The sequence below is a fragment of the Thiorhodococcus fuscus genome (assembly GCF_042682685.1).
GTDB lineage: Bacteria > Pseudomonadota > Gammaproteobacteria > Chromatiales > Chromatiaceae > Imhoffiella > Imhoffiella fuscus.
In genome coordinates, this window is the sequence record NZ_JBHUHX010000021.1 from 1 (window position 1) to 57,137 (window position 57,137).

Annotated in this window: 48 protein-coding genes, 1 tRNA gene, 1 pseudogene and 1 riboswitch (1 of these 51 running past the window's edge); of the genes and pseudogenes, 24 read left to right on the forward strand and 26 right to left on the reverse strand. The window is 64.9% G+C overall.

The features are described from left to right. Positions 1-93: 93 nt before the first annotated feature. Together ACFSJC_RS09915 and ptsJ are read right to left on the reverse strand one after the other, a co-directional pair. Positions 94-279 (reverse strand): annotated as a pseudogene (locus ACFSJC_RS09915) (LysR family transcriptional regulator); the annotation flags it as partial. 188 nt (positions 280-467) lie between these two features. Beyond that, on the reverse strand, positions 468-1,769 hold the full coding sequence (gene ptsJ / locus ACFSJC_RS09920) for a MocR-like B6 salvage transcription factor PtsJ (protein WP_386026206.1): 1,302 nt from the start codon (positions 1,767-1,769) through the stop codon (positions 468-470). A gap of 70 nt (positions 1,770-1,839) precedes the next feature. Between ptsJ and ACFSJC_RS09925 the strand changes: the two genes are divergently transcribed. The 7 genes from ACFSJC_RS09925 to ACFSJC_RS09955 all read left to right on the forward strand — a co-directional run bounded on the left by ACFSJC_RS09925 (position 1,840) and on the right by ACFSJC_RS09955 (position 6,512). After that, positions 1,840-2,640: a YggS family pyridoxal phosphate-dependent enzyme gene (locus ACFSJC_RS09925; RefSeq protein WP_386026208.1), complete on the forward strand. Its 801-nt coding sequence runs from the start codon at positions 1,840-1,842 to the stop codon at positions 2,638-2,640. Next, entirely contained in the window at positions 2,637-3,353 is a 717-nt protein-coding gene (locus tag ACFSJC_RS09930) for a glutamine amidotransferase (protein ID WP_386026210.1), read from the forward strand. Before ACFSJC_RS09925 ends, ACFSJC_RS09930 begins: the two co-directional genes overlap by 4 nt. Then, a complete protein-coding gene (locus tag ACFSJC_RS09935) occupies positions 3,350-4,192 on the forward strand; it encodes a PfkB family carbohydrate kinase (RefSeq protein ID WP_386026212.1) in 843 nt (280 codons plus the stop codon). The genes ACFSJC_RS09930 and ACFSJC_RS09935 overlap by 4 nt, the downstream gene beginning before the upstream one ends. Further along, positions 4,189-4,320, forward strand: coding sequence for a hypothetical protein (locus ACFSJC_RS09940; protein WP_386026214.1), 132 nt, complete (start codon positions 4,189-4,191; stop codon positions 4,318-4,320). The genes ACFSJC_RS09935 and ACFSJC_RS09940 overlap by 4 nt, the downstream gene beginning before the upstream one ends. Positions 4,321-4,333: 13 nt before the next feature. Further along, entirely contained in the window at positions 4,334-4,531 is a 198-nt protein-coding gene (locus ACFSJC_RS09945; RefSeq protein WP_386026215.1) for an aminotransferase class III-fold pyridoxal phosphate-dependent enzyme, read from the forward strand. A 65-nt stretch (positions 4,532-4,596) separates the two neighbouring features. Beyond that, positions 4,597-5,973, forward strand: coding sequence for a CoA transferase (locus ACFSJC_RS09950; protein WP_386026217.1), 1,377 nt, complete (start codon positions 4,597-4,599; stop codon positions 5,971-5,973). 5 nt (positions 5,974-5,978) lie between these two features. Further along, entirely contained in the window at positions 5,979-6,512 is a 534-nt protein-coding gene (locus tag ACFSJC_RS09955; RefSeq protein ID WP_386026219.1) for an AAA family ATPase, read from the forward strand. Between the two features lie 242 nt (positions 6,513-6,754). On the opposite strand, the gene ACFSJC_RS09960 is transcribed toward ACFSJC_RS09955, so the two are convergent. Next, positions 6,755-6,828, reverse strand: a tRNA-Gly gene (locus tag ACFSJC_RS09960). A 42-nt stretch (positions 6,829-6,870) separates the two neighbouring features. Continuing rightward, complete coding sequence (locus ACFSJC_RS09965; RefSeq protein WP_386026221.1) at positions 6,871-8,688, reverse strand: AMP-dependent synthetase/ligase; 1,818 nt, start codon at positions 8,686-8,688, stop codon at positions 6,871-6,873. Between the two features lie 263 nt (positions 8,689-8,951). On the opposite strand from ACFSJC_RS09965, the gene ACFSJC_RS09970 reads away from it, so the two are divergent. Beyond that, positions 8,952-10,052 carry an efflux RND transporter periplasmic adaptor subunit gene (locus tag ACFSJC_RS09970; RefSeq protein WP_386026223.1) on the forward strand — a complete coding sequence of 367 codons (1,101 nt, stop codon included), beginning with the start codon at positions 8,952-8,954 and terminating at the stop codon, positions 10,050-10,052. Continuing rightward, on the forward strand, positions 10,045-13,278 hold the full coding sequence (locus ACFSJC_RS09975; RefSeq protein ID WP_386026225.1) for an efflux RND transporter permease subunit: 3,234 nt from the start codon (positions 10,045-10,047) through the stop codon (positions 13,276-13,278). The genes ACFSJC_RS09970 and ACFSJC_RS09975 overlap by 8 nt, the downstream gene beginning before the upstream one ends. A 110-nt stretch (positions 13,279-13,388) precedes the next feature. On the opposite strand, the gene ACFSJC_RS09980 is transcribed toward ACFSJC_RS09975, so the two are convergent. From ACFSJC_RS09980 to ACFSJC_RS10040, 13 genes are all read right to left on the reverse strand, one after another. Further along, positions 13,389-14,030 (reverse strand): hypothetical protein, encoded by a 642-nt coding sequence (locus tag ACFSJC_RS09980; protein WP_386026227.1) that lies wholly within the window; start codon positions 14,028-14,030, stop codon positions 13,389-13,391. A 96-nt stretch (positions 14,031-14,126) separates the two neighbouring features. Further along, the gene (locus tag ACFSJC_RS09985) at positions 14,127-14,438 is read right to left on the reverse strand and encodes a type II toxin-antitoxin system RelE/ParE family toxin (RefSeq protein ID WP_007039807.1); all 312 of its coding nucleotides are present in this window, start codon (positions 14,436-14,438) and stop codon (positions 14,127-14,129) included. Next, the gene (locus ACFSJC_RS09990) at positions 14,423-14,611 is read right to left on the reverse strand and encodes a hypothetical protein (protein WP_007039806.1); all 189 of its coding nucleotides are present in this window, start codon (positions 14,609-14,611) and stop codon (positions 14,423-14,425) included. Before ACFSJC_RS09990 ends, ACFSJC_RS09985 begins: the two co-directional genes overlap by 16 nt. A 100-nt stretch (positions 14,612-14,711) precedes the next feature. Then, positions 14,712-14,966, reverse strand: coding sequence for a molybdopterin converting factor subunit 1 (gene moaD, locus ACFSJC_RS09995; protein ID WP_386026229.1), 255 nt, complete (start codon positions 14,964-14,966; stop codon positions 14,712-14,714). 4 nt (positions 14,967-14,970) lie between these two features. Beyond that, positions 14,971-16,224 carry a molybdopterin molybdotransferase MoeA gene (locus ACFSJC_RS10000; RefSeq protein WP_386026231.1) on the reverse strand — a complete coding sequence of 418 codons (1,254 nt, stop codon included), beginning with the start codon at positions 16,222-16,224 and terminating at the stop codon, positions 14,971-14,973. 10 nt (positions 16,225-16,234) lie between these two features. Then, positions 16,235-16,765 carry a molybdenum cofactor biosynthesis protein B gene (gene moaB / locus ACFSJC_RS10005; RefSeq protein WP_386026233.1) on the reverse strand — a complete coding sequence of 177 codons (531 nt, stop codon included), beginning with the start codon at positions 16,763-16,765 and terminating at the stop codon, positions 16,235-16,237. Between the two features lie 126 nt (positions 16,766-16,891). Then, positions 16,892-17,263, reverse strand: a complete 372-nt coding sequence (locus ACFSJC_RS10010; protein WP_386026235.1) for a diacylglycerol kinase — start codon at positions 17,261-17,263, stop codon at positions 16,892-16,894. Beyond that, the gene (gcvPB, locus tag ACFSJC_RS10015; RefSeq protein WP_386026237.1) at positions 17,256-18,725 is read right to left on the reverse strand and encodes an aminomethyl-transferring glycine dehydrogenase subunit GcvPB; all 1,470 of its coding nucleotides are present in this window, start codon (positions 18,723-18,725) and stop codon (positions 17,256-17,258) included. Before gcvPB ends, ACFSJC_RS10010 begins: the two co-directional genes overlap by 8 nt. A 71-nt stretch (positions 18,726-18,796) precedes the next feature. After that, on the reverse strand, positions 18,797-19,294 hold the full coding sequence (gene tpx / locus ACFSJC_RS10020) for a thiol peroxidase (protein WP_386026239.1): 498 nt from the start codon (positions 19,292-19,294) through the stop codon (positions 18,797-18,799). Positions 19,295-19,505: 211 nt separating this feature from the next. Further along, entirely contained in the window at positions 19,506-20,873 is a 1,368-nt protein-coding gene (gene gcvPA / locus ACFSJC_RS10025) for an aminomethyl-transferring glycine dehydrogenase subunit GcvPA (protein ID WP_386026241.1), read from the reverse strand. Positions 20,874-20,933: 60 nt separating this feature from the next. After that, positions 20,934-21,326, reverse strand: a complete 393-nt coding sequence (gene gcvH / locus ACFSJC_RS10030) for a glycine cleavage system protein GcvH (RefSeq protein ID WP_386026243.1) — start codon at positions 21,324-21,326, stop codon at positions 20,934-20,936. Positions 21,327-21,413: 87 nt separating this feature from the next. Next, complete coding sequence (gene gcvT / locus ACFSJC_RS10035) at positions 21,414-22,505, reverse strand: glycine cleavage system aminomethyltransferase GcvT (protein WP_386026244.1); 1,092 nt, start codon at positions 22,503-22,505, stop codon at positions 21,414-21,416. A 200-nt stretch (positions 22,506-22,705) separates the two neighbouring features. Then, a riboswitch (glycine riboswitch) is annotated at positions 22,706-22,797 on the reverse strand. Between the two features lie 61 nt (positions 22,798-22,858). Then, entirely contained in the window at positions 22,859-23,407 is a 549-nt protein-coding gene (locus ACFSJC_RS10040) for a zinc ribbon-containing protein (RefSeq protein ID WP_386026245.1), read from the reverse strand. 212 nt (positions 23,408-23,619) lie between these two features. On the opposite strand from ACFSJC_RS10040, the gene leuS reads away from it, so the two are divergent. From leuS to ACFSJC_RS10085, 9 genes are all read left to right on the forward strand, one after another. After that, complete coding sequence (leuS, locus tag ACFSJC_RS10045) at positions 23,620-26,175, forward strand: leucine--tRNA ligase (RefSeq protein WP_386026246.1); 2,556 nt, start codon at positions 23,620-23,622, stop codon at positions 26,173-26,175. A gap of 15 nt (positions 26,176-26,190) precedes the next feature. Continuing rightward, positions 26,191-26,733, forward strand: a complete 543-nt coding sequence (locus ACFSJC_RS10050; protein WP_386026248.1) for an LPS-assembly lipoprotein LptE — start codon at positions 26,191-26,193, stop codon at positions 26,731-26,733. Between the two features lie 9 nt (positions 26,734-26,742). Continuing rightward, on the forward strand, positions 26,743-27,750 hold the full coding sequence (gene holA, locus ACFSJC_RS10055; RefSeq protein ID WP_386026250.1) for a DNA polymerase III subunit delta: 1,008 nt from the start codon (positions 26,743-26,745) through the stop codon (positions 27,748-27,750). Between the two features lie 159 nt (positions 27,751-27,909). Next, on the forward strand, positions 27,910-29,184 hold the full coding sequence (locus tag ACFSJC_RS10060) for a glutamate-5-semialdehyde dehydrogenase (RefSeq protein WP_386026252.1): 1,275 nt from the start codon (positions 27,910-27,912) through the stop codon (positions 29,182-29,184). A 183-nt stretch (positions 29,185-29,367) separates the two neighbouring features. Next, the gene (locus tag ACFSJC_RS10065) at positions 29,368-30,825 is read left to right on the forward strand and encodes an NAD(P)/FAD-dependent oxidoreductase (protein WP_386026254.1); all 1,458 of its coding nucleotides are present in this window, start codon (positions 29,368-29,370) and stop codon (positions 30,823-30,825) included. Positions 30,826-30,861: 36 nt separating this feature from the next. Then, on the forward strand, positions 30,862-31,020 hold the full coding sequence (locus ACFSJC_RS10070) for a hypothetical protein (protein WP_386026256.1): 159 nt from the start codon (positions 30,862-30,864) through the stop codon (positions 31,018-31,020). 333 nt (positions 31,021-31,353) lie between these two features. Next, complete coding sequence (gene nadD, locus ACFSJC_RS10075) at positions 31,354-31,998, forward strand: nicotinate-nucleotide adenylyltransferase (RefSeq protein WP_386026258.1); 645 nt, start codon at positions 31,354-31,356, stop codon at positions 31,996-31,998. A gap of 69 nt (positions 31,999-32,067) precedes the next feature. Beyond that, positions 32,068-32,424 carry a ribosome silencing factor gene (rsfS, locus tag ACFSJC_RS10080; RefSeq protein ID WP_007039788.1) on the forward strand — a complete coding sequence of 119 codons (357 nt, stop codon included), beginning with the start codon at positions 32,068-32,070 and terminating at the stop codon, positions 32,422-32,424. Positions 32,425-32,428: 4 nt separating this feature from the next. Next, positions 32,429-32,986, forward strand: a complete 558-nt coding sequence (locus ACFSJC_RS10085) for a dihydrofolate reductase (RefSeq protein ID WP_386026260.1) — start codon at positions 32,429-32,431, stop codon at positions 32,984-32,986. Between the two features lie 33 nt (positions 32,987-33,019). On the opposite strand, the gene ACFSJC_RS10090 is transcribed toward ACFSJC_RS10085, so the two are convergent. Both ACFSJC_RS10090 and apaG read right to left on the reverse strand, forming a co-directional pair. Next, entirely contained in the window at positions 33,020-33,859 is an 840-nt protein-coding gene (locus ACFSJC_RS10090; protein WP_386026262.1) for a symmetrical bis(5'-nucleosyl)-tetraphosphatase, read from the reverse strand. A 74-nt stretch (positions 33,860-33,933) separates the two neighbouring features. After that, positions 33,934-34,305 carry a Co2+/Mg2+ efflux protein ApaG gene (gene apaG, locus ACFSJC_RS10095; RefSeq protein ID WP_386026264.1) on the reverse strand — a complete coding sequence of 124 codons (372 nt, stop codon included), beginning with the start codon at positions 34,303-34,305 and terminating at the stop codon, positions 33,934-33,936. A 414-nt stretch (positions 34,306-34,719) separates the two neighbouring features. Here apaG and ACFSJC_RS10100 point away from each other — a divergent pair, with 414 nt between their 5' ends. Further along, the gene (locus ACFSJC_RS10100; protein WP_386026266.1) at positions 34,720-35,694 is read left to right on the forward strand and encodes a Gfo/Idh/MocA family protein; all 975 of its coding nucleotides are present in this window, start codon (positions 34,720-34,722) and stop codon (positions 35,692-35,694) included. A gap of 85 nt (positions 35,695-35,779) precedes the next feature. On the opposite strand, the gene pdxA is transcribed toward ACFSJC_RS10100, so the two are convergent. Genes pdxA through lptD form a run of 3 tightly spaced genes read right to left on the reverse strand, consistent with a single transcriptional unit; the run spans position 35,780 to position 40,804 of the window. Further along, complete coding sequence (pdxA, locus tag ACFSJC_RS10105; protein ID WP_386026268.1) at positions 35,780-36,778, reverse strand: 4-hydroxythreonine-4-phosphate dehydrogenase PdxA; 999 nt, start codon at positions 36,776-36,778, stop codon at positions 35,780-35,782. 20 nt (positions 36,779-36,798) lie between these two features. Beyond that, positions 36,799-38,136, reverse strand: a complete 1,338-nt coding sequence (locus ACFSJC_RS10110) for a peptidylprolyl isomerase (protein WP_386026270.1) — start codon at positions 38,134-38,136, stop codon at positions 36,799-36,801. Then, positions 38,117-40,804: an LPS assembly protein LptD gene (gene lptD, locus ACFSJC_RS10115; protein WP_386026272.1), complete on the reverse strand. Its 2,688-nt coding sequence runs from the start codon at positions 40,802-40,804 to the stop codon at positions 38,117-38,119. Before lptD ends, ACFSJC_RS10110 begins: the two co-directional genes overlap by 20 nt. A gap of 149 nt (positions 40,805-40,953) precedes the next feature. Between lptD and ACFSJC_RS10120 the strand changes: the two genes are divergently transcribed. Beyond that, positions 40,954-41,916 (forward strand): aminoglycoside phosphotransferase family protein, encoded by a 963-nt coding sequence (locus ACFSJC_RS10120; RefSeq protein ID WP_386026397.1) that lies wholly within the window; start codon positions 40,954-40,956, stop codon positions 41,914-41,916. A gap of 103 nt (positions 41,917-42,019) precedes the next feature. Here ACFSJC_RS10120 and ACFSJC_RS10125 read toward each other — a convergent pair whose 3' ends face one another. Together ACFSJC_RS10125 and ACFSJC_RS10130 are read right to left on the reverse strand one after the other, a co-directional pair. Further along, complete coding sequence (locus tag ACFSJC_RS10125) at positions 42,020-42,205, reverse strand: response regulator (protein ID WP_386026274.1); 186 nt, start codon at positions 42,203-42,205, stop codon at positions 42,020-42,022. Between the two features lie 66 nt (positions 42,206-42,271). Next, entirely contained in the window at positions 42,272-46,480 is a 4,209-nt protein-coding gene (locus ACFSJC_RS10130; RefSeq protein WP_386026276.1) for a PAS domain S-box protein, read from the reverse strand. 583 nt (positions 46,481-47,063) lie between these two features. Between ACFSJC_RS10130 and ACFSJC_RS10135 the strand changes: the two genes are divergently transcribed. The 4 genes from ACFSJC_RS10135 to ACFSJC_RS10150 are packed head-to-tail and all read left to right on the forward strand — an operon-like array spanning position 47,064 to position 55,214. Beyond that, complete coding sequence (locus ACFSJC_RS10135; protein ID WP_386026278.1) at positions 47,064-48,314, forward strand: NHLP bacteriocin system secretion protein; 1,251 nt, start codon at positions 47,064-47,066, stop codon at positions 48,312-48,314. Between the two features lie 11 nt (positions 48,315-48,325). Next, positions 48,326-50,539 carry an NHLP family bacteriocin export ABC transporter peptidase/permease/ATPase subunit gene (locus ACFSJC_RS10140; protein ID WP_386026280.1) on the forward strand — a complete coding sequence of 738 codons (2,214 nt, stop codon included), beginning with the start codon at positions 48,326-48,328 and terminating at the stop codon, positions 50,537-50,539. Beyond that, entirely contained in the window at positions 50,536-53,586 is a 3,051-nt protein-coding gene (locus ACFSJC_RS10145) for an NHLP bacteriocin export ABC transporter permease/ATPase subunit (protein WP_386026282.1), read from the forward strand. Before ACFSJC_RS10140 ends, ACFSJC_RS10145 begins: the two co-directional genes overlap by 4 nt. Positions 53,587-53,627: 41 nt before the next feature. Continuing rightward, positions 53,628-55,214 carry an AprA-related methyltransferase gene (locus ACFSJC_RS10150; protein WP_386026284.1) on the forward strand — a complete coding sequence of 529 codons (1,587 nt, stop codon included), beginning with the start codon at positions 53,628-53,630 and terminating at the stop codon, positions 55,212-55,214. Here the strand turns inward: ACFSJC_RS10150 and metX are convergent. Both metX and ACFSJC_RS10160 read right to left on the reverse strand, forming a co-directional pair. Further along, positions 55,154-56,257 (reverse strand): homoserine O-acetyltransferase MetX, encoded by a 1,104-nt coding sequence (gene metX / locus ACFSJC_RS10155; RefSeq protein ID WP_386026286.1) that lies wholly within the window; start codon positions 56,255-56,257, stop codon positions 55,154-55,156. The genes ACFSJC_RS10150 and metX overlap by 61 nt on opposite strands. A 31-nt stretch (positions 56,258-56,288) precedes the next feature. Continuing rightward, positions 56,289-57,137: the 3' portion of a TolC family outer membrane protein gene (locus tag ACFSJC_RS10160; RefSeq protein ID WP_386026288.1), read on the reverse strand. Its footprint extends 525 nt past the window's final position; only the last 849 of its 1,374 coding nucleotides appear in the window; the start codon falls outside the window, past its right edge; it ends in the stop codon at positions 56,289-56,291.

A 57,137-nucleotide genomic window follows, 5' to 3' on the forward strand; every position in this document is an offset into this window, starting at 1 on the left:
AGGACTGGGCTGAGAAACGCCCCGAACTATTCAAAAAACGCGTATACAATCTTCGGGGACTTGACAGCTAGGTGCCAACCGGCGACCGGCGCTGGTCAGTTCCAGCCGCGTTCCAACGCGGCGCAGCAACTCGACACCGAGCATGTCTTCCAGTATGCGCAGCTGATGGCTGACCGCCGAGGGTGTAACCGCGAGTTCCAGGGCCGCATCCTTGATCGAGAGATGACGCGCGGCGGTCTCGAAGGCTCGCAAGGCATTCAACGGGACAGGGATGCGCATGGGGGATTCGCCCTCCTGGAGTTCATGGGTCGTTCATGGACGCATTAAACGGTTTGGGGTTGGCCCACTGCATCGGGGTAGGGCCGCACCGAGGGAGGTATCCGGCTGAAACGGACGCTGTTGCACACCATGAACCGACACGGAGACGGACTCGCGAGAGAACAGGCACGATGTCATGCAGGCCGGTTTCATGCGCCTCCCAGGCACTCGCGCAACTGCGCGGCGAAGCGTGCCGCGTCTGCCGGTTCGAGCGTCGAAATCGTGACGCGCAGCGCGGGGAGGGCGGGCGTGATCGCAAAGGGATCGCCCGTTCGCACCGACCAGCCCCGTTGTGCCAGCGACTGCACGAGGCGGGAGGCGTCGCTGTCTTCCGGCAGCGGAATCCACAGGTTGAAACCATCGCAGGGTTGCTGGGCGGCGATGCCTTCGGCACCCAGGGCGTCGATCAGGGCCTTGCGGCGCACGGCATAGACATCCTTGGCCGCGCGCAGGCGCGCCCTGACCTCCTCCGACCCGAGCAGGCTCCGCACTGTCGTCTGCAACAGGTGGCTGACCCAGGTCGTGCCAGGTGCCAGCCGCATGCCGAGCCTCGCAGCGGTGCCTGCATCGGTGACGACGAAGGCCAGCCGCAGGTCCGGGCCGAAGCCCTTGGAGACCGAGCGCACCAGCGCCCGGTGCGTGGTGGAAGACGGAGCGACGGAGAAGAACGGCGCCTTGGCCAGCAGCGCGAAGTGATCGTCCTCGATCACCAGCACATGCGGATGACGGGCGAGCACAAGACGCAGTTCGCGCGCACGCGTCTCGCTCAGGCAGCAACCGGTCGGGTTCTGCGCCCGTGGCGTGCACAGCACCGCCTGAGCGCCGTCGGCCAGTGCCGCTTCCAGCGCGTCCGGGCGCATGCCTTGTGCATCCATCGCCACCGGAGCCGCTGTCAGGCCGGCGCAGCACAGGATGTTGAGGCTGCCAAGGAAGCACGGATCTTCCACCGCCACCTTGTCGCCGGCCACGAGGTATGCGGCCAGCAGGCGCTCGACCGCGTCCACCGCACCATGGGTCAGCACCAATCCGTCCCCTTCACGAACATCGGGACCGAACCACTGGCGCGCCAGCCGTTCGAGCGCCGGGTCGAGCACCGGTTGGCCATAGAGCGTGGGCCGGTAGCCGCTGGCGGCCAGTGCCTGTAGCGGATCGGGCAACCAGGCCGGGTCCGGATTGCCGCTGGCCAGGTCCGCCAGCGCCGAGCCGGGCGCCAGGCCTTCCTGCTCGGCGAGGCGCACCGCTTGCCGGATCACCGTCCCGTTGCGGCCCAGCGTTTCGGCAATGCCGGCGGCCACCAGCTTGCGATACGCGGCGGCGACCGTGTTGCGGTTGACGCCCAATTGCTCGGCCATCTCGCGCACGGGCGGCAGGGACTGGCCTGCGGCAAGCCGGCCAGCATGCGCCTCGCGGCGAATGCGCTCGAAGATGTCCGATGCGGTGTTTCCGGTCATTTTCATTTGTCCCGTGACAATGTATATTTTGTCATATGACAATATTAGCGGTGCGGAGAACCCATTGTCCATGAACCAGCAGATCGCTTCCTGGCCGACTGCGCACGGCGTCGATGACTTCCGGCGCAACCTGGCGGCGGTGCGCCAACGCATTGCCGATGCCTGTGCCCGCGCGGGGCGTGACCCGGCCGGTGTGCGCCTGCTGCCGGTCAGCAAGACCGTGCCGGAGGAACGCATACGCCTGGCCTACGCCACCGGCTGCCGTGAACTGGGCGAGAACAAGGTGCAGGAGGCGCAACGCAAGGCCGAGGCGATGGGAGACCTCGCCGACCTGCGCTGGTCGGTCATCGGCCACCTGCAGACCAACAAGGCCAAGGTCGTGGCGCGCTTCGCCAGCGAGTTCCAGGCCCTGGACAGCCTGCGCGTGGCCGAGGCGCTGGACCGCCGCCTGCAGGCCGAGGGCCGTGCGCTCGATGTGCTGGTGCAGGTCAACACCTCGGGCGAGGCCAGCAAGTTCGGCCTGCCGCCTGCGGAGGTGGCGGCCTTCGTGCGGGAGTTGCCGGCGTTCTCCGCCCTGCGCGTGCGTGGCCTGATGACCCTGGCGCTGCTGTCCGCCGATGCGGCGCGGGTCCGTCCCTGTTTCGTGCTGCTGCGCGAACTGCGCGAGCGCCTGCGCCAGGAGGCACCGGCCGGCATCGGCATGGACGAGCTGTCGATGGGCATGTCCGGCGATTTCGAGCTGGCGATCGAGGAAGGCGCCACCGTCGTGCGCGTCGGCCAGGCCATCTTCGGCGCCCGCGCAACGCCCGACAGCCACTACTGGCCCGACGACCGGGCCGCCACATCGACTCCATCGGAGCAGACCGCATGAAGACCGCACTGGCCCTGCGCCACATCCACTTCGAAGACCTTGGCACCCTGGAGCCGCTGCTGCGCGAGCGCGGCTTCGAGGTGCGCTACCTGGACCCCGCCGAGGACGATCTGTCCGGCTTGGATGCGGACGCGAGCGACCTCCTCATCGCGCTGGGCGGGCCGATCGGCGCCTTCGACGAGGCGGCCTACCCCTTCCTCGCGAACGAGCTGCGCCTGCTCGAACGCCGCCTGGCCAGCGGACGGCCGCTGCTCGGCATCTGTCTGGGTGCGCAGTTGATCGCCCGCCTGCTGGGCGCCGCCGTGACGCCCATGGGCTTCAAGGAGATCGGCTTCGGTACGCTGACGCTGACCGACGAGGGGCGGCAGTCGGTGCTGGCTCCGCTGGCCGGCGTGCCGGTGCTGCACTGGCACGGCGATCGCTTCGACTTGCCGGCGAACGGCCGGCTGCTGGCCGGTACGGATCGTTGCGCGCAGCAGGCCTATGCGGTCGGCGATCGGGTCCTGGGGCTGCAGTTCCACCTGGAGGCCGACGCCGGCCGCATCGAGCGCTGGCTCGTTGGCCATTGCGGCGAACTGGCGCAGGCCGGCGTCGATCCGCACGCCTTGCGAGCCGATGCCGATGAGCATGGCGCGGCACTCGCTGAAGCGGCACGCCGCACGATCGGCGCATGGCTGGACCGGCAGCGGGACGCAGAGGCGCTTGCGGAATGACGCCGACCCGTCCTGTTCCCGTCGATGTCATCAGCATCCAGTCCCAGGTGGTCTATGGGCGCGTCGGCAACAACGCGGCGATTCCCGCGCTGGAGGCATGCGGCCTGCTCGCGGCAGCGGTGCCGACCACGCTGCTCAGCAACACCCCGCACTACCCCTCGGTCCATGGCGGAGCGGTCCCCGAGGCCTGGCTCGCCGGCTGGCTGGACGACCTGGAGGCACGCGGCATCCCCGACCGCGCTCGCGTCGTGCAGATCGGCTTCCTTGGAGATCCAGCACAGGCACGGATCCTCGCGTCCTGGTGGTCGCGGATACACGAGCGCCACCCACACCTGCGCCTGCACCTGGACCCGGTCATCGGCGACTACGACCACGGGGTGTACGTGGCCGACGGCATGGCCGAGGCCTTGACCACACGCCTGGTTCCCGCTGCCCACGGCCTCGTCCCCAATCGGTTCGAGCTGGAGCAGCTCACCGGTACGAGGCTGCGCGGACTGGACGATTGCCGGGAGGCCGCCCGTGCGCTGTTGCACGGGGCAGCCCAATGGATCGTGGTGACCAGCGTCCAGGGCGATCCCGAAGGCGCCGTCGTCCAGACACTGCTGGAGACGCGCGACGGCACATCGACCCTCTTCGAGCATCCTCGGGTGCCCTGCGCGGTGAAGGGCGTCGGCGACTACTTCGCCGCGCGCCTGACCGGTCATCTCCTGCTCGGCTGCGAGGTCTCACAGGCCGTCGATCGGGCCTGCCGGGAGACGACCGAGCGGCTCGACCTGACCCGGCACCTGGGTTGGGAGGAATTGGCAATCCACGCGCCGGGCAGGAGTGCCAAGCCATGAACGCCTACCGCCTTGTGATCTACCGGCACGGACGGCTGCTCGGCCGGTTCGGCAGCGAGACGCCCTGGGCGAAGGCGGCGGCTCACATCGGCGAACTACCTGCGGGCATTGCGAAGACACTGCGATGAGCATGCCTGGTTGATGATGATCGACGAGGTGCAGACTGGTCTGGGCCGCACCGGCGCCTGGTTCGGCTATCAGCATGCGCAGGTGCGCCCCGACGTGGTGACGATAGCCAAGGGTCTGGGCAACGGTATTCCGACGGTGCGCTGCCCGGCGTCATCAGCGTGGGACAGCCCGAGCATCCGCATGCCTTCCGTCCAGGGCGTCGCACCCTGAATGGAGCGTCAATCGATGGAGCTGCACATATCACGCGGGCGAACGTTTTGTGAGGAGTCCATCCGATGAATTCACACGATGCGCTGGGCGCACTCTGGTCCCTGGGCGAGCTGCCACCCGAGGCGCTGGCCGAGATCGACCTGACGGGACAAGATCCGGTGTTTCCGTCCTCCTTCGCCGTCGGCACCGCCGCGCAGGTGAGCATCGCCGCGGCCGCACTCGCCGCCTGCGAACTGGGCCATGCACGGGGGGCGCCGCGCCAACGTGTCGCCGTGGACATGGCACAGGCCGCCGCCGAAAGCACGGGTTGGTTCACGCTGGATGGCAAGGAGTCCGAGTTGTGGGACCCGTTCGCGGGTCTGTACCGCTGCGCCGACGGCCAGGTGCGCGTCCACACCAACTTCCGACACCACCGCGACGGCGCGCTGCGTCTACTGGGCCTGGACCCGGCGAACGCCACGCGCGCGGATGCGGAGCAGGCCATGCGCGGCTGGAGGGCGCTGGACTTCGAGCAGGTCGCCACCGATCACGCCCTGGTGGCCACCGCGTTGCGCCGCTTCTCCGAGTGGGACGCCACACCCCAGGGCCAGGCCGTGGCCGCGCAGCCACTGATGACGATCGCCCGGATCGGCGATGCGCCGCCGCAGACACTGCCGGCGCTGGAAGCCGATACCCGTCCGCTGACCGGTCTGCGCGTGCTCGACCTCACGCGCATCCTCGCCGGCCCTGCGGGTGGGCGGGCGCTCGCTTCATTCGGCGCCGACGTGATGCTGGTGAATTCGCCCAACCTACCCAACATCGCGGCCATCGCGGAGACCAGTCGGGGCAAGCGTTCGACGCACATCGACCTGCGCACCGAGGCCGGGCGCGAAGCGCTGTGGAGACTCGTCGAAACGGCCCATGTGTTCTCGCAGGGCTATCGGCCCGGCGGTCTGGCCGGACTCGGCTTCTCGCCCGAGACGCTGGCCGCGCGCCGCCCCGGCATCGTCGTCGTGTCGCTGAGCGCCTACGGCACCCAGGGCCCTTGGGCCGGCCGACGGGGTTTCGATTCGCTGGTACAGACGGCGATGGGGTTCAACCACGCCGAGGGCGAAGCGGCGGGCGACGGCAAGCCACGCGCGCTGCCGATGCAGATCCTCGACCAGGCCAGCGGCTTCCTGATGGCCTTCGGTGCCGCCACGGCGTTGTGGCGCCAGCAGCGCGAAGGTGGAAGCTGGCACGTGCAGGTATCGCTGGCGCAGACCGGGCACTGGCTGCGCGGACTCGGGCGCATCGACAATGGACTGCTGGCTAGCAGACCGGACCTCTCGCCCTGGCTCGCCGATGAGCCCTCCGGCTTCGGCCTGCTGCGCGCCGTGCGCCCCAGCGCGCGACTGTCGCGAACGCCGGCCGGCTATGCGCGGCCGTCGGTGCCGCCGGGCACGCATGGTCCGAGCTGGTGACGCCAATGCAGCCTCAGGTGGTCATTTCGGGGTGCTCCGGCGGCGGCAAGTCCACCCTGCTCGTGGAATTGCAGCGGCGCGGCCATGTCACCGTCGCCGAACCAGGCCGGAGGATCATCGCCGAGCAGATCCGACAGGGCGGCGATGCCGTGCCATGGGCCGACATGGCCGCCTTTCTGCGTGAGGCGCTTCGTGTCGCCGCAGCGGATCTGGAAGACGTGGCGGGGATCGCCGCCCCGGCCTTCTTCGACCGAGGGCTGATCGACGCCGCCGCCGGGCTTCAGCGACTCTGCCGGGTGCCATTGTCGCAAAGCCTGGGCGAATCCCGTCCCTATGGGCGGCTCGTGTTCCTCGCGCCCCCCTGGCCTGAGATCTATCGCGCGGACGAGGAGCGGCGGCATGGCCTTTCCGAGGCAGCGGCCGAATACGCCCACCTGGACGCGACCTACCGGGCACTCGGCTACGAGGTCAGGTTGCTTCCGCGCACCGGTGTGGCCGAGCGCGCCGATTGCGTTCTCGAAGCGATTCAGTGCGGCTGAGGGCGGACGAGATTGAGGTTCATCCGGAATATCGTCTTCCAAGGGTGACGTAAGCTGACGTCTACATTGGAGACGAGGATGCAGAGACTCCCAGGCAGGCGTACACCTCTGAGGAATTGCGATGTACCGGTTTTGACCGGCTGTCAGTGGATTTCGCTGGAGGGCGCTGGATCGGGGTATGGAGGAAAATGCGCCTTGATACTAAGGCTCAACAGTCCCTGGGACTCCAGGGTTGTCGGGATTGGAGCGGGTGATGGGAATCGAACCCACGTTAGAAGCTTGGGAAGCTCCTGTTCTACCATTGAACTACACCCGCGACAGACGAGTAGTTTATGCACTTACCGCCCGCTAGGCAAGCTCAACTGTCCATGCTGTACATCGCTTCGATGGCGTCGCGATAGCGTTCGACGACCTTGTTGCGTTTGATTTTGAGCGTGGGGGTCAGTAGCCCGTTGTCGATCGACCAGGGTTCGAGCGTGAGGGTGACGCGGCGGATCTTGGTATAGCCTGGGAAGTCTCGCAGGGCGAAACGGATGCGCTTGAGAATGGCCTTGTGCAGTTGCGGGTCGTCGAGGCTGTCGGCGCTTTCCGGATTGAGGCCGTATTCTCGGGCGAGGCCGCTCCATAGGTCCGCGTTCAGAACCAGCAGTGCGGTGAGATAGGAATGGCCCTCGCCGAGGACGACCGTCTGGTCGAACAGCGGGTCCAGACTGATGGCCAGCTCGAGATCTCCAGGCGGAACCTTCTCGCCGTTGGAGAGCACCAAGATGTCCTTGAGCCGACCGGTGATGTAGACGCGCCCGTTCTCGATGCGCGCCTGATCTCCCGTGTGGAACCAGCCGTCCTGCGACAGCACCTTGGTGGTCGCGGCGTGGTTGTTCCAGTACCCCATCATGACGCAGTGCCCCTTGATCTGAAGCTCGTCGTCGGCACCGATGCGGACCTTGATGCCTCGGATGGGGGGGCCGACGCTTTCTGGGACGTTCGCTTCCAGTGGATTGACGCTCACCACCGGGCTGGTCTCGGTCAGTCCGTAGCCCTGGATGAGCGGCAGACCCAGTCCGATGAAGGTGCGGGCGACGCTGCTTGGCAGGGCGGCGCCGCCGCTGACGGCGGCACGTATGCGTCCGCCGAGTCGCTCCATGACCGGGGTGCCCACCTTGTGTCTCAGGAACGGCCAGAGCAGCAGCGTCGGGTGCCAGCCGGCACGTCCCTGCGTGCGCTGGAAGGAGCGCCAGCCGACCTTTACCGCCGTGTTGAACAGCCAGCGGATTGGAGCCGGTTTGGCCTCCAACTGATCGGCGATGCGTTGATAGATGCGCTCGAAGACGCGCGGGACGGCGATGATGACCGTCGGGCGGATGGTCTGCATGTCCTCCGCGAGCTGGGCGATGGATCGGGCGTAGGCCACGGTCGCGCCCGCCATCAGCGGCAGGTAGTAGCCGCCGGTGCGTTCCAGCATGTGCGAGAGCGGCAGGAAGGAGAGAAAGACATCCTCGCGGTAGACGTTGATGAGCGTGATCACGCCGTGCGCGTTGGCGAGCATGTTGTGGTGACTGAGCATCACCCCCTTGGGGCGTCCGGTGGTGCCGGAGGTGTAGACGATGGTGGCCAGGCTATTGGGATCGCCCATGCGCGGCTGTAGTGCGGGGGCGGATTCGGGCAGCCAGCGCTCGGCGACCACCACGCGAGGGTCTTCTTCGGCGAGTTCGTAGGCGGCTGGGCTGGGTTCGAGAATGACGACCCGCAGCGGCCAGGTGGCGTCGCCGACCACCTCGGCGAGCCGGCGCCAGCGTCCGGCGTCCTGGATCAGCAGGGTCTTGACCGCCGCGTCTTGCAGGATATAGGCGGCGTTGTCGGCGCGGTCGTCGGTATAGAGCGGGACCGTGACCAGACCGAGCGAGAAGGCGGCCTGATCGAACATGATCCAGTCGGGACAGTTGCGCAGCAGGATGGCGACGCGGTCTCCAGGCTCCAGGTTTTCGGCCGCCAGCGCCTGGCGCCAACGGGCGACCCAGGTGCCCATTTCGCGCCAGGTGAGCTCCTTCCAGCCGTTGCCGCGCTCATGGTAGCGGTAGGCGACGCGCTCGGGCGATCGGATAGTCCGCTGCAGAAAGAGTCCGTCCAGGGTTCTGGCGCGCTCGATCGCAATCAAATCCTCGGACCATGGGTTCACTGGGCTATCCTCATGTGGTTATGGGCCATACCTCGACGGGCTCCATACTCATGGGCGTCAGGGGTCCTGCCGTATCGGTTCATGCGGGCTGGAATGGCGAGGTCCAGCAAGCGGATGCCAAGTGTAAAAGGCCGTCATCGTTTTGCAATGCTTGCAGGTCAACGCGATAGCGGAGAGGTGCTCGGGCTTGAAATGCCGTCGGTTTATGCGATATTAGAAAAATCTAATTAAGAGACGGCTAATATATTAAGGAAGCCATCTACATGCGTTCGATCAAATATCTTGCGGTGCTGGCCGCATCGCTCACATTCGGTGTTCAGCCGTTTGCCGCCGAGCCACTGGAAACCGCCCTCGCCAGCTATCACACGCTGCCGCGCGAATACCGCCTCGACGGGATCGTCGAGGCGGTCAACCGCACGACAGTTTCGGCCCAGACTCAAGGCCAGGTTCAGGAAATCTTCTACGATGTCGACGACTTCGTGGAGAAGAACGCGCTGCTCGCCCGCCTCAAGGACACCGAGCACCGTGCCCGTGTCAGCCAGGCGGCGGCGGATCTCAAATCGGCAACGGCGCGTTTGCAGCAGGCCAAGGATGAGCACGAGCGGGTCGCGGGCCTCTATCGCAAGAAGAACGTCTCGGATTCGGCCATGGACAAGGCGACGGCCGATCTGGCCAGCGCCCAGGCCGCACTCGATGCCGCCGCCGCGCGCTTGGAGGAGGCGCGCGAGCAATTGGCCTATACCGAGATCCGCGCACCCTACTCGGGGATCGTCACCCACCGTCATGTCGAACTCGGCGAGATCGCGAGTCCTGGTTCGCCCATCATGAGTGGGATCTCGCTCGACGAGCTGCGAGTCACGGTCGATGTGCCCCAGAGCATCATCCCGGCGATTCGGCGCTCTCACTCGGATGCCGAGCCGAAGCCGCTTGCGCGGGTCTATCTATCAGAAGGAGAGATGATCGAAACCAGCAAGGTGACCGTCTTTCCCTATGCCGACCTGGGCTCCAACACCTTCAAGGTGCGCATCGATCTGCCCACCCAGTCGGGAGACAGGCTGCGTGCGCTCTTTCCGGGTATGTTCGTCAAGACCAGTTTCATCGTCGGCGAGAAGTCCGAGCTGACCGTGCCGCGCAAGGCCGTCGTCCACCGCTCCGAGGTGACCGGCGTCTATGTGGTCGGCGCGGATGGGCGCGTGCATTTCCGTCAGGTCCGTCTGGGCCGCGCACTGCCGGACGCCTACGTGGTCCTGGCCGGTCTAACGGCGGATGAGCGGGTAGCGCTGGACCCGATCGCAGCCGGGGTGCTGCTGAAGGAGCAGGCTCAGATGCGGATCGATGCGGCGGGGGAGAGCGGTCATGACTGAGCGACTCGGCATCGCCGGCCGGATCGCCAGTCGTTTTCAGGCCACAGAAATCACCCCCTTGCTGGCCCTGGTGGGGCTGTTGCTGGGGCTCTTCGCGGTGATGGTGACGCCGCGCGAGGAGGAACCTCAGATCGATGTCACCTTCGCCGACGTCTTCATTCCCTTGCCGGGCGCGTCGGCCTCCGAGGTCGAGAATCTGGTCGCCGGTCCGGCCGAGCAGGTGCTCTCCGAGATCAAGGGCATCGAGCACGTCTATTCGGTGTCGCGAACCGGCATGGCGGTTCTCACTATCCAGTACAGGGTCGGCGAGGACAACACGGACGCCGTGGTGCGTCTGTTCAGCAAGGTCCTCTCGAACCAGGACTGGCTGCCCGCCAACCTGGGCGCCGGCACGCCCATCGTCAAACCCAAGGGTATCGACGACGTTCCCATTTTGACCGCTACGCTCTGGTCGAAGGATGACCAGGTCGGCGCCTTCGAGCTGGGGCAGGTCGCGCACGCCATCGAACAGGAACTCAAGCGTGTTCCGGGCACCCGCGATGTCTATACCCTCGGCATGCCGGAACAGGTGGTGCGGGTGCTGTTGCAGCCCGAGACCCTGGCCGGCTATGGCATCGATCTGGCCGGTTTGCGCAACGCCCTCCAGGCGGGGAACCTGACCCGCGACGATCTGGCGGTGACCTCGGACAATCAGGAGATCCTGGTCCAGGCGGGGACCTTCCTCTCCAGTCCCGAGCAGATCGGCGATCTGGTCGTGGGGCTGCACGGCGGGCGTCCCGTCTTTCTGCGCGATGTTGCGACCATCGAGCGCGGTCCCGAACAGCCCGAGACCTATGTGCGCATGGGGGCCGGGCCGGCGGGCACCCTGACGGGAGTGGATCTGGCCGGCTCCACCCCGGCCGTGACCATTGCGGTGGCCAAGCAGGCCGGCGTCAACGCGGTCGAGGTGGCTCAGGACCTGATCGAGCGTTTCGAGCAGTTGAAGGGCATCGTCATTCCCGAGAATGTCGAGGTGACGGTGACCCGCGACTATGGTGCGACCGCCGACGCCAAGGCGAAGAAACTGATCAGCAAGCTGACCTTCGCGACCGCCTCGGTGGTGCTGCTGGTGCTCTTCGCCATCGGCTGGCGCGAGGCCATCATCGTCGGCGCCGCAGTCATCGTCACCCTGGCCCTGACGCTCTTCGCCTCCTGGGCCTATGGCTTCACCCTCAATCGGGTCTCGCTGTTCGCGCTCATCTTCTCGATCGGCATCCTGGTCGACGACGCCATCGTGGTGGTGGAGAACATCCATCGGCACATGGCGATGGGCAAGGGGCGTCTGCTGGATCTGATGCCGCGCGCGGTCGACGAGGTCGGCGGTCCGACCATCCTGGCGACCTTCACCGTCATCGCCGCCCTGCTGCCCATGGCCTTCGTCAGCGGTCTCATGGGGCCCTACATGAGCCCTATCCCGATCAACGCCTCCATGGGCATGCTCATCTCGCTCATGGTCGCCTTCGTCTTCACGCCCTGGATGACCAATTTCATGTTGGGGCGCGCCTCGATGGCGCACGCGCACGCCGGACATGAGGGCGCTGACGCTGAACGGAATTGGCTGGACCGGGTCTTCTCCGGGCTCATGACCCCCTTTCTCGTCGGACGGCGCGGTATCGTCAACCGCTGGCTGCTGCTCGCCAGCGTGCTGCTGCTGATTGCGGGATCCATCTGGCTCGCGGTCAACCGCACCGTGGTGCTCAAGATGCTGCCGTTCGACAACAAGAGCGAGTTCCAGGTCGTGCTCGACATGCCCGAGGGGACCAGTCTGGAGCAGACGGCACGGGTGCTCGCGGAGATGGGCGACTATCTCTCGGGCGTGCCGGAGGTCACCGATTACCAGACCTATGCCGGCACGGCGGCGCCCATCAACTTCAATGGTCTGGTGCGTCAGTACTATCTGCGCGAGGGCGCCAACCTGGGCGATCTACAGGTGAATCTGATCGACCAGCATCACCGCGACAAGAAAAGCCACACCATTGCCGGAGAGCTGCGTGGTCCGCTGCAGGATATCGCCAGACGCTACGATGGCAATGCCAAGATCGTCGAGATTCCGCCCGGGCCGCCGGTGCTATCGCCGCTGGTCGCCGAGGTCTATGGACTCGACTACGCGGGTCAGATTCGGGTCGCAAAGCAGGTGCGCGATGTTTTCGAATCGACGCCCGACATCGTCGATGTCGACGATTCGGTCGAGTTTCCCTCACGCAAGCTGACCCTGGTGGTGGATCGCGCCAAGGCGGCGCGTCTCGGAGTCGAGCAATCGAGTGTCGCGACCGCGCTCTCGACCGTGTTGGACGGCGAGGACGTGAGCTATCTGCACGGTGCCAACGTCAAATACGCGGTGCCGATCCGGGTCGGCTACAGCGAGGCCGACAAGGCCGATCTGGAGCAGGTGCTGGCGCTACGGGTGCGCGCGTCCTCCGGTCAGTTGGTGCCGCTGTCTGAGATCCTCTCGATCGTCGACGGCACCCGCGAGCACAGCATCCATCACAAGGATCTGCTGCCCGTGGTCTATGTGACCGGGGACATGGCGGGGCAGATCGACAGTCCGCTCTATGGCATGTTCGAGATGGCCGGCACCCTGAGCCACGATATGGGGTTGCAGCAATGGTACCGTCAGGCGCCGACCAACCCCTATGAGTACAGCCTCAAATGGGACGGCGAATGGCAGATCACCTACGAGACCTTCCGCGACATGGGCATTGCCTATGGCGTTGGGCTGATCCTCATCTATCTGCTGGTGGTCGCCCAGTTCCGCAGCTATCTGGTGCCGCTGGTGATCATGGCACCCATTCCGCTGACCCTGATCGGCATCCTTCCGGGGCATGCGCTCCTCGGTGCCCAGTTCACCGCGACCTCCATGATCGGCATGATCGCCCTGGCCGGCATCATCGTGCGCAACTCCATTCTGCTGGTCGATTTCATCAATCAGCAGGTCCGCGAGGGCAAACCTTTAGAGGAGGCCGTCATCAGCTCCGCCGAGGTGCGCGCCAAGCCGATCGCCCTGACCGCCGTCGCCGCCATGGCCGGGGCCGTCTTCATCCTCGACGATCCCATCTTCTCCGGGCTGGCCGTCTCGTTGCTGTTCGGGCTCTTCGTCTCGACCCTGCTGACCCTGATCGTCATCCCGGTGGTCTACTACGGCGTCATGCGCAAGCGGGTGGACTGGATCCGCACCTCGACCGCCTGAGATTGCACGGCGTCTCGTCGCCCGGATGGAGCGATCGCTCCATCCGGGGGCACCGTCATGTCCGGCTTCGAGGGTGTTCCCGGGTTTCGCTGTGCTGCCCCCGGGTTACGTTATTGGCGTTGCGCGTTGCCTTTGTAGATCCGGCGCCCTGTCGGGGTGTCGGTATTGCTCGGCGAGGGTCTGTAGCCGCGCCGGCTCGGCGGGGTGTCGTTGGAGCGATAGGAGCGGTCGTGGTTTCGTGGGCGTTCGGTTGGTGTCGGGCGCGGTTTCCGATCGCCGCCGTTGTCGTTGCGCGGTGGGCGACGGTCTGGATGTCGGCGATCGTTTCGATCTCGATCGCCATGACCCCGGTTGCGGTCCCGATCGCTCCAACGATGGTCACGGTCGCGTCGATACCGATAGCGTTTTATCCGATAGTCACGATATGTCGGGTAATACCAGGGCGAGCGGTAATACCAGGGGCTGGGGTAATACCAGAGCGAGGGGTAGTAGTAGAAAGGCGAGTCGTACAGGAACATCGGCCCGTAGCCGAAGTAGAGGTGCGTGCTGATCCGGGGCGAGTCGTCCGGATAATAGGCCTCGTCCCGATCGCCTTCATCCGGGGCCGTGGTGCCGTCGACCAGATAGGCGTCGTATCCGCTGGGCCAGGTTTGCTCGACGACAGGCGGGGCGACGACACAGCCGGCGAGCCCGCCGATGATGCCCAGGAGCGTCACGCGTGTCGCGACCGTTCGGAGGATGTGCGTCAGCATGGGTGAGGCCCCGCGTGGAGGTGGTCTTGCGTCGTTTTCCGATGCCATTGGGACAGCGGTGCCTGGTCCGAAGATCCGGGATTCGCGTGCAGGCAGCTAAGGCGTCAGGTTTGAGACGCTCATCGGGGTGTTCCAGGAGTGGAAGGGAACGACCGCGAGCAGATGCAGGTCGTTTCCCTGATGTTCGCCGAGGATGCGAAAGCTGTAGAGACCGTACTCCATGATGCCCTCCCGTCTCGATTCTGGCGGCAGGGATCCCAGCGCGGGCTGGACCAGAAGACGCTCGCAGGTGTCGACCAGTTTCTCGACGAAGCGTCTGGCCTGGACCTGGGAGTCGCGGGCGATGAAGGCGACGATCGCCTCGGAATCATCCAGGGCGGTGCGCGACCAGATCAGCTCTCCAGCCATCGATCCAACCGCTGCTTGGCCTCGGAGTTGAGATAGCCGCGTCCGAGGGCGATGTCCTCGCGGCCCTTGCGCAGCTTCTCCATGACGTAGAGATGGTACTGGATATCCTCCAGCGTGCAGTCGTCCGGCAGGCGACGCAGCAATTCGGTCACTTCCTGTTTCGCGCTCAACATGCCTCTGACCCTCTTGACGCAGATCGATCGTCAACTGAATTTCGAACGCACATAGCCTGCCTGATCGGCCCGGTCGGGGCAATGGCGCCGAGCGGCGATCTCAGCCGCCGGTCACCGGCGGGAGGAAGGCGACCTCGTCATCGTCGCCGAGTGTGGCGTCCGGCCGGACGAGTTCCTGATTGACCGCGTAGAGCAGGGACGCCTCCGAATCGAGCGCCTCGGACCAGATCCCGCCGCGATCGCGCAGATGATCGCGCAATTGCTCGACCGTGAGGACCGAGTCGGGCCGCGCGAGCGACTCCCCCTCGGTCTGAAGGCGCTCGCGCAGACTGGCGAAATAGAGGATGCGCAGCATGGCGTCAGTGCAGCAGTTCGCTGAAGGAGAGAAAGTCGACCAGATCGCCGCGTTGGAAGGTCCGTCCGGGCGGGATCTCGACGAAGCCATCCGCCCAGGCGACCGAGGAGAGCACGGCCGATGAGCGGGTGGGATAGACCGCCAGCTCGGGTTCGCCATCCGCGCCGGTCTCGATGCGGGCGCGATGGAACTCGGTGCGCTTGTCCGGTTTGGGCCAGTCGAATCCGGCGCGGATCTTGAGCGTCCGAGGTGCCGCATCGCCCGTCAGTCCCTGCAGACGTCGCACGATGGGGCGGCCGAAGAGACAGAAGGTGACGAACAGCGAGACCGGATTGCCGGGGCTGCCGAAGAAGGGCGTGCCCTCGACCCGGCCGAAGACGACCGGCTTGCCGGGTCGGATGGCGATGTTCCAGAGCTCCAGGGTGCCGAGCGCCTCGACGGCGGGTCGGATGTGATCCTCCTCGCCCACCGAAACCCCGCCGCTGGCGACGATGAGGTCCGCCGACGCGGCACCTCGGCGCAGTGCCTCCTTGGTCGCCTCCAGGGTGTCGGCGACGATGCCCAGATCCACGACCTCGCAGTCCAGGGACTGGAGCAGGCCGATGAGCGCGAATCGGTTGGAGTTGTAGATCTGGCCCGGTCCCAGGGGCGTGCCGGGCATGACCAGCTCGTCGCCGCTCGCCAACACGGCGACCCGCAGACGGCGATAGACCCGCAACTCGGCGACGCCGACCGAGGCTGCGAGCCCCAGATGCTGCGGGGCCAGCCGGGTTCCGGCGGCGATCACCGTCGATCCGGCCTCGATGTCTTCGCCGGCGCGGCGAATGTTGCCGCCGGGCTTGATGTCGGTCGGGATGATGACATGGTCGCCATCGCGCTCGCAGACCTCTTGGACCACGACCGTATCCGTGCCTTCAGGGACCGGCGCCCCGGTGAAGATGCGCGCGGCCGTGCCGGGAGCGAGCGGGGCGCCGGCGGTTCCGGCCGGGATGCGCTGGGCGACCGGCAAGCGGCCGTCGTGCTCGGCGAGGTCGGCATGGCGGATGGCATAACCGTCCATGGCGCTGTTGTCCCAGCCGGGGACCTGGATACTGCTGACGACCGGTTCCGACAGCACGCGTCCCAGTGCGGCCTCGGTCGCCAGGGTTTCGGTGTCGGCGATCGGCTCGACGCGGGAGGCCAGGAAGTCGATGGCCTCCTGCTTGGTGAGCGTGCGTTTCGCTTCGGGTGCGGTGTCGCAGTCGTTGCCTTGGCTCATGGGCGTCGTCTCAATGCTCGCGCAGGCGTGGAATCAGCTGGGCGAAGTTGCAGGGGCGGGTGCGGATGTCCAGCTGGGGCAACAGGATTTGGTCCCAGGCGGTGCGGCAGGCGCCGGTCGATCCGGGCAGACAGAAGAGGAAGGTGCCGTTGGCCAGTCCGGCGAAGGCCCGCGACTGGAGCGTGGAGGCGCCGATCTCCTGAAATGAGATCTGGCGGAAGAGTTCGCCGAAGCCCTCGATCTCCTTGTCCAGCAGGGGATGCAGCGCCTCGGGCGTGCTGTCGCGCCCGGTGACGCCCGTGCCTCCGGTGCTCAGGACGACGTTCACCTCCGGATCGGCGATCCAGCGCGAGACGACGGCGCGCAGCCGGTAGATGTCATCCGGCACGATCTCTTTGGCGACCACCGTATGACCGGCCGCCTCGGCCTGTTCCTTGAGCAGCTTGCCCGAGGTGTCCTGGTCTTCGCTCCGGCTGTCGGAGACGGTCAGAACGGCGATCTTGAGAGGCAGGAAATCCTGCTCGACGAAGTGTCCGCCCATGGTCATCCACCTTTAGTTATTGGTTTAGCGGTCGGTCGCCAGCTACCCGTATTCGAGAGGTGCTCATTCTGCCGCAGTGCGTAGGTGCGAATTCATCCGCATCGACATCAAGGGTGTTCGACAGGCTCAGAGCCATTTGGGCACCAGGATGAGTGCCCACATGAGCATGCACAGGGCGATGCTGCTGAAGACGGCGGCGGAGGCGATATCCTTGGCCCGTCCCGAGAGCTCGTGGCGCTCCAGTCCGATGCGGTCGACATTGGCCTCGATCGCCGAGTTCAGCAGCTCCACGATGGGCACGATCAGCAGGCTGCCCACCAGGATGGCGCGCTCGACCGGCGTCTCGCCGAGCCAGAGCGCCAAGGGGAGTAGCGGGACGAGTATGAAGACCTCCTGCCTGAATGCCTCCTCCAGTTCGAAGCAGGCCTTGAAGCCCTTCATCGAGTAACCGAAGGCATGGACGACACGGCGCCATCCCTTGGCGTTCTGATTAGCCATTGATGTTCTCGCTTGCGCTGGGGCGCCAGGCCAGATCCAGTTGACGGGCAGCGCGGACGTCGTCGAGACGGCGTACTGGCATCGTGTGGGGCGCGCCCTTCACCAGATCGGGGTTCTCCTCGGCCTCGCGGCGGATGGCGATCATGGCTTCGACGAATCCATCCAGATCCTCCTTGCTCTCGGTCTCGGTCGGCTCGATCAGCAGACACTCCGGCACCAGGAGCGGGAAATAGGTGGTCGGGGCGTGATAGCCGTAGTCCAGCAGACGCTTGGCGAAGTCCATGGCGTTCACCCCGAATTGCCGCGATTCGGGCTTGAGCGTGACGATGAACTCGTGGCTGGCGCGACGCTCGGGGTAGGCAGCCTCGAATCCGGCCTCTTTCAGTCGTGCCATCAGATAGTTGGCGTTCAGTGTGGCGAAGTCGGCGACCCGCCCCATGCCCTCGCGCCCGAGCATGCGGGCATAGACATAGGCGCGCAGCAGGATGCCCATGTTGCCGCCGAAGGCGGTGAGACGGCCGATGCTCTCCGGGCGCTCGGCTTCGGTCTGCCAGTGATAGGTGTCGCCGTCGAAGGTGACCAGAGGGACCGGCAGAAAGGGTTCGAGACGCGGCGAGACGCCCACCGGACCCGCGCCCGGTCCGCCGCCGCCGTGCGGGGTGGAGAAGGTCTTGTGCAGGTTCATGTGGATGACGTCGAAGCCCATGTCGCCAGGGCGGACCTTGCCGAGGATGGCGTTGAGGTTGGCGCCGTCGTAATAGAGCAGGCCGCCGGCATCGTGCACGGTGCGGGCGATGGCCTGGATGTTCCGATCGAAGACGCCGACCGTGCTCGGATTGGTGAGCATGATGCCGGCGGTCTGGGGGCCGACAGCGGCCTTGAGTGCGTCCAGGTCGACGTCGCCGTCGTCTCCGGTCGGGATCTCGCGCACCTTGAATCCGCACATGACCGCCGAGGCCGGGTTGGTGCCGTGCGCCGCGTCCGGGACCAGGATTTCGGTACGGGCATGGTCGCCGCGCGCCTTGTGGTAGGCGCGGATCATGGCGACGCCGGCGAACTCGCCCTGGGCGCCGGCCGAGGGCGCGAGCGAGACGGCGTGCATGCCGGTGACGGCCTTGAGGATCTCCTGCAGGTCGTGGAGACAGGCCATCAGGCCCTGGCCGTGGCTGTCCGGCGCCAGCGGATGGCGGCCGAGGAAGCCGGGCAGCATGGCCAGACTGTTACAGGCCCTCGGGTTGTACTTCATGGTACAGGAGCCGAGCGGGTAGAAATGGGTGTCGATCGAGAAGTTCTTCTGCGACAGCCGGGTGTAGTGACGCACCGCCTGCATCTCCGAGACCTCGGGCAGGGCGGGTCGGGAGCGTCGACGCAGTCCGGCCGGGATGTCCGAGATCTCGGGTTTGGTGAGCGGTGCCTGGGCGCTGGCCCGGCGGCCCGGTCGGGATTGATCGTAAATCAGCATGGCGGTTCGGCGGTCGGTGAGGAAATGAGAGCGGCGGACGCGGCATCGGCCGGCGTCCGCCGACGGTTCTATCAGAGTGCGGCCAGGGCGGCCTCGTAGTCCGGTTCCTGGGTGATCTCGGGCACCAGCTGGGTGTAGATCACCGTATCGTCGGCATCCAGGACCACGACGGCGCGGGCGGTGATGCCGGCCAGCGGACCGTCCTCGATCAGGACGCCGTAGTCCTTGGCGAAGTCGTGCGAGCGCATCATCGAGAGGCCGATGACGTTGTCGACGCCCTCGGCGCCGCAGAAGCGGCCCATGGCGAACGGCAGATCGGCCGAGACGACCAGCGCGACGGCATCGGCCTTGGCGGCCATGGCCTCGTTGAACTTCTTGGTCGAGGTGGCGCACACCGGGGTGTCGAGACTGGGCACGATGTTCAGCAGCTTCTTCTTGCCGGCGAAGTCGGCCAGCGACTTGTCGGCCAGGTCCTTGTCGACCAGCCTGAAGTCGGGCGCCTTGCCGCCGACGGCGGGTAGATCGCCGCTGAGGGTGACGGGGTTTCCTTGCAGTGCGGTTTGAGCCATGGGAATCTCCGATTCGAGTTGTGATGGATCCGAAACCTGTCCTGGTGAGCCAGTGTCCGACGGGAGTCGAGGCGTTCCGTCCGGTCATCCATGTGGTGTCGGACTCGGCCAAACAAATGCCCCGAAACCTGATGAAGGGCGTCTGCGGCTGCTGCGCGGTCGATCAGAATAGCCCGCCCCCATCGTTCGTCAACTGTTCGGCCGCTAGCCTTCAGCGCGTGGCGAGGATGCGTGCCAGGGCGTCGGCATAGCTTCGCATCTCGTCCTGGGTTCGGGTCTCGGTCGCGCAGACCAGGAGCGCCGAGCCGAGTTCGGGATAGTCCGCGCTCAGGTCGAGTCCGCCGAGCACGCTGTGCTCGGCCAGCGCGCGGAGCAGATCGGCAGCGGGGGCCGGGAGGCGCAGCACGCGTTCATGGAAGACCGCGCCCTCGAATACAGGTTCGACACCGGGGATCGCGCACAGCATCTCGACCAGCGTGCTCGTGTTGGCATGGCAGTTGGCCGCGACCCGTTCCAGCCCTTCCGCGCCGAGCAGTGCCATGTGAATCGTGGCGGCCGTGACCAGCAATCCCTGATTGGTGCAGATGTTGGATGTCGCCTTGGCGCGCCGGATGTGCTGCTCGCGCGCCTGGAGCGTGAGGGTGAAGCCGGGCTTGCCGTCCAGGTCGAGCGTGCGTCCGGCGATGCGCCCGGGCAGTTGGCGCACATGCTCCTGCCGGCAGCAGAGAAAACCGGCGTAGGGTCCGCCGGACGACAAGGGCATGCCGAGCGGCTGGGCCTCGCCGCAGGCGATATCGGCGCCCTTGGCACCCCAGTCGCCGGGCGGAGACAGCAGGGCCAGGGCGATCGGGTTGACCACTCCGATGACCAGCGCGTTGCGGGCGTGAGCCCAGTCGGTCATGGCGTCGACGTCTTCGAGGACACCGAAGAAATTGGGCTGGGCGACGACCAGTGCGGCAAGGTCGGCGTCGCCGGCGGCGGCCTCGACGCATGCGATCGGGGTCTGTCCGCTCTTGGGGTCGAAATCGACCTCGATCAGTTCGATGTCCTGGTTCTCGACGATCGACCTCACGGTGCGCCGGTAGGCGGGGTGCAGCGCCTTTGGCATCAGAATGCGGGTCGATTTGTTCTTGCGATTGGCCCGCACCGCCATCAGCACCGCCTCGGCGAGCGCGGAGGCGCCGTCGTAGAGCGAGGCGTTGGAGACGTCCAGTCCAGTGAGCGCGCTCATCATCGACTGGAATTCATAGAGCACTTGCAAGGTACCCTGACTGGCCTCGGCCTGATAGGGGGTGTAGGCGCTGTAGAACTCGCCGCGCGTGGCGATCTGCCACACGGCGGCGGGGATGTGGTGATCGTAGGCGCCAGCGCCAATGAAGCAGATCGGCTGGCCGTCGGCGCGTGCGCGCGACTGCATCAGGGCGGCGATCTCCATCTCGGACATCCCCGCAGGGATGTCCGCCAGCTCGCCAACCTGCAATTCGGCGGGGATCTCGTCGAAGAGCGCCGCGATCGAATCGGCGCCGATCGTCTGCAGCATGGCGGCGATGTCTTCGCTGGTATGGGGTACGAAAGGCATAGATGAGTTCCAGGGTCCGCGAGGCGGACCCGTCAAGAAAGTGCGCGGCAAGCGGTTCGGTCAGGCCTCGTCTTCGACGACCTTTTCGTAGGCGGCGGCATCCAGCAGGGCGTCGAACGCGCTCATGTCGGCGGGCGAGATGCGGAAGATCCAGCCGTCTCCGTAGGGGCTGACGTTGATGGCGTCCGGGGTGTCGGTCAGCGCGGCATTGGACTCGATCACCTCGCCCGCCAGCGGGCTGTAGATATCGGAGGCGGCCTTGACCGATTCGACCACGGCGCAGGCCTCCTCGGCGTCCAGGGCACGACCGGCCTCGGGTGCCTCGACGAAGACGATGTCGCCGAGCGCCTCCTGGGCGTGATCGGTGATGCCGACGGTCAGGGTGCCGTCGCCGTTGTCCTTCACCCACTCGTGGGTCTTGGTGTATCGCAGTTCGTTTGGCAGGTCGCTCATGTCGTTCTCCAGTATGGTCCGGTCGGGACCCGTCGATATTTCAATGGGGCGGCATCGGCGCTTGGAATGGGGTCGATGCCCTGGTCGTTACGGATCGATGCGGATCTTGCCGTTGCGTACGAAGGGCGGCTTGACCAGACGCGCCGCGACGGGCTTGCCACGGATCTCCACTTCGCAGGTCTCTCCGATCCCCGGTGCGACCCGCGCCAGGGCGATGGAGCGCTCCAGGGTGGGCGAGAATCCACCCGAGGTGATCTCGCCGACCTCGCGCCCCTCGACCAGGACCTTCTGGTGGTTGCGGATGACGCCGCGTTCGGTGAGCAGCAGGCCGACGAAGATGCGACGCTCCGGGTCCTGGCGCAGCTTGGTCAATGCCTCGCGCCCGATGAAGTCGCGATCGGCGGGCTCCCAGGCGAGGGTCCAGGCCAAGCCGGATTCGAGCGGGCCGATCTCCTCGTCCATGTCCTGGCCGTAGAGGTTCATGCCGGCCTCCAGGCGCAGCGTGTCGCGCGCGCCGAGTCCGCAGGGTTGCACGCCAGCCTCCACCAGTGCCCGCCACAGATCCGCCGCCTCGCTGGCCGGCAGCATGATCTCGAATCCATCCTCGCCGGTATAGCCGGTGCGCCCGACGAACCAATGCGCGCCCTCGGCGCCGAAGAACGGCTGGAGTTCCATGGCGGCGGCGCGCACGTCCTCGGGCAGGAGCGGTTCGGTTCGGGCGCGGGCCTCGGGGCCTTGGACGGCGATCATCGCCAGATCGTCGCGGGGACGGATGTCGAGCGCCGCCCCTTGGGCGTGCTCGCGCATCCAGGCGATGTCCTTGTCTGCGGTGCCGGCGTTGACGACGAGGCGATAGCGGTTCGGGCCGCGCGCGTAGACGATGAGGTCGTCGACGACTCCGCCGGTCGGATTCAACATGCAGCTGTAGAGCGCCTTGCCGGGCGACTGGAGCTTGGCGACGTCGTTGGCGAGCAGGCGTCTCAGGAAGGTCTGCGCATCCCCGCCCTCGATGTCGACCGGGCGCATGTGCGAGACGTCGAACATGCCGGCGGCGCGGCGCACGGCATGATGCTCCTCGATCTGGGAGCCGTAGTGCAGCGGCATGTCCCAGCCGCCGAAGGGAACGATGCGGGCGCCGAGGCGCTCGTGCTCTGAAAATAGTGGGGTCTGTCGTCCCATTCGACTCTCCAAGTGGACCTGGTCAGGGGTCGTCCCGGCCCGTTGGGCGGCGACGACGACACGAGGCCGAGGTCCGCTGACCCCGACATCGCCCCTCTGTCCTAGACCTGAGAGTTTGCAGCCGGCACCTCGAGTGCCGAGCTGCTGCCCCGTCGGTGGGTGGCGGCCGATGATGCCGTCACCGCTCTCCAGAGTCGGTCGTTATTCCAGCGGTCCTTTTGCCTGAGCGATTCCGGGCGGCGTTGCGCCTTCGGCGCCGGCTTCGCGAGCCGGTCTCTCCCGCGGGACATGACACGAACCGGAACTATAAGCGCGGATCGGCCGGATTTCCAGCCGATCCGCCCGACGTGGGATCAGTTCGCAGTCGTGTCGTCCCTGTCGTTCGGGTCGCTCTGGCGGCGGAACACGGTACCGCCGCAATCGGCGCAGGGGGGGATGCGGCCAGCCTTGACGAAATGGGTCTCGGCGCCGCAGCGGTCGCAGACCAGCGTGCCCGGCCCCGTGATCTCGCCGGCCTGATAGAGGCTCATCTGGCGCGCCGATTCGGCCCAGCGCGCCAGCTGCAGGCTGGTCTGATCGGCGACCATCCGGAACATGTCCATCATCCGCTTTTCCATCAGCTCCAGGTCGAAGCGCCACCAGTCGCGGATGTCCTGGCCGGTCTCGGCGATGTAGTTGGCCGCGTCCTCGATGTCGCGGCGGATGTACTCGGAGACCTTCTGGGCCTCCTCGCGGCTCAGCTCGCCGAGCTCGACCATGTTGTCGCGGGTCTTCTCGAGGATCTCGCGGAATTTGGGTGCGGATTCCTCCGCCTTTTCGATGGCCTCGTGCGTCTGCTTGAGCATCCGCTCGTAAGCCTGCACCAGCTTGTCGACCGTTTCGTTCTTCTGATCCTGGGTCATGTGCTACCTCCGGATGCTCCAGTGGAGAATCGACCGCTCGGCGGCCGTCGAGGCTAGGATAGCAAAACCCCCGCTCGGTCTCGGCATGATTCGGTCGTCGAGACTGTGGCCATGCCTGGTCTCGGGCGTCGTCGCGGTCGCCGTGCCCGGGGCCTCTGCGTTATCCTTGAAAAGATCGAATCCAACCCTCGTTGTCACAAGACCGGAATTCCATGCAGACCGATTACGATCCGCGCTCCATCGAGGCGGCGGCCCAGCGCTATTGGGAAGAAAACAAGTCCTTCAAGGCGGTCGAAGACCCCGCCCGCGAGAAGTTCTACTGTCTCTCCATGTTCCCCTATCCATCGGGGAAGCTTCACATGGGGCACGTGCGCAATTACACCATCGGCGACGTGATCGCGCGCTATCAGCGGATGCTCGGCAAGAACGTGCTCCAGCCCATGGGGTGGGACGCCTTCGGTCTGCCGGCCGAGAACGCGGCCATCCAGCACGGCATCCCGCCCTCGCAGTGGACCAAGTCGAACATCGCCTACATGAAGGGACAGCTCAGGCAGCTCGGCTTCGGCTACGACTGGGAGCGCGAGCTGGCCACCTGCGACGCCGACTACTACCGCTGGGAGCAGTGGCTCTTCACCCGCCTGATCGAGAAGGGTCTGGCCTATCGCTCCACGGCGACGGTCAACTGGGATCCGGTCGATCAGACCGTCCTGGCCAACGAGCAGGTCATCGACGGCAAGGGCTGGCGCTCGGGTGCCCCGGTCGAGAAGCGCGAGATCGAGCAGTGGTTCGTGCGCATCACCGATTATGCCCAGGAACTGCTGGACGCGCTCGACGGGCTGGAGGGCTGGCCCGAGCGGGTGCGCACCATGCAGCGCAACTGGATCGGGCGCTCCGAGGGCGTGGCCATGGATTTCGGCATCCAGGGCTCGGACGAGACGCTCGGCATCTATACGACCCGTCCCGATACCCTGATGGGCGTCACCTATGTCGCCGTCGCCGCCGAGCATCCGCTGGCCCACCGCGCCGCCGAGACCAGCCCCGAGCTCGCCGCCTTCATCGAGGAATGCCGCCAGGGCGGCACCTCTGAGGCCGAGATCGAGACCATGGAGAAGAAGGGCTTCCCGCTCGGGATCGACGCCGTCCATCCCATCAGCGGCGAGCCCGTGCCCATCTATGCCGCCAACTTCGTGCTCATGGGCTACGGCACGGGCGCCGTCATGGCGGTGCCGGCGCACGATCAGCGCGACTGGGAGTTCGCCGAGCGCTACGGCATCCCCAAGAAGGCGGTCATCCGCTCGGCCGACGGCAGCCCCTGCGGGATCGAGGAGGGCGCCTATACCGAGAAGGGCGTGCTCTTCGACTCGGGCGAGTTCGACGGCCTGACCTCCGTCGACGCCGTCGACGCCATCGCCGCCTGGTTGTACGAGCGCGGAAAGGGTAGCAAGACGGTCAATTTCCGTCTGCGCGACTGGGGCGTCTCGCGCCAGCGCTATTGGGGCTGTCCCATCCCGGTGGTGCGTACCGCCGACGGCGATCCGCGTCCCGAGACCGATCTGCCGGTGCGTCTGCCCGAGGACGTGGTGGTCGACGGTACCGGCTCGCCGCTCAAGCAGATGCCGTCTTTCTCGGACATCGGCAACGGCGAGACTCGGGAGACCGACACCTTCGATACCTTCTTCGAGTCGAGCTGGTACTACGCCCGCTACTGCTCGGCCGACTGCGAGACCGCCATGCTCGACGAGCGCGCCAAATACTGGCTGCCGGTCGACCAGTATGTCGGCGGTATCGAGCATGCCGTGCTGCATCTGCTCTATGCGCGCTTCTTCCACAAGCTGATGCGCGACGAGGGACTGGTCGACTGCGACGAGCCCTTCGCCAACCTGCTGACCCAGGGCATGGTGATCGCCGAGACCTGGTATCGCGAGGGTGCCGACGGACGCAAGGAGTGGTTCAATCCGGCCGACGTCGAGGTCGAGCGCGACGACAAGGGCAAGGTGATCGGCGCCAAGCTCGCCGCGGACGGCGAGCCGGTGATCTTCGGCGGCATCGAGAAGATGTCCAAGTCCAAGAACAACGGCGTGGATCCCCAGGTGCTGACCGAGCGCTACGGCGCCGACACGGTGCGGCTCTACACCATGTTCACCTCGCCGCCCGACCAGTCGCTCGAATGGAACGACGAGGGCGTCGAGGGCGCCTTCCGCTTCATCCGTCGGCTCTGGTCGCTCGCCATCGGCGAGGCCGAGGCCATCCGCGCCGCCGGCGTCCCGGCCGATCTCGACGAGCCGGCCCAGGAGGCGCGCCGCGAGATCCATACCGCGCTCAAGAAGGCGCTCTACGACTACGAGCGCCAGCAGTTCAATACGGTCGTCTCGGGCTGCATGACCATGGTCAACGTCCTCTATCGTCTGGAGGAGGGGCCGGCGCGCGCCGCGCTGATCCGCGAGGGCGTCGGTATCGTGCTGCGTCTGCTCGGACCCATCGCGCCGCACGTCACGCACCATCTCTGGCGCGCGCTGGGCCTCGGCGAGGACATCCTGAACGCCGACTGGCCCAAGGTCGACGAGGAGGCGCTCAAGCAGGACTGCATCGAGTACGTGCTCCAGATCAACGGCAAGATGCGCGGCAGCGTCAAGGTGCCCGCCGACGCCGACAAGGCGGCCGTGGAGGCGGCGGCGTTGGCCAGCGAACCGGTGCAGAAGTTCGTCGGCGACAAACCGGTGCGCAAGGTGATCGTGGTGCCCAACAAGCTCGTCAACATCGTGGCCTGAGGGAGGCGCTGTCCCATGTTCAGCCGTCGTGTCGAGACCGTTCGGTCCGGACTCCCTGTTTCGGCACGGGGCTGGACCTGGTTGTTGATCGCCCTGCTCGTCGCCGCGCTGGCCTCGGGGTGTGGATTTCGGTTGCGTGGCGAGGTCGAGATCCCGAAGGATCTCACGCCGATCTATGTCGACTCGAACCCCGGCTCGCCGGTGCGGAGCGCGATCGGGGATCTGCTTGCCGGTAGCGAGGTGCACCTGACCGAGAACCCCGCCGAGGCCAGGCTGCGGCTGCGGATCCTGTCCGAGAGCCGCTCCTCGCGCGTCGCCGCCGTGGACGCCAACGGCAAGACGCTGGCCTACGAACTCCACTATGTCGTCCGCTTCGATGCCGTCTCCCCGGATGGAGCCCAGAAGGTGCCGCCGCAGACCATGGATCTGGTGCGCAACTTCGACAATCCGGACGTCGAGGTGCTCGGCAAACAGCTCGAAGAGGATCTGATCTATCAAGACTTTGCGACCGATGCGGCCGACCGCATTCTGATGCGGCTGCGCGCGGTGTTGAATTAGGCGATTTCGGTGCAGGTCAGATTCAATCAGCTCCAGACGCATTTGAAGTCGGGGCTCGCACCGGTCTATCTGGTCTGCGGCGACGAGCCCTATCAGTTCGGCGAGTCCGCCCGTCTCATCCGCGAGGCGGCGCGGCGCAAGGGATTCGATGAGCGCGAGGTGCTGGATGCCGAGACGGGTTTCGATTGGCGCGCCCTGGCCGCCGCCTCGGCCTCCATGTCGCTCTTTTCGGCGCGCAAGCTGATCGAGCTGCGCGCGCCGGGCGGGAAGCTCGGCAAGGAGGGGGGGGCAGCGATCCGCGACTATTGCGCGCATCCCTGCTCGGACAATGTGCTCCTGCTGCTGGCGTTGGGCTTGGAGCGAAAGGATCTGCAGACGCAATGGGCCAAGGCGCTCGACTCCGTCGGTGCGGTGATCCAGGTCTGGCCGCTCAAGGAGCAGGAGCTGGAGTCCTGGATTGGGCAGCGTCTGCAGGCGGTCGGCTTTCAGCCCGCGTCCGGGGTGTCGGCCCTTCTGGCCGAGCGTTCCGAGGGCAATCTGCTGTCCGCCGTTCAGGAGATCGAGAAGCTGCGGCTGCTCCATGAGGGCGGCCCGCTGGTCCTGGACGATCTGTTCGGCAATCTGGCCGATAGCGCTAGATTCGATCTCTTCGCCCTGACCGATGCCGCGCTGAATGGCGAGCGGGCCCGAGTGCAACGCATCCTGTCCGTTCTCCGAGCGGAGGGGACCGCCGACGTCCTGGTGCTCTGGGTCATGGCGCGCGAGCTGCGCATGCTGGCCGAGGCGGCCGGCGCCGTTGCGCGCGGGGACTCCCCGTCCGGCGTCTTCGCCCAGCATCGCGTGCCCCGGCAGCGTCTGTCGGCGCTCGAACGCGCGCTGCGACGACTGCCGCTGGCGTTGCTGCATGGGTTGTTGCAGCAGTGCGCCGAGGTCGACCGTATTATCAAGGGCTATGCCCAAAGCGATTCATGGCGGCGCCTGGCGATCATTGCCGATAGGCTGGCCGCCGGGCGTTAGTCCTGAACCGGATCGGCCGGCGGCGTCTAGATCCCTTCCGGACGGCGATTCACGCTCGTCTATAATCGAACATCTTTCGCGTCTTTCCATCGGTTTGCGATGTCTGTGCGGACAGGGTCTTGTGGTGGGCGCGCATCTTCATTCGAACGGGTTTTACCGATGACTGCAGAACAGATCGACGACGTCGTTGGCTATATGAACGAGGTCGGGCGGCGTGCCCGAGTCGCGGCGCGCGCCATGGCGCGTGCTGGAACGGGCCAGAAGAACAGGGCATTGATCGCGATTGCGGACCTTTTGGATCGCCAGCGTGACGCCATCGCCTCGGCCAATCGTCAGGACATGGACGCGGGCGCGGCCAAGGGGCTGGACGCAGCGCTGCTGGACCGGCTCGAACTGACGCCCGCCCGGATCGATTCCATGATCGAGGGTCTCCGGCAGGTTGCGGCCTTGCCCGATCCGATCGGCGCCATCACGGATCTCGACTATCGTCCGTCCGGGATCCAGGTCGGGCGGATGCGGGTGCCGCTCGGTGTGGTGGGCATCATCTACGAATCGCGTCCGAACGTGACCGCCGATGCCGCCGCGCTCTGTCTGAAGTCGGGCAATGCGACCGTGCTGCGCGGGGGCTCCGAGGCCTTCGCCTCGAATCAGGCGATCGCGGACTGCATTCAACAGGGGCTGGTCGAGGCCGGGCTTCCCGCCGAGGGTGTGCAGGTGGTGGCGACTACCGATCGCGCTGCGGTTGGCGCCATGATCACGATGCCCGAGTGTATCGACGTCATCATTCCCCGTGGCGGCAAGGGGCTGATCGAGCGTATCAGCCGCGATGCGCGGGTACCCGTCATCAAGCACCTGGATGGCATCTGCCACGTCTACATCGACGCGCACGCGGATCTCGACAAGGCGTTCGCGATCGCCCTGAACGCCAAGACCCAGCGCTATGGCACTTGCAACACCATGGAGACCCTGCTGGTCGACGCGCCGGTGGCGGACGTCATCCTGCCCAGACTGGCGGCGGCCTATGCGGAGAAGGGGGTCGAGCTACGGGGCTGCGTCCGTACCCGCGATCTGATTCCGGATGCCATTCCGGCGACGGAGGCCGATTGGGATACCGAGTATCTGGCGCCGATCCTTTCGATCCGCGTGGTCGATGGGTTGGACGAGGCCATGGATCACATCGCCCGTCATAGTTCGGCACATACCGAGTCGATCGTCACCGAGGACTATTCGCACGCTCGACGCTTTTTGCGCGAGGTCGATTCGAGTTCCGTCATGGTGAATGCCTCGACGCGCTTTGCCGATGGCTTTGAGTATGGGCTGGGCGCGGAGATCGGTATCAGCACGGACAAGTTCCACGCCCGTGGTCCAGTCGGGCTGGAGGGGTTGACCTCGCTCAAGTTTGTTGTGCTGGGCAACGGAGAGATTCGCGTCTGAGGGAACCCCGGGGTCGGATTCGAGTCTCTTGGATCGAAAAAACCTTAGTTCGTCCTCGACAATTGTCAATTCAGTTGTTAAGAATGCGGCAGTGGTTCCGTTCGGTGCGGCTGTCAGGGTTTTCAAATCGAAGTTCATCAGGTTTCCGTCATCCAACTACTAAAGATAGGGAGGAGTGTCTCTATGGCACGTGTCGTGATTCTCGGAGCAGGCATCTCGGGTCATACGGCCGCCAGATACCTGGGTAAATGGATCGGCAAGCAGCACGAGGTGATCGTGGTTTCGCCCAAGCCGAAATGGAACTGGATCCCCTCGAATATTTGGGTCGCAGTGGGTGAAATGACGGAATCCCAGGTCACTTTCGATCTGGCCCCCATCTACAAGAAGATCAATGTCGCCTTCCATCAGGCGAAGGCGCTCTCCATCAACCCGGAGGGCAGCGCTACGCGCGATAAGCCGTTCGTGAGCGTGGAGTACACCGAATCCGGCCGCGAGGGCGAGCTGGGCGAGATCGAGTACGACTATCTCATCAACGCGACCGGACCCAAGCTCAACTTTGGTGCCACCCCAGGTCTAGGTCCCGATGGGGGCCATTCGTTGTCGGTGTGTACGTCCGAGCATGCCTTGGAGACCAATGCGGCGCTTCAGGAATGCGTCGAGGCCATGAAGGGCGGCGCGACCAAGACCTTTGTCGTGGGAACGGGGCATGGCATGTGCACCTGTCAGGGTGCGGCCTTCGAGTACATCTATAACGTCGATCACACGCTGCGCGGGGCGGGTGTGCGCGATCGTGGCCGCATCGTCTGGATCAGCAACGAGTACGAGCTGGGCGATTTCGGGATGGGCGGAGTCCATATCACCCGTGGCGGTTACCTGACCAACGGCAAGGTCTTTGCCGAGTCGCTGATGGTCGAGCGCGACATAGAATGGATCACCCGCGCGGCTGTGACCAAGGTCGAGCCCGGTAAGATCCACTATGAACAGCTCGATGGAAGCACGCATGAATTGGAGTTCGATTTCGCCATGCTGATTCCGCCCTTCGCCGGTGTGGGAATCAAGGCTTTCGACAAGTCCGGTGGCGACATCACCAGCGAGGTCTTTGCGCCCAATGGCTTCATGAAGGTCGATGCGGACTACGCTCCCAAGGCCTATGAGGATTGGAGCAAGAACGATTGGCCGAGGACCTATCAGAATCCCACGTACAAGAACATGTTCGCTGTCGGTATCGCCTTTGCGCCGCCGCATCCGATCAGCAAGGTGATGAAGAGCCCTGGCGGTACCCAGATCAGCCCGACGCCTCCGCGTACCGGCATGCCCTCGGCGACGATGGGAAAGGCGGTCGCCGGCAGCATCCGCGATATGATCAATGGCGCCTCGGGTCCGACCCATACCGCCTCCATGGCCGAAACGGGAGCGGCCTGCGTGGCCTCGACCGGCATGGATCTGTTCAAGGGATCGGCGGCGACCATGACGGTCTTTCCGGTCGTGCCGGATTACGAGACCTATCCGGAGTACGGTCGCGATATGAACCTCACCTTCGGTGAGATCGGTCTTGCTGGGCACTGGATGAAGTATCTGCTGCATCATGTCTTCATCTATCAGGCCAAGTTGCGTCCAGGCTGGTCGATTCTCCCGGATTGATCCGAACGAAAACCGAGGCGAAGAGGTAACTGAACCATGGCAGTCAAGAACAAAGAACCCTATCAGCAGGCCTACTATCCGCCAGTCCCGACCGGTTTCACTAAATACATGCGTACTTCGGTCGTCTGGCAGTTCTATCGCTTCTGGGTCATCAACCTGAAGATCCTGAAACTGATGATCAAGTCGCATAACTGATGCCGGTTTAGCGATCGATGTCCAGAACTGCCGCGACTGGGTCGCGGCAGTTTTTTGGCGAGCGGCGGTGTCGGCTTTGATGACGCAGGACAATCCGAGCGGATTCTGCTAACGTGCGCTCTATCCGCCAACCACCACCTTAATCGTGGGCAAGGGGATCTTGCTTCAAGTTAGGCTCGTCATCTCAATGAGCTCCAGCGTCCCAAATGGGATGGTCGGCTCGTGCCGGTCCGTCGGGGTCGTCCAGACACCCGGTCACTTCGAGTTGCAAACCCCCGTTCCGAAACTGGCCGCCATGCATGCGAATGCTGTCGTTCGGGTTGCGCGTGACGCATGATCGGCATCCTTGGCGGTACCTTCGACCCAGTGCACTACGGACATCTCCGGCCTGCCTTGGACTGTCTCCAGGGGCTCGGGCTGGAGCGTGTGTCGTTCGTTCCGCTGAAGGTCGCGGTGCATCGTGAACAGCCGCGCGCCGATGCCCAGGCGCGGCTGGCCATGCTGGAGGCGGCAATCCAGGGTGAGCCCGGTTTTGCGGTGGATCCGCGCGAACTCTTGCGTGAAACGCCTTCCTATACCTATGAGACCCTCATGTCGCTGCGCGACGAACTGGGGCCTCGGAGGTCGCTCTGTCTTTTGATCGGTGCCGACGCCTTTGCAGGCTTTCTGAGCTGGTATCGGCCGATGGAGATTCTGGAGATGGCGCATCTGGTGGTGATGCGTCGGCCGGGACACGATCCGGCCGAAGAGCCGGCGTTGCGCGATCTCTATCGGGCACGGGGGTGCGAGGATGCGGCGGCGCTGGCCGCTTTGCCTTCGGGGCGGATTCAATTTCAGGACGTGACCCAGCTGAGGATCTCGTCTACGCGGATTCGCCAGCTGATCGCGCAGGGCAAGCGTCCGCGCTATCTACTGCCCGATCCGGTGCTCGACTACATCGAGCGTACCGGATTGTATCGTGCCGGCCCCGGTGGGTGACGGCCGACGGGCATTTCGTTTTTCAGACCGGTGCCATGGCACCCCCTTACCTTCCGCAGAGGAGATCGCATGCAGCTTGAACAACTCCGGCAACTCGTTCTGGATACCCTGGCCGATATGAAGGCCAAGGATGTTTCCGTCATGGACGTGCGTGGCAAGACGTCGGTGACGGATTTCATGGTGGTCGCCTCCGGGAATTCCGACAGGCACGTGAAGGCGATCGCCGAGACGATCGCCTTTCGCTCCAAGGAGGCCGGCGAGACTCCGCTCGGCACGGAGGGGCTCGCGGAGGGAGAATGGGCGCTGGTCGACCTCAATGGGGTCGTGGTCCATGTGATGCAGTCCAAGGTGCGCGATTTCTATAATCTGGAGCGTCTCTGGTCGGCTCCGGCCGAGGTTCCCTCGATCGCGGCCTCGGCTCACTGAGTCCATGGCGTTCGATCTCTCGCGGTCGGCCGGAGCGCCATCCGGTCGACCTCTGTTGTCTTTGGTGGCGGCCGTTGCCGAGAATCGGGTGATCGGGCGGGACAACGATCTACCCTGGCGGCTTCCGGCGGATCTGGCCCATTTCAAACAGTTGACGTTGGACAAGAGCATCGTCATGGGACGGCGGACCTGGGAGTCCCTGCCCGGGGTGCTGCCGCGCAGACGTCATATCGTGCTCTCGCGGGATCCGGGATTCGCGCCCGAGGGCTGTGAGGTGGTGAACAGCCTGGACGCGGCGATCGCTCTGGCCGAGGGCGAGTCGGATCTGATGGTAGTGGGTGGTGCCGCGCTCTATGCGGAGGCCATGCCGCGCGCCGATGCGCTGTTCCTCACGCTGGTACACACCTGTGCGCGGGGTGATGTCTTCTTTCCGGACTGGGACCCGCGCGAGTGGCGCGAGGTCGCTCGTGTGGAGCGATCTGCCGATGAGCGCAATGCGTTCGCCATGACCTTCGTCGAATGGCAGAGGACCAGCAACCCCGCAGGAGTCCTGCCGGGCTGATCGTATCGCGTGCCCGAGAGATCCGAACGACGATCAGTCGGCCCGGTCCGGTCTGAGATGCCCTTGGCAATCGAGTTGGACGCTTTCCATGGGCATGCGGTCGGTGCGGATCGCGGTCAGGGATCCGCCCCAGAGGCAACCACTGTCGATCGCCCAGACGTTGTCTCCACTCCAGTAACCCAAGGTCGACCAGTGTCCGAAGATGATGCGGTCGTTCTGCGTGCGTCTTCCGGGCGTCTGGAACCAGGGTATCAGACCGGTCGCCTGAGAGCCGATGTCGCCCTTTTCCTTGAGCGCGAGCGTGCCGTCGGTCGAGCAGAAGCGCAGTCGAGTCAGGCAGTTGGTGATGAATCTGAGCCGGTCCATCCCGGTGAGGGCCGCTGACCATCGGGCCGGTTTGTCGCCATACATGGCAGCGAGGAAGTTTCCGTAGTCGTCGCCCCGAAGGACGTCCTCGAGTTCGCTGGCGTAGGTTCGGGCCTCGGTCAGATCCCATTGGGGCGGAAGTCCCGCATGGATCAGCGTCAGGCCTCGCTCCCTGTCGTGATGGAGCATCGGTCGGTGGCGCAGCCAGTCGAGCAGCTCATCGCGGTCTGGCGCCTTGAGCACCGGGTCCAGGGTGCTTTTCTTGGCGTGCTTGCTGTTGCCGTTGGCTAGCGCGAGCAGGTGCAGGTCGTGGTTTCCGAGCACGCAGACGGCCGTTTCGCCGAGGTCGCGCACGAAGCGGAGCACGGCGAGCGAATCTGGACCTCGGTTGACCAGATCCCCGGCGAACCAAAGCCGATCATTGGCCGGGTCGAAGTTGAGGCGGTCGAGCAGTCGACGCAACTCCGAATAGCATCCTTGGATATCGCCGATGGCGTAGGTTGGCATGCGAAGGGCTTCTCCAGGAGGCTGCGAGCCCCCGACAAGCCGGGGGCATCGCACGCGCGTCTTTCTAGCGTCTTCTAGTGAAGGCTGGTCGATGCGAGCGAGAAGGCGGGGATGCGGGCTTCGAATCGCGTTCCGTCCTCGGCGAGCATGCCGTAACTTCCGTGCATGCTTCCCAGCGGGGTCGCGAGGATGGCGCCGCTGGTGTACTCGAAGGATGCCCCGGGCGCGATGCTGGGTTGCTCGCCGATGACGCCTTGGCCGCGCACCTCCTGAACCTGTCCGTCCGAATCCGTGATGATCCAATGCCGATCCAGGAGCCTAGCCGGAGCCTCGCCCTGATTCTCGATGACGATGGTGTAGGCGAACACATATCGCCCCTCTTCGGGCGATGAGCGGTCGGGTTGATAGTGGCTCCGTGCCGATATCTTGATGGGGTAGTCTTTCACCTGGGTCTCCACGGCAGACAATGGCTTCAGAAGTCGTGATAATACGTGCGAGAGGTCAACCCTGGATGCGGAAAGGGGGTGGACTTATGGGGTTTCTCCATAATAATGAGACCGAACATTAGACACTTGTTGACAGTTTACGCGAAGCGATCTCAGCCATGTTGATAATGACGAAACGCAGTCACCGGAAGACCGATCCGTTTTTGTTGCTTGTGCTCTTCGTCGCGATCAGCATGTTCGCGACCCTGGCCTACCAGGTCTCCGTCTACTCTGGAGGCGATAGGCCGCCGCTCGCGGGGGAGTCCTCAGGTCCGCCGTCACAGATCGGCGGTTGACGGTCGACACCTGCACTGGCGCAGGGCATTCTCCGGCCCGGCCCGCTTTCTTTTCATCCAATCTCGCTGGTTTTCCCGAATGTCAGATCAATCCCCGCTCGACAAGCTTCGTGTCGCCGTCATCGGCGTCGGCTATCTCGGTCGCTTCCATGCGCTCATCTACTCGCGCATGCCGAATGTCGAATTGGTCGGCGTCTTCGATACGGATGCCGAGCGGGCGAGGAGCGTCGCGGAGGAGTCCGGTTGCGCCCCTTTCTCCACGATCGACGATCTGATCGATCGTGTCGATGCGGTGAGCGTGGTGGTGCCGACCTCGGCCCATTTGAAGGCCGCAGAGCCCTTTTTGTCGCGCGGCATCCATGTCCTCCTGGAGAAACCGATCGCCGTGACCCATGAGGAGGGCGCCGAGATCGTGCGGCTCGCCAGGGAGAACGGCGCCATGCTCCAGATCGGTCATGTCGAGCGCTTCAATGCCGGCGTTATGGCCCTGGCCGAACGTATCCGCTCGCCGCTCTATATCGAGGCCCAGCGCATGGGCGGGTTCGTCGAGCGTGCCACCGACGTGGATGTGGTTTCCGATCTCATGATCCACGACATCGACATCATCCTGTCCCTGGTCGATGCCGAGATCCGCAACATTTCTGCCGTGGGCGCCTCCGTGCTGACCGAGCACGTCGATATCGCCAATGCCCGTCTGGAATTCGACAACGGAACCGTGGCCAACGTGGTGGCAAGCCGGGTGTCGGAGAAGACGACACGGCGCATCCGGGTGTTCCAGTCGCGCACCTATCTCTCGCTCGACTTCGTCGGTCAGAGCATCGATGTGGCCGAAACCCAAGCTGTGGAGGGCGAGTCCAGGCCGGCGATCGTGCGCGATCGCATCCATGTCGAGCCGATCAAGCCGCTCGACCGCGAGATCGCCGAATTCGTGCGCGGTGTCCGCGAGGGAACCTCTCCGCTTGTCGATGGGCGGGTCGGGCTCAAGGCCCTGGATGTGGCGCTGGAGGTGCGCGCCCGCATCGAGGCGGCGGGCGAGTTGCAGAAGCGGTCTTGACGTCCCTGTAGGCGGGCCTCTTTTCAGGTCCGCGCCGTCTTAGGCGGCTTTGGACAGGATCCGTTGTTCCCCGAATCCTGTCCCATCAGTCCTCTCGATCCCGTCTCGTGCGAGCCATCTCGATCGCGATGCCAACCGCCGTTTCCAGACTGCCGAGATCGGCCCGGTCGGTTCCGGCAAGGTCCAGTGCGGTGCCGTGGTCGACCGAGGTGCGGACGATGGGGAGTCCCAAGGTGATGTTGGCGGCCTGGCCGAACCCCAGATGCTTGAGGACCGGCAATCCCTGGTCGTGATACATGGCGAGGACGGCATCGGCCTCGGCCAGGCGTTTCGGCACGAAGGCGGTGTCGGCGGGCAGGGGGCCGATCAGGTTCATGCCTCGATCTCGAAGGTCGGCGAGTACCGGCTCGATCACCTCGATCTCCTCGCGTCCCAGGTGTCCCCCCTCGCCGGCATGCGGATTGAGCCCGCAGACCAGAATGCGCGGCCGCGCGATGCCGAAGCGCTGTCTGAGATCGCGGTGCAGGATCTCGATGACCTCGCTCAGATGGGGGCGCGTGATGGCTGCGCTGACCTGACTCAGTGGCAGGTGGGTGGTGACCAGCGCGACCCGCAGGCCAGGGGTCGCCAGCATCATGACGGGCTCGCTGCCGCAGCGTTCGGCGAGGAACTCGGTGTGTCCGGTGAAGTGGACGCCGGCCTCGTTGATGACGGCCTTGTGCACGGGTGCCGTGACCAGCGCGTCGAAGCGACCGGCCAGACAGCCGTCGCAGGCCTGACTCAGCGTCTCCAGCACATAGCCGGCATTGCGCGGGTCGAGCGCGCCGGGATGAACGGGGACCGCGAGCGGGACGGCCAGCACCTTGATTTCACCAGGCTGGGACGGAGCGGGCGGGGCGTCCGGGTCGAACGGCGACAGTGCGAGTTCGAGTCCGAGCGACTGGGCGCGGTCGGCGAGCAGGTCGGGGTCGGCAATGGCGACCAGCTCGGCCGCCTGGGCCTGCTGGGCGAGACGCACGACGAGGTCGGGGCCCACGCCCGCAGGTTCGCCAGGTGTGAGCGCGAGACGCAATGGAGATGGCATGGTCGTTGGCGCGTGCTTGGTCAGGAATTGTCGTCGAGACGGATCTCGACGTAGGCCTCGTCGCGCAGCTGTCTCAGCCATTCCTCCGTGGCCTCCTCGGCCTTGCGGCGTTGCAATGCCTCGCGCGCCTTGATGCGCATGATATCGCCGCTGGTGTCCTGGCTGCGTCGTTCCTCGACCTGAACGATGTGCCAGCCGAATGGGCTCTTGAAGGGTTGGCTGATCTCGTTGATCTCCAGTCCTTGCATGTTCTGCTCGAACTCGGGGACGGTATCGCCCGGGTTGAGCCAACCGAGCTCTCCGCCCTTGAGCGCGGAGCCGGTGTCGTCCGAATGGGCGCGCGCCAGCATGCCGAAGTCGTCCCCTCCTTGGATGCGGGTACGCAGCTGCGACAGTCGACGCTTGGCATCGGAGTCCGAGACGATCTCGTTGGTGCGGATCAGAATGTGGCGCGCCTTGGTTTGGGTGACACTCTTGGGCGCAGCGGCCTTGATGTCGGTCAGCTTGATGATGTGGAAGCCGCTCGGGCTGCGCAGCGGATCGCTGATCTCGCCCTTGGCCAACGAATAGGCGAGGTCGGACACCAGGCTCGGCACCGCGCCCATCTCGAACCAGCCGAGGTCGCCTCCTTCCAGTGCGTTGCGACCGTCCGAGTCGCGTGCTGCGAGGGTGGCGAAGTCGGCGCCTCCTCGCAGTTGGGTCACCAGTCGCTTGGCCTTGGTTTCGGCGGCCTTGACCTGCTGCGGCGTGGGATTGTCGGGCAACGCGATCAGGATGTGCTGTAGCCGCACCTGCTCGCGCTCCACCAGCCGGCTCGATTCCTTGGCGAGAAAGCGGTCGATCTCCTGATCGGTGACCTGGATCTTTTTCACGACCTCCTGGCTTTGGAGGCGGCTGGTGAGAATTTGGGATTGCGTGTCCTTGCGGAAGTCGTCGAAATCGATCCCGCCCGCCTCCAGCGTCGCCTGGAGCTCGGGGAGTGTGAGTCCGTTGCGGTTGGCGATGTTGTTCAGCGCCTCGTTCACCATGGCATCGCTGACCTTGATGCCAAGCTCATTGGCCCGTTGTTGCTGCAGGTGTTTGAGGATGAGGCGGTCGAGCACTTGCTTGCGCAGTTGAGGTTCGGGCGGCAGGGGCGTTCCGCGCTGCTTCATCTGGGGGATGACCAGTTGGATTTCCCTGTCGAGTTCGCTGTTGACCACCACGTCGTCGTTGACGACGGCAACGATGGCATCCAGCTCTTCCGGCGCAGCCTGGGCGCTGAGCGTCCATGAGAAGGAGAGCAAGAGCAGGGCGCCGACGCTGCAGGCGAGACGCGCATACCGCGAGAGACGGCGGTTAGTCGCTGTGATAACCATAGATTCCTCGTTCCAGGAGCTTGTCGATCTGATTGCCGAAGGACCCGAGTCCGGCAAGCTCCAGTTGTAGCATGACGCTTGTGCTTCCGTTGCTGTCGGCACTGCGTTTCAGGTGTTGCCCCAGGATGCGCAGACGCCAGCAGCAACGGCCGAATTCGATGCCCGCGAACGCCTCGACGGTTTCGTCGTTCAGCATCGAATAGAGCCAGCGGCCCACGACTCTGACCTTGGGGCCGAGCGGCATCTGGAAGGACAGGTCGGCGTCCTCGTATTCCTCGGTTTCGTTATCGCCTAGGTTATAGCGATAGGCTAGGTTCAGCAGACGCGTGTCGCCTGGGGCATAACGGATTTGGAAGACCTGCTTTTCCCAGGGTTGTTCCGTCTGGTTCGGATTCCATTGCAGGCTGGCCAAGGCGGACCAGTTCTTGTGGAATCGGGCCGAAAATTCTCCGGCGACCGATGAGGAAATGTCATTTTCGGCCTCGTCGCTGGTGAGCTGCACCTTACGTTTGTCGAAGTAATAGATCTGTCCGAGGCTGGCGCGGAACAGTTCCTGGCCCGATGCGTTGGCGATGGTGCGGGAGGTTAGGCCGACCGTGAGGCGGTTCTCGTCGCCGATGCGGTCGTAACCGGTGAATCGATTGGAACGGAAGAGGCTTGCGAAGCTGAAATCCAGTGCCGTGGTATCGAAGAGCGGCAGATCGGATTGGTCTTCATAGGGGGTCAGAACATAGTAGAGGCGGGGTTCGAGCGTTTGCATGGCGCTATGACCGAACCAGTCCGTCTCGCGCTCGAAGACGAGCTTGCCGTCCAGATCCAGGCTCGGGATCAGGTCGTTCGGCTGTTCCGGCAGCCCTGCGTCCTGATCGACCAGGTCGTAGTGCTTGTAGAAGACCCGGGCGCGTGGAATGAAATAACCGAATCCGCGCCGGATGGGTAGGCGCAGCGAGGGGATGGCGACCAGCCGGCTGCCGTGAACCGCCGCGCTATGTTCGAAGTAGTCGTACTGGGTATCGAGCCCGTACTCCAATCCATACCAGTTCTCGGGCGCGACCTTGAACTCGATATGCGGCAACTGACCATAGGGACGGTCCTCTGGGGCGATGCTGGAGTCGACCGTTTGGAAATCCTGGAGACGGGTGAGTAGGCTCCAACCGTTGCCGGCATAGTGCAGGTCGGCGCGCTGGGTGAGGTTTCTGATACTGGTGACGTCGAGTCGATTGCCGAAGTCCTCCATGTAGGCGTCATCCGAGACGGCGGCGTAGTCGATGTTCGTCGACCAGCGTCCACCGAAGCGGCCATTCTGGGTGACCCGCAGCGCGCCGCGCGCGCCCTCGTCCGGCATCTTATCGTCCCGGGGAAGCACTTCGCCGTCGACCTCCAATTCCTGGAAGCTGGCGAGATGGCGGACCTGCGCGCCGAGCATGAGTCCGCGCAGACTCATGAATCGCGGTGTGATGGTCGCGTCCAAATTGGGTGCGATATTCCAGTAATAGGGGATGCTGAGGTCGGTTCCGGTCTTGTCCGACGACCCGATGGTCGGAATGAGCAAGCCGCTGCGCCGGCGGCTGTCGATCGGGAACCGGAGGTAGGGCGTATAGAGCACCGGGATGTCGGCGATGCGGATGCGCGCGTGCCGGGCCGTGCCCATTCCCTGGGCCTGATCGAGCTCCAGATCGCTGGCCAGCAGCGACCAATCCGATTGGCCTGGGGGGCAGGTCGTGTAGAGGATGTTGTGATAGCGCGTGACCTGATCCGACAGCATCCAGGCCTGATCCGCACGCCCGCGTAGATTGGCGTTGCCCGACATGCGGTAGCGGGTGTTCTCGATGGTTCCCTTCTTGGTTTCGAGATTGTATCGGGTTCTATCTCCGGTGAGACGGACGCCCGGATAATCGAGAAAGACGTGCCCGGAGGCATCGACCTCGCCGGTGCGGCGATCGTAGTTGGATTGGTCGGCCTCCAGACGCCGATCGCCCTGCTGGTACTCGATGCCGCCCTCCAGATGGATCAGGTCCTTGTCCTGATCGTAATCCACGCGATCGGCCGTGATGTCGATCGGAATCTGGTCGCCGATCGGTGCCTTGGGACCCAAGTGCGCCATCCCTGGACGGGGGCCGCAGAACTGCCAGCTCAATCCATCGTGCAGGCGCTTTTCCGCCTGCTGGTCCTCGAACCCCGCGACTTCGGTCGTTTGCGGGCTCCTCGGGGGCAGATCCTGGTCGGCGTTTGGCGCGAGCCTCTGTGGTGGCAGTCCCTCCAGGCCCGTGGCGGTGTGCGAGGGCTTGTCAGGCTGCAGCGGCTTCAAGGTCGGACGTGTCGCGTCGAGCTGGGTCGGGGCGAACATCGCTTTGCGCTGCTGCTGGGCCGATGGATCCGGCTGGGCCGGTTGCGGCTCCGCGTTCAAACGGGTCTTCGGCGACGACTCATCCGGCCGCGAGGCTGCGGGACCGGCCGAGCAGTCGGTCGTCTGGCCGTTCTCCAGGGGCGGGCAATCCTCTCGACCTGCAGGGGCAGTGAGATCGTCCGGCCAGACCGGAGAAGCGAAGAGGATGATCTGAAACAGGGCGCCGAGGCAGGCGCTACGTTTGAGGTCGGCCGTGGTCGGCATGCGTCTGGCGGACTCGTCGCTGAGTGAGTGGACGGGTTGGGTTGAACCTGTAACCATGTCATATCCCGGCCGGGGCAGCAATCGCAAAGATGTGCGGCCGCGCTTTCCGGTCGCTCCGATCCTTGAATCCTATCCACCATCGAGTTTGCCCGAATCCAGTCTAGAGATCGGGCTGTGCGGGTGTCTTCGTGTCCGAACGCTATCAGATGTTGCAGAAATGGCTGGCCGAGGTGCTGGCCAGCGAGTCATTCGAGCTGACGCCGGCCTCGTCCGATGCCAGCTTCCGGCGCTATTGGCGCGTCGCCCTGGATGGGGCGACCCTGATTGCCATGGACGCGCCGCCGACCCACGAGGACTGCGGGCGTTTCGCCGACCTGTCGCACCGCTTTCGCGGGATCGGCGTCAATACGCCCGAGATCCATGCCGAGAATCGTGAGCAGGGTTTTCTGCTGCTCTCCGATCTCGGGAATCGCGTCTATCTGAGCGAGCTCGATACCGATACCGTCGATCGTCTCTATGGCGATGCGTTGGGTGCGCTGCTCACCATTCAGTCCCGCGCATCCGTCGAGGGGCTACCGGTCTATGACGCACCCTTTTTCCAGCGTGAGATGGATCTCTTCGGCGAATGGCTGCTCGGGCGTCATCTAGGCCTGGAACTCGACGCGACCGAGATGGCGATGTTCGACAAGGTGCATGCCGCACTGATCGACAGCGCCCTGGATCAGCCGCAGGTCTGTGTCCATCGCGATTTCCATTCGCGCAACCTGATGTTGACCGAGACGGCCAACCCTGGCGTGCTCGACTTCCAGGATGCGGTGCTCGGACCCCTCACCTACGATCTGGTCTCCCTCCTGCGCGACTGCTACATCGCCTGGCCGGAGGCGCGGGTTCGGGATTGGGCGCTCGGCTATCTGGAATTGGCGATTCAATCCGCAATCCTGGAGGACGTCACCCCCGAGCGCTTTCTGCGCTGGTTCGACCTCATGGGCATGCAGCGTCACCTCAAGGCCTGCGGCATCTTTGCGCGTCTCAATCATCGCGACGGCAAGCCGCACTATCTGGGTGACGTGCCGCGCACGCTCGGCTATGTCATCGGCGTGGCCGAGCGTTATCCGGAGTTTGGAGATCTGGCCGAATTTCTGCGCTTGCGGGTTCTGCCCGGGGTTTAGCGCCATGCGGACAATCGTCGTGGGGCAATGTAGATGTAGTCTACGGCACCGACGTCGAAACCGGCGCGCTCATGGCCGACCTCGGACAATGCCGCGACGAAGATTACCGGAATGTTCGTGGTCGAGGGATTGGCCTTGAGGGCTCGGCAAACGGCGTAGCCATCCATCCTGGCATCGGAATGTCGAGCAGGATCAGCGCCAGTTTGGACTTGAGGGCCGCCATGAGCGCCTCCGAGGGGTTGCGCACGAAGGCGAGCGGGTGCTCGGCAACGAGGATCTGCTGCATCATTCCAGACCTTGCGGGTCGTCGTCGATGACGAGGATGGGGGCGTGTGTCATGGCGCAATTCCTCGTGTCAGTCATCGAGCACAATGCCGAGATCGGCGGCCAATCGTTGCAGCGCCGCCACGCCGGCGGAGGCATCGAACGCTTCGGCGGCCAGACGGGCCGGCGCAAGCCACGATGAGGGCAGGTGGATACGCAAAGCTTCGACCCGTTCGCCGGCCGCTACGGGGTCGTAACCTTCGAAACAGGCCACAGCCTCTCGAATCAGAACGGCGACCTCATCGCGCACCGATTCGGGCAAGCGAAACGCCGTTTTCTCTGCCTTCGCCGCTGCATCCTCCGGCGTCTCCGGGGCCAAATGCCGGATGGAGACGATCGCGGCTTCGATCGCTGAGCTGAGGGCGTCGATGCAGATGTTGCGCTCCGAGGCCGCGCCGGGAGCGTCCTTCATCAGCTGCTCCAATTCGCCCGCCCGCGCCGCGACCTCGACGAGCCCGAGATTACCTGCGCTGCCCCTGATCCGATGCGCGATCTGTCGCACCGAATCCGTCTCCGCCGAGGCAAGGTCGGCGATGTCTTCCAGGCCGGTGTCCGCGAACCGTTGTAGATAGCGACGATAGACTGACTGATTCGTCCACCTGGACATTGCTTGCGCGTATTCGAGTCCGGGCAGATCTGGCAGGTGGGCGGCGCTCGAGCGGTCGGTCGGGGATCTGTCCGTCGGCTGCGCGAGTTCCCCGCCGACGGACGCTGGTGCCCCATCTCCGGGCGACCCGGAGCGATCGGTCAGGCGCTGAATCAAGGCCACGGCCTCATCCACGTCGAAGGGCTTGGACAGAAAGGCCGTCATTCCCGCCGTTAGAGAGGCGTTCTGCTGGTCGGTCAGGACATCCGCCGTCAACGCCACGATAGGAAGCTGCGAAAGCCCGAGATTCTCGCGGATATGCCGCGTGGCTTCGTGGCCATCCATGACGGGCATATGGATATCCATTAGGATGATGTCGACGTCATCGGCATGCGCCCCGAGCCACTCCAGCGCTTGACGTCCATCGTTCAAGCAGTGGATTTCAGCCCCTTCGGCGGAAAAGATCTGATCCGCCACATCTCGGTTGATGTCGCTGTCGTCGACGACGAGCAGCCGCCGTCCGCGCAAGCGGTTGTGTGAGTGAACGGCAATGGATTCGACGGACAAGGTCTTGTGTTGTCGGCGCCGGTATTCGCGCAAGACGCTGTCGTAGAGCGCCGAGGAGGTGAGGGGTTTGGATAGCGTTGCGTCCACGGTTCCAAAATCCGGCGGATTCGGCCGCTCGTCGAAGGGATGGGCGCTGAACAGGAAGAGCAAGGGGTGGGAAGGATTCGGCAGCGCCTCCCGGATTGCCTTGGCCGTCGCCAGACCGTCGAGGTCGGGCATCTTCCAGTCGATGAGAACCAGTGCCCTGGGACCATGGAAGCGCTCGTCGTTCGTCACGATCCGCAATGCCTGCGAGCAAGAATCGACGGCCAGCGCCGACCAACCCAGGGATTCGACCGTGGCGATCGCGGCCTCGCGGACGACCGGGTTGTCGTCCACGATCAGAACCCGCATCGACGGCACCTGGAGATTGGCGCTCGGCGGCGCCTCCGCCACCTCGACGGTGACTTCAAACCAGAAGGTGCTCCCCTCGCCAAGCCGGCTCTCAAATCCGATGCGCCCGCCCATCAGCTCCGCCAGGCGCCGAGAGATGGCCAGCCCAAGGCCCGAACCGCCGAAACGCCGTGTCGTGGAGGCATCCGCCTGGGTGAAGGGCTGGAACAGAGAGTCGCGATCCCGTGGATCGATGCCGATCCCCGTGTCCCGCACCGCAAAACGCAACTTGATCCAGGACTCTCCTCGTTCGAGCAGCTCGACCCGCACCTCGACCATCCCCTCGGGCGTGAACTTGATGGCATTGCTGGTGAGATTGATCAGGATCTGACCGATGCGCAACGGATCTCCGATCAGGGTGGTGTCGAGATCCTCGAACGGATGGATGGCGAGATCGATCGGCTTGTTGGTGGCGCTCGTGCGCATGATGGTGGCGAGATTCTCGAGGATCTCGGTCAATTGGAAGGGCACCCGCTCGATGGCGAGACGGCCCGAGTCGATCTTGGAGAAATCGAGAATGTCGTTGATGATGTTGAGCAGGCTGCGCCCGGACTGATGGATCTTGCGCGCCAGGTTGCGCGCCGTCTCCGGCAGCGGCTGTTGATCGAGCAGATAGGCAAGCCCGAGCACCGCGTTCATGGGGGTGCGAATCTCGTGGCTCATGTTCGCCAGGAACTCGCTTTTGACCTGGGCCAGACGCTCGGCCTCGGCGCGTGCCTGTGTGAGCTCGGTCGTGCGCTCGGCCACCAGCTCCTCCAGGTGATGGCGGTGGCGCTCGAGTTCGGCCTCCGCTTGTTTGATCCGGGTGATGTCGCGGGCAATACCCAATACTCCGATCACCTCACCGGAGGTATCGTAAAATGGCGTTTTGGTCACATACAGCCGCTCTCGATGTCCATCGCTCGCGAAGGTGATCTCCTCTTCAGAGTTTTGGGGGCCGCCGGCCGCGATCGCCGCGCGATCCGTCGCACGAAATCGCTCGGCTAGAGTCGCCTCGACGAAATCGTCGTCGGTCTTGCCGACGATCTGCGCCTCCGACGCGCCGTAGAGCGTCTCGAACCGGGCATTGCAGGTCAGGAACACGCCATTCGGATCCTTGAGCCAGACGAGGTCCGGGAGCGTGCGCAAGAGCGTTCGCATATGCTCCTGACTCTCCTGGAACGCGAGTTCGATTTCCTTGCGGGCCGTGATGTCTTCGGCGAAGATGACGATCCCGCCAACCTCACCGTCACTTCGGTACCAGGGACGTACCTCCCAGCGCAGCCATTGGCGCTGCCCATCGAGGCGCTCGAACAGATCCTGTTCGGTGCGGATCACCTCACCCGCCATTCCCCGTTGATGTAACTGTCTCCAGCGTTCGGGGATCTCGGGAAAGGTCTCGTAGTGAGAACGGCCGAACAACTCCTGATCGCCGAGGCTGAAGTCTTCCCGCCAGCGGTGGTTCACGGCCAAATAGCGCATCTCGTAATCGAACATGGCCAACGCGGCGGGGGCGTGCTCGATGAAGAGCCGCAGGCGCTCCTCGGTTTCCTGTAGCTCGCTTTCCATGCGTTTACGTGCATCGATGTCCTCGACCACGGCCACGAAATAATCGGGCGATCCACTCTCACCCCGGACGAGGGAGACGCTCAGATTGGCCCAGACGCTGACCCCGTCCGAGCGCAGATAACGCTTCTCCATGCTGTAGCGCGGAATGCTTCCGTCAAGGAGCTGATTCAGATTCGCCAGATCGGCGTTCAAATCCTCGGGCTCGGTGATTTCCTGGAAGGTCTTCGCGAGCAGTTCGGTCTGGTCATAGGCGAGAAATTCGCACAAGCGCTGGTTCACTTGCAGAAAACGCCCATCCGGAGACACGAGGGCAATCCCCGAGGCCGCTTGCTCGAAGGTGGCCAGAAATCGACGCTCAGTCTCGACCAAAGCGGATTCGGCCTGTTTGTACGCCGTGATGTCATGCAGGGTGACGAAGACGACGCTGGCGGATCGGCCCGGCAGGGGAGGTCTGGGAATGGCGTTGACAACCAGCCAAAGCCAGGTCTCCCGTCTTGGGTTGAATAGGCCGACGACCCGATCCCGAACGGGCTCCCCCGACGCGAGCGCCACCATCGAGGGATGATCCTCCGCTCGCAGGGGCTCTCCCGTCTCGTCGACGACCCGCCAAGCCTCGCAATGGGAGGTGCGGCTGAGGAATTCCTCGCGCTCGACGCCGAGCAGATCCAAGGCTGCCTGGTTGACGTCGATCAAGGCGCCATCGGCGCGCTGGACGAAGCCGCCTTGCGTCATGGTTTCAAAAAGCTCGCGGCAGCGTGCCTCAGCGTCGTGAGGCGTCGAATCCGAAGCTTCATCGTTGGCGGGTTCGGCGATCCGCCGGCCGTTGGATTCGCCTTCCCGCAAGGTCAAGACCTCTTGTTGTCTAACGAGAACCTGCGCACTGGTTGGCTCGATGGTTGCGGGCCGCTCAATAGGTCGAGAGATTTCGTTGGGTCGTTCGCCAGCGTGGATCAGTCCAGCACGGCTTTTCGCCAAATCCCTGGCCACCGACAGACAGGTTTGGTGAAGCTCCTCCTCGGAAGCACCGTCTAGGCGCGCGCGAAACAGCCGAGCGGCGGCGGCAGAGACAGCGTCCGCCCATTGATCGATGTCGAAACGGTTGGTCATCAACACAAGCTCAATCAGGTATGGTGCCGCTGAGAGTCATTCAGGCTAATGGATACCGTATCCGCTACTTGGTACCGATTCTTTCCCGTTTTCTTGGTCAGATACATGGCGTGATCGGCCTGACGTAACAACCCTCGCCCCTGACGCGATGGCCGCTTGGTTGTTCGCCACCGCCCAGCACGTGCAGCGGCGCAAGTACCGCAAGCACTCACGCGGCCGTAAGAAGCCCGCTCCAGCGCGGATCCATGATCCGACCAAACCGCATGTCTCCGTCGCGCGCATCCTCGCGCAACGTTGAAAGATACGGCGAACCAGAAGGGATCGATCGGAGAAGACGCTCATGATCACGATTTGTGACCTTGAAAGCCGTTGTGAACACGTCCTAGCGAGCTAGCGACAGCGCTTCCAGCAGCCATGATACGATCACTTTTTGTGTGCTGGCGAGTCAGTTTCGGTTGCCCCAATCGTGGACTGCAGATACCTTTAGCTCGACCTGCGCGATCCTTGCCTTTCACTCCGATGCCGGAGGCGCAGCGCTCACGTGCCGTGACCGCTCATCAAGTCAACAACGGATTGGATCATCGTGAGCTCGAATCTCTTTCGACCCGAGGCGATCAAAGGGCTGCGCAGCCCGGAGCAGCTCGACTCGCTGCTGCAACTGACGCGTCCGGCGGGCTGGGTGGCGCTTGCGGTACTGATTTTTATCGTGATCGTTACGCTGGTCTGGGGCGTTCTGGGACGGATTCCGGTCCAGGTGACCGGGCTGGGCGTGGTGCTACCCGCCGGCACCGAGGTCTATCAGGTCCAGTCTCAGGTTAGCGGTCTGATCAAATCGACCGATGTCGCCCCGAATCAGTCCGTCACAGAGGGACAGCGGCTGGCGGTCATTTCATTGCCGGCCGACCAGACGGGATTGCGGGACGCGCAGCGCGATCTGAAGCTGCTGCGCGCTCAATATTCGACCCAAAAATCCTTCGCGCAGCGGGATATCGAGCGCCGCCGGAACACGGTCGCGCAGCAAAACGCCACCCTGCAGAAGAAGATCGAGGACAGCCAGAGCTATCTGACCTATCTGCGCGACCTGCTGGCCGATCAGGCTGCTGAACAAAAGCTGGGCTATCTCACGCGGCAGCAGACCGAGGCAACCCGTACCGGGATCTACAGCGCCGAACAGACCATCGCCGAGGCGCACGATGCCGTGGCGCAAAACGAACTGAGTCTGATCGAGCTGGAAAACACCCGCGAACAGGAGCTCGACAACCTCCAAAACCAGGTCGAGCAGGCCGAGGATAAGGTTCACGAGCTGACCGCGACCCTGAGCAGCGAACGCGAGATATTCAGCCCCGTCGCCGGGTTGATCTCCGAGATCGACGTCAAGCCCGGCGCCTTGGTCGAGCCCGGCGCGACCATCGCCATCATCGAGCAGCGCAGTCAGACGCTGGAGCTGATCGGATTCTTCGAGATCGGCAAGGGCAAGCGCCTGGAGCCGAACATGGCGGTACGGGTTTCGCCCGCCTCGGTGGAGCGCGATCTGTACGGCAGTATCGTCGGCCGGGTCGAGACCGTCAGCGATCTGCCGGAAACCGAGGCGGCCCTGCTCGATCTCCTGGGCAATGCGGCCCTGGTCACCCAGATGATGGGCGCCGGCGCGCCGATCCGGGCGACCATCGCGCTCGAGGCCGATCCGAGCACGCCGAGCGGTCTGCGCTGGACCTCCTCGCACGGCCCCAAACTGAAGATCACGGCGGGCGAGACCGCCTCCGCCTCGGTCACCATCGAAGAGAAGCGCCCCCTGGATCTGGTGATCCCCATCTTCGATGCCTGGTTGCGCTGAGCCGCTGCCTCATGTCTCTGCTGAGCCTCAAACCCAAATCCAAGACGACGGCCTATCCGCGACCCGTTCGCACGCCGCCATTGCTGCAAATGGAGGCGGTCGAGTGCGGCGCGGCGGCCCTCGGCATCCTGCTCGGCCACTATGGACTTTGGGTGCCGCTGGAGACCCTGCGCGTCGACACTGGCGTGTCGCGCAACGGCGCCAATGCCGCCAATATCCTCAAGGCCGCGCGTCAGTACGGCATGGAGGCGAAGGGCCGCAAGCTGGATCTGGACCAGGCGCTGAGTCTGCCGCCACCCTATATCGCGTTCTGGAATTTCAACCATTTTTTGGTCGTGGACGGTGCCGATGCCGCCCATGTCTATCTCAACGACCCGGCGATGGGGCCGCGCAAGGTCACGCACGAGGAATTCAGCCAGAGTTTCACCGGTATCGCCTTGGAGATGACGCCCGGCCCGACCTTCACCGAGGGCGGCGAGCGGCGCAATCTGTTCGGTGCTCTGGCCCGTCGGCTCGAACACACCCGGCCGGCCATGCTTTTCGTCTTGCTCGCCAGTCTGCTGCTGGTAGTTCCCGGCCTGCTGGTGCCGGCGCTGCTGAAGAATTTCGTCGACTATGTGCTGGTGCGCGACAGCAACGATTGGATCCTGCCGCTGCTGGTCGGTCTCGTCATCGCCGCCATCTTTTCGGCTGTGGTCACGGCCCTGCAGCAGCGCTCTCTGCTGCTGATCCAGACCAAGCTGGCGATCACCTCGGCGGGCGAATTCTTCTGGCATGTGTTGCGCGTCCCGGTAGTCTTCTACACCCAGCGCTATGTCGGCGATGTGGCCTCGCGCGTGCAGTCCTGCCACCGCCTCGCCGCACTGCTGTCCGGGCCAGTATCGACCGCAGTGGTCAACCTGCTGATGATCGGCTTCTATTTCGCGGTGATGCTGATCTACAGCGTCCCCCTGGCCCTGCTGACGGCGGGCCTGTCGGTCGGCAACGCCCTGGCCCTGTTCCTGGTGCGCAAGCGCATCGGCAACCTCAACGGACGTCTGCTCCAGCAGCGCGCCAAGCTGTCCGGTGCCTCCATGGCCGGACTGCAGGCCATCGAAACCCTCAAGGCGACCGGGACCGAGGGCGATTTCTTCGCCAGTTGGGCCGGCTATCAGACCAACAGCGTCAACGCCCAGCAATCGCTGAGCGCCATCTCGTCCGTCCTCTCGGCCGTACCCTCGGGGATCAACCAGCTGCTCACCGGCCTGGTGCTGGGCGTTGGCGGTCTGCTGATCATCGACGGGCAGCTCTCGGTCGGCGGTCTGGTGGCCTTCCAGAGCCTGATGGGGCGATTCACCGGACCCGTTCAGCAGTTCGTCGGCTTCGGCTCCCAGTTGCAGGAGGTCAAGGGCGATCTGCAGCGGCTCGACGACGTCCTCCACTATCCGCTCGACCAGCTGGCCGAGGATCCGGCGGCCGACGCGCCGGCCGCCGAGACAGAACCCGAGACGGCGCCGCCCGGTCTGCTATCGGGTGCGGTCGAGGTGCGCAATCTCAGCTTCGGTTACGATCGTCTGGGACCGCCGCTGATCGAGAACTTCAGCCTAAGCATCGCGCCGGGGCAGCGCGTGGCCTTCGTCGGTGGCTCGGGCAGCGGCAAATCCACGCTCGCGCGCCTGTTGCTTGGTCTCTATCAGCCGACCGGCGGTCAGATCCTCTACGACGGCCGTCCTTTGAGCAAGATTCCGCGCGAGATCTTTACCGCTTCGGTCGGTGCCGTGGATCAGGAGATCCATCTCTTCGGCGGCACCGTGCTGGATAATCTGCGCATGTGGGATTCGACCATCGCCGAGGACCGTGTCGTTCAGGCGGCGAAGGATGCCTGCATCCACGACGAGATCGCACAGCGCGCCAACGGCTATCGCAGCGAGGTCGGCGACGCCCAGGCCCGGTTCAGCGGAGGTCAGGCGCAGCGTCTGGAGATCGCCCGCGCGCTGGCGCGCGACCCCGCCATCCTGGTGCTGGACGAGGCCACGGCCGCGCTCGAACCCATCACCGAGCAGCGCATCGACGACCATCTGCGCCGTCGAGGCTGTACCTGCATCATCATCGCCCATCGTCTGAGCACCATCCGCGATTGCGACGAGATCATCGTGCTCGACCAGGGGCGGATCGTCGAACGCGGCGATCACGACCGTCTGGTCGCCGCCAAGGGGCATTATTTCGCCCTGGTCAGCGCCCAATGACCGATAGCGATCGCCCAGATTCACCCACTGGAACCGATTCCGGCGGCGAACCGCTCGGCTTGCCGTCGTCCGTTCCGGCGAACCTGGCCCCACTCCTGGCGGCGCTGGACCTCGCGACCGACACGGCACCCTGGCTGGGCGCGCGCGACAGCTTCAATCTGGTGGGCGCCGAGCGGGTGTGGATGCTGCTGGCGGGCACGCTCGACCTCTTCATCTGCGATCCAGCACCCGATGGAGGGGCTGGCCGGCGCCGTTTCATCCTCAGCCTGCCACCCGGCGGTCTCTGCATCGGATTCCGTGACGAGCCGGGGATGCCGCCGGTGATCGCCGTCCCACGCAAGGACACCAGGCTCGTCGCGACCGATTTGACGGCGCTGATGGCGCTCGGCGGAAAGCCGGACCTGACGGCCCCATTGGCCGCCGCCCTGGATGCCTGGATCAGCCGCCTTACGGCGGCGGACAGTCGCGCCAGGCCGCCCGCGACCTGCCGGGTGCAGCAAGATTCGGAGGCCATCGAGGTCGGCGAGGGCGATTCCATTCAGGCCGATGGCGAACGGGTGTTCTGGCTCCAGGAGACCAGTGCGCAGGTGCTGATCCGGGGGGAGACGGAGATGCGGCCAACCCCCGACGCTGCCTTGCCCGTGACCGCCGATAATTGGATCCGTGCAACGGTGGCGGATACCTGGACACTGACGGAAACCCTCGACTGGCTCAAGGACCAGCCCGAGGTCGGGCTCTTGGCATCGCTCCAGGCGTTTCAGGCCAGGACCATGACGCGTTTGCGGTCGGTCAGCGCGGTGCAGGCGACTGCGAGCGCCCGCCGGGCGCTCGCGGCGAACGTTGGCAGTCGCGCCGAATTGAGCCAAGGCATCGGGGCGCTGGCGGCGGTCTTTCAGCGCGGGCGGCGACTGGGCAGGGGGCGCGCCAGCGATCCTCTGATCGCGAGCCTGCAGATCGCCGCCGATGCGATCGGACTGGAGCTGCCTGCGGAGGCGGAACTGGAACCCGCCTTGGCCAGCCAGGATCCGCTGCTGATGATGGCGCGTCGCGCTGGATTCTCGGTGCGGGGCGTCGATCTGAACGGACGCTGGTGGGACGACGATCATGGCCCCCTGATCGGGACCCTTAAGGAAGACGGTCAGCCGATCGTGCTGTTGCCAGGACGTCACGGGCGCTACGAGTGTCTCGACCCGGTCTCGGCGCGCGTCCAGCCGGTCGATGCGTCGCTCGCCGAAGGTATCGACAGACAGGCCCGCATGCTCTACCGCCCGCTGCCGGAGGGCGTGCTGCGGCCCGCCGAACTCCTGGGGTTCGGCTTCCGAGGCTCGCTGCGCGAGGGTCTGATCGCCTTCGCGCTGCTGCTGGCGATCGGTCTTCTGTCGCTGGTGACGCCGATCCTCACCGGCTGGATCCTGGATCCCATCATCCCGCAGGCCGAGCTGGGCCAGCTCCTGACCCTGGTGGTCGCGATCCTGATCGCCGGGCTGGCGCAGCAGATCTTTTCGCTGGTGCAGTCGTTGATTCTGTTACGCATCGAGGGACGGGTCGCCAACAGCGTGCAATGCGCCGTCTGGGACCGGCTGCTCAGACTGCCGGCGGCCTTCTTCAACCAGTTCTCTGCGGGCGATCTCGCCAATCGGGCGATGAGCATCGACGCGCTGCGCCAGGCGCTGTCGTCCTCGGCCATCACGGCCCTGACGCATGGCGTGGTCGGCGTCTTCAGTCTGGGGATGATGATCTACTACGATTGGCGTCTCTCCCTGGCGGCGAGCATCGTGGTCGCCATCTACGCCTTCATCGTCATCTACGCTGGCCGGAGGGTTCTGCGCCTCAACCGCGTCCAACTGCGTCTGGGCGGCCAACTCCAGGGACTGGTCCTGCAACTGCTGGGCGCGGTGGACAAGTTGCGCACCACCGGCAGCGAGCGTCATGCCTTCGGCCGGTGGGCCGATCTGTACGGACAGCAGCAGGCGAACTCCTTCGACCAGCAGGTCCTCAACAACCGGCTCGTGGTCTTCAAGACGGTCTTCCAGAACTTCGCCACCTTCGCCATCATCCTGGTGATCGCCTGGCAGGGCGGCGAACTGCTGGCCTTCTACCGCTCGCCCGAGACCTGGAGCGAGATCGACAGTCTGAAGCTGCAGACCCTGATGCCGACGGGCGTCTTCGTCGCCTTCTACGCCGCCTTCGGCCAGTTCCTCGGCGCCGCCTTCGGGCTTTCGGAGCAGGCCATCCAACTGGCCAACATCCCGGCCTATTACGAGCGCGTGGCACCGATCCTGAGCGCGGCTCCGGAGAGCATGGACGGCGTCGATCCCGGTCAGATCCAGGGGGAGATCACGGTGCATGAGGTGCAGTTCCGCTATGCCCCGGACACCCCGCTGGTCCTGCGCGGCGTTTCGCTGGAGGCGAAGGCCGGCGAGTTCATCGCCATCGCCGGGCCGTCTGGCGCCGGCAAGTCGTCGCTGGTGCGCCTACTGCTGGGGTTCGATGCGCCGGAGGCGGGCTCCATCTATCTGGACGGCCAGGATGTCGCCGCCCTGGACAAGCGTGGCATGCGCCAGAACTTCGGCGTGGTGCTGCAGAACGGCCGGCTACTGGCCGGCACGCTGCTGCAGAACATCGTGGCCGGCGCCCAGCTCACCCGTGACGATGCCATGGCGGCGGCGCGTCTCGCCGGTCTCGACAAGGATATCGAGGCCATGCCGATGGGGCTGGATACCTATCTGAGCGAGGGCGCGTCAACACTCTCCGGCGGACAGCGCCAACGTCTGATGATCGCACGCGCCATCGTGCGGCGACCGCGAGTCTTGATCTTCGACGAAGCCACCAGCGCCCTGGACAATATGACGCAGGCCGTCGTGACCCAGAGCCTGGAGCGTCTGAACAGCACCCGGATCGTGATCGCCCATCGACTCAGCACCATCATCCGGGCCGACCGTATCTATGTCATCGATAAAGGCCGGGTGGTCGAGTCGGGAACCTACGAGGAATTGATGGCCAGGGACGCGTTGTTCGCGGCCATGGCCCGGCGACAGGTGCTCTGATGAATCGGCATTCTCAAGATCAGGCGGAGGTCTCTTCCAGGATGTGGGCCAGTCTCTGCCCGCTGTTGGATGGTCTCGCGCTGGGCTGCATGATCGAGGCGCTTGAAGCGGCTGGCGCGTTGGCCGAGCTGCGGGGCCTTCCGGCGCCCGAGCAGATCGATCGACTGGCCCGACGCTGGGGGGCGAGACCGGGGTATCTGCATCTGGTTCTGCGTGCGCTCGCACAGCTCGGGCTGATGGCGCTCGACACCGATGCGGATGGCCGAAGACGCGTCTCCCCGACCACGGCAGGCCGGGACTGGCTGGTGCTGACATCGGCCTATCGGGGGTTCGCGCAACGTTTGAGCGAGGCGGCCGCCATGCCCGACTGGGCCGAGGGGCGCATACCGCCGCCAGAGGCTCCGCCGCCGCTGCCGCCGCAAGCACAAGGCGGCTCGCGTGCGTCGCGCCTGGTTGCGAGCCATCTGTGGGGGCCGCTGATCACCGCCTTTCTCACGCTCTGCCATCGGCGTGCGAATCGGGCCGATCCAGCCATTCAGGCCAGTGCCTTCGCTATGCTGGAGGCTGCCGGCACCGTTCGCCAGTATGGCGAGTCGTTGCTCGTCGCCCAGGGGTGGGGAGGGCGTTGCGGCGAGGACTTCGTCCTCGATGCGGTGGGCGAGCTGGCGCTGCTGGCCGCGCCCCAGTGTTTCCATACCCTCAGCTATCTGCCGACCCTGATCCGCTCGGATCGACTCCTCTTCGGCGAGGATGCGCGTCCGCCCCAGCCGACCGCCGACGGGCGCGAAACCCATCTCGACCGTGCACTGGACATCGCCTTCAGCGGACTGGTGTTTCGCCGTGGCTGCGGCGCCCCCTTCCTGCGCATGCTCCTGCCCCTGTTCAGCGAGACCAGTCCGCCGACCTGCGTGGTCGACGTCGGCTGCGGCGACGGGACCCTGCTGCTGGAACTCGGGCGCGGACTGCGCCAGGCGGGATTCGATACCGACGCCGTCACCCTGGTCGGCGTCGATCCGGCACCGGAGGCACGTGCCGAGACCGGCGACCGGCTGGCGCGCGAGGGGTTGCGTCATCTGATCCTGGACGGCGATATCGCCGCGCCCGAGGCGATCGCCGCGCAACTGGCCGAGAAAGGACTGGCGTTGCACGAGGGGCTCTTCGTCAGCAAGTCGGTGTTCCACGATCGTCGTTTCGAGCCGCCCGCCGCGAACACCCCCGAGCCGACCGGCGAGGCCTCGCGCTGCGTCTTCATCGACGAGGACGGCGGTCCACTGGCGGCGCGGGCGGTCGAGCGCCATCTGATCGAGCTGCTGCTGCGCTGGCGGCCTTGGATCGGTCGTCACGGGATGATCGTGATCGAGGCGCACACGGCCGACCCGTCCCACGGAGCCGCCCATGCTGGACGCCACGTCCTGGTCCCGCTGGAGGTGACCCATGGGTTGTCGCATCAGTATCTGCTGGAGGCCGAGCGCTTTCGCGCCCTGGTCGCGCAGGCCGGTTACCGATCGGTCGCCAGCACGGATCTGAATACCTGGCTGGTCGGTCGTCCCCTGATGACGATCGACCGCTATGTCGTCGACGTTTCCAGGAACGACCGCATCAGTGCGCCGACACCCTCGCTGTCGTAGACGAAGGCACCATGACCGAAGGCGCTGTCGAGGGTGCGATGGCTGACCGGCCAGCCGCGCTGTTCGAGCGCCAGGCGGATCTTCTCCATCTCCGCCGGGGGATAACGCCAATCGGAGCGGTAGCTGACCAGCAGGGTCGGCACCGGCGAACCCTCGAAGGCATCGGCCAGCGCGCAATGCCCGCGCGCGAGATCGAAATAGTCCATGGCTCGCATCAGATAGACGAGCGCCAGCGGATCGAGTTGGGTGACATCGCCGCGTCCGACCTTCTCGAACAGCGCCTCGACCTCGAATTCCGGGTCGAAACCGTAGCCGAGCCGGTCGGCATCGCCGATCAGTCGATTGCCGCACCGCTGTTCGAGTGCCTCGCGCTCCATCCAGATGAGCGCGCCGATGCGCGACATCAGTTGGAACCCCCTCTCCGGCGGCGCCTGCCCCTGATAGCGTCCGTCGCGCCAGGCTGGGTCCAGGGCCAGGGCCTCGCGCATCACCTTCCAGAGGGCGATGGTGTAGGCGGCCACCCTCGACGTCGCGCTGATGACGACGGCCCGCGCGAGCCGCTGCGGGTGACGCGACATCCAGGTCAGGACCTGAAAGCCGCCCAGACAGCCGCCGATGGCCGCATAGAGTCGTTCGATGCCGAGGGCGTCGAGCAGCCGTGCCTGTGCATCGACCATGTCGGCAAGGGTCACGATCGGAAAATCCGGCCCGTAGGGTTGGCCGCTGGCGGGGTCGATGCTGGCGGGACCGGTGCTGGCGCCGCCGCCGAGCACGTTGGAGGCGATGACGCACCAGCGCTCGGTATCGATCGGCTTGCCGGGACCGATCGCCTGGTCCCACCAGCCGGGCCGAGGATCCTCGGCCCGGTGACGGCCAGCCGCATGCTGATTCGAGGTCAGGCCATGACAGACCAGGATCGCGTTCGAGCGCGTGGCGTTCAGCTCGCCGTAAACCTCATAGACGATCTCGACCTGGTCCAACGTCCGACCGCATTCCAGCGGCAGCGGCTCGGCGAGCCGAATCCCGCGAGGTTGAATCAACATGGGGAATCGAGGCGGTATAGAGCCAAGGACATTAGTCGATGTCGGTGCCGAAGAGCCGGTTGCGAACTGCTTCGACATAGGATTCGGCCCCTAGTGGTTCGATCGCCAGACCGAGCCCGCGGGGGTTGTAGCGGCCCATCACCTGGAGCAGGTTGACCTGGCCCATAAAGAGGTCGTAGCGGGCCTGGAGCTGTTGTTCGAGCGCGCTGTCGAGACTCTGTCTGGCATCCAGCACGTCCTTCATGGTGCTCAGTCCGTTTTGAAACTGGCGATAGAAGCCGTCCAGCGTTTGCTGCATCGCCTTGACCTCCAATGCCACGAGTTCGGTACGCGCCCGGGCCATCTCCAGTGCAGCCCAATCCGCCTCGACCGTACTCATGAGCTGATGATAGGTATTTCTCATCAGATTTTGGGACTGGTTGAAGGTGGCATGGGCCTGACGCACCTGCGAAGAATGCTTGCCGCCACTGAAGAGCGGGACGTTGAGTTGGATACCGACGGCGAGATCTTCCTCGGGCTGAAAAACCGTGGCGCTTTCTGGGCTGGTGTAACGATAGCGATCCCAGATGCGCAGATAGGTCGCATAGAGATCGACCGTTGGTCGAAGGCTGCTTCTGGCCACCGCGATATCCGAGCGGGCGCTGTCGACGCTGAAACGGGCCGCGCGCAAGGCGGGATTGCTGGCCTCGGCGATTTCTTTGACCTCCTCCAGTGTTTTTGGCAGCGACGGCAGACTGGGCCAATCCTTCAAGTTGTCGGGCGCCTGACCGGAGAGCGCGACATAGTTGCTGCGTGCCGCAGCCAGGCTGGCCGACAGGCTGGTGCGTTGCGAGGCAGTGTTCGCGACCGAGGCGCTGGCCTGGGCCACGTCGGTCAGCGT

Bases quoted from the DNA above. Each gene is read 5' to 3' on its own strand.
- ACFSJC_RS09955 (WP_386026219.1), top strand. From the start codon at position 5,979: ATGCAGCCTCAGGTGGTCATTTCGGGGTGCTCCGGCGGCGGCAAGTCC.
- ACFSJC_RS10090 (WP_386026262.1), bottom strand. From the start codon at position 33,859: ATGCCAACCTACGCCATCGGCGATATCCAAGGATGCTATTCGGAGTTG.
- ptsJ (WP_386026206.1), bottom strand. From the start codon at position 1,769: ATGACCGGAAACACCGCATCGGACATCTTCGAGCGCATTCGCCGCGAG.
- ACFSJC_RS10070 (WP_386026256.1), top strand. From the start codon at position 30,862: ATGGCAGTCAAGAACAAAGAACCCTATCAGCAGGCCTACTATCCGCCA.
- gcvPA (WP_386026241.1), bottom strand. From the start codon at position 20,873: ATGCCTTTCGTACCCCATACCAGCGAAGACATCGCCGCCATGCTGCAG.
- ACFSJC_RS10050 (WP_386026248.1), top strand. From the start codon at position 26,191: ATGTTCAGCCGTCGTGTCGAGACCGTTCGGTCCGGACTCCCTGTTTCG.
- gcvPB (WP_386026237.1), bottom strand. From the start codon at position 18,725: ATGCTGATTTACGATCAATCCCGACCGGGCCGCCGGGCCAGCGCCCAG.
- ACFSJC_RS10040 (WP_386026245.1), bottom strand. From the start codon at position 23,407: ATGACCCAGGATCAGAAGAACGAAACGGTCGACAAGCTGGTGCAGGCT.
- ACFSJC_RS10120 (WP_386026397.1), top strand. From the start codon at position 40,954: ATGTTGCAGAAATGGCTGGCCGAGGTGCTGGCCAGCGAGTCATTCGAG.
- ACFSJC_RS10110 (WP_386026270.1), bottom strand. From the start codon at position 38,136: ATGGTTATCACAGCGACTAACCGCCGTCTCTCGCGGTATGCGCGTCTC.
- ACFSJC_RS09940 (WP_386026214.1), top strand. From the start codon at position 4,189: ATGAACGCCTACCGCCTTGTGATCTACCGGCACGGACGGCTGCTCGGC.
- ACFSJC_RS10010 (WP_386026235.1), bottom strand. From the start codon at position 17,263: ATGGCTAATCAGAACGCCAAGGGATGGCGCCGTGTCGTCCATGCCTTC.
- metX (WP_386026286.1), bottom strand. From the start codon at position 56,257: ATGTTGATTCAACCTCGCGGGATTCGGCTCGCCGAGCCGCTGCCGCTG.
- ACFSJC_RS09990 (WP_007039806.1), bottom strand. From the start codon at position 14,611: ATGTTGAGCGCGAAACAGGAAGTGACCGAATTGCTGCGTCGCCTGCCG.
- ACFSJC_RS09975 (WP_386026225.1), top strand. From the start codon at position 10,045: ATGACTGAGCGACTCGGCATCGCCGGCCGGATCGCCAGTCGTTTTCAG.
- ACFSJC_RS10150 (WP_386026284.1), top strand. From the start codon at position 53,628: ATGTGGGCCAGTCTCTGCCCGCTGTTGGATGGTCTCGCGCTGGGCTGC.
- ACFSJC_RS10100 (WP_386026266.1), top strand. From the start codon at position 34,720: ATGTCAGATCAATCCCCGCTCGACAAGCTTCGTGTCGCCGTCATCGGC.
- ACFSJC_RS10060 (WP_386026252.1), top strand. From the start codon at position 27,910: ATGACTGCAGAACAGATCGACGACGTCGTTGGCTATATGAACGAGGTC.
- moaD (WP_386026229.1), bottom strand. From the start codon at position 14,966: ATGCTGCGCATCCTCTATTTCGCCAGTCTGCGCGAGCGCCTTCAGACC.
- ACFSJC_RS09980 (WP_386026227.1), bottom strand. From the start codon at position 14,030: ATGCTGACGCACATCCTCCGAACGGTCGCGACACGCGTGACGCTCCTG.
- ACFSJC_RS10065 (WP_386026254.1), top strand. From the start codon at position 29,368: ATGGCACGTGTCGTGATTCTCGGAGCAGGCATCTCGGGTCATACGGCC.
- ACFSJC_RS09950 (WP_386026217.1), top strand. From the start codon at position 4,597: ATGAATTCACACGATGCGCTGGGCGCACTCTGGTCCCTGGGCGAGCTG.
- ACFSJC_RS09925 (WP_386026208.1), top strand. From the start codon at position 1,840: ATGAACCAGCAGATCGCTTCCTGGCCGACTGCGCACGGCGTCGATGAC.
- ACFSJC_RS09935 (WP_386026212.1), top strand. From the start codon at position 3,350: ATGACGCCGACCCGTCCTGTTCCCGTCGATGTCATCAGCATCCAGTCC.
- ACFSJC_RS10125 (WP_386026274.1), bottom strand. From the start codon at position 42,205: ATGATGCAGCAGATCCTCGTTGCCGAGCACCCGCTCGCCTTCGTGCGC.
- ACFSJC_RS09930 (WP_386026210.1), top strand. From the start codon at position 2,637: ATGAAGACCGCACTGGCCCTGCGCCACATCCACTTCGAAGACCTTGGC.
- lptD (WP_386026272.1), bottom strand. From the start codon at position 40,804: ATGGTTACAGGTTCAACCCAACCCGTCCACTCACTCAGCGACGAGTCC.
- rsfS (WP_007039788.1), top strand. From the start codon at position 32,068: ATGCAGCTTGAACAACTCCGGCAACTCGTTCTGGATACCCTGGCCGAT.
- ACFSJC_RS10145 (WP_386026282.1), top strand. From the start codon at position 50,536: ATGACCGATAGCGATCGCCCAGATTCACCCACTGGAACCGATTCCGGC.
- gcvH (WP_386026243.1), bottom strand. From the start codon at position 21,326: ATGAGCGACCTGCCAAACGAACTGCGATACACCAAGACCCACGAGTGG.
- ACFSJC_RS10140 (WP_386026280.1), top strand. From the start codon at position 48,326: ATGTCTCTGCTGAGCCTCAAACCCAAATCCAAGACGACGGCCTATCCG.
- ACFSJC_RS10000 (WP_386026231.1), bottom strand. From the start codon at position 16,224: ATGAGCCAAGGCAACGACTGCGACACCGCACCCGAAGCGAAACGCACG.
- tpx (WP_386026239.1), bottom strand. From the start codon at position 19,294: ATGGCTCAAACCGCACTGCAAGGAAACCCCGTCACCCTCAGCGGCGAT.
- ACFSJC_RS09985 (WP_007039807.1), bottom strand. From the start codon at position 14,438: ATGGCTGGAGAGCTGATCTGGTCGCGCACCGCCCTGGATGATTCCGAG.
- ACFSJC_RS10130 (WP_386026276.1), bottom strand. From the start codon at position 46,480: ATGACCAACCGTTTCGACATCGATCAATGGGCGGACGCTGTCTCTGCC.
- moaB (WP_386026233.1), bottom strand. From the start codon at position 16,765: ATGGGCGGACACTTCGTCGAGCAGGATTTCCTGCCTCTCAAGATCGCC.
- gcvT (WP_386026244.1), bottom strand. From the start codon at position 22,505: ATGGGACGACAGACCCCACTATTTTCAGAGCACGAGCGCCTCGGCGCC.
- ACFSJC_RS09970 (WP_386026223.1), top strand. From the start codon at position 8,952: ATGCGTTCGATCAAATATCTTGCGGTGCTGGCCGCATCGCTCACATTC.
- nadD (WP_386026258.1), top strand. From the start codon at position 31,354: ATGATCGGCATCCTTGGCGGTACCTTCGACCCAGTGCACTACGGACAT.
- ACFSJC_RS09945 (WP_386026215.1), top strand. From the start codon at position 4,334: ATGATGATCGACGAGGTGCAGACTGGTCTGGGCCGCACCGGCGCCTGG.
- ACFSJC_RS10085 (WP_386026260.1), top strand. From the start codon at position 32,429: ATGGCGTTCGATCTCTCGCGGTCGGCCGGAGCGCCATCCGGTCGACCT.
- leuS (WP_386026246.1), top strand. From the start codon at position 23,620: ATGCAGACCGATTACGATCCGCGCTCCATCGAGGCGGCGGCCCAGCGC.
- pdxA (WP_386026268.1), bottom strand. From the start codon at position 36,778: ATGCCATCTCCATTGCGTCTCGCGCTCACACCTGGCGAACCTGCGGGC.